Origin of the sequence: Streptomyces sp. ISL-12, assembly GCF_018614415.1 — a bacterium.
In the GTDB taxonomy this organism is placed as follows: Bacteria; Actinomycetota; Actinomycetes; order Streptomycetales; family Streptomycetaceae; genus Streptomyces.
The window spans coordinates 1-57,671 of record NZ_JAGGOO010000078.1 but is presented as its reverse complement, the minus strand read 5'-3'; the positions used below and the strand labels follow the sequence as shown (position 1 = coordinate 57,671).

45 protein-coding genes, 2 tRNA genes and 1 pseudogene (1 of these 48 running past the window's edge) are annotated in these 57,671 nt (G+C 70.6%); 10 read left to right on the top strand and 38 right to left on the bottom strand.

Annotated elements, in window-relative coordinates:
• From J7I94_RS21780 to J7I94_RS21720, 13 genes are all read right to left on the bottom strand, one after another.
• On the bottom strand, window positions 1-283 hold the start of the coding sequence (locus J7I94_RS21780; protein WP_215169051.1) for a glycosyltransferase. It extends 929 nt beyond the left edge of the window; only the first 283 of its 1,212 coding nucleotides appear in the window; it begins with the start codon at window positions 281-283; its stop codon lies off the left edge, out of view.
• Between the two features lie 186 nt (window positions 284-469).
• On the bottom strand, window positions 470-2,545 hold the full coding sequence (locus J7I94_RS21775) for a CDP-glycerol glycerophosphotransferase family protein (RefSeq protein ID WP_215169220.1): 2,076 nt from the start codon (window positions 2,543-2,545) through the stop codon (window positions 470-472).
• Window positions 2,546-2,722: 177 nt separating this feature from the next.
• Window positions 2,723-4,219, bottom strand: coding sequence for a bifunctional cytidylyltransferase/SDR family oxidoreductase (locus J7I94_RS21770; RefSeq protein ID WP_215169050.1), 1,497 nt, complete (start codon window positions 4,217-4,219; stop codon window positions 2,723-2,725).
• 215 nt (window positions 4,220-4,434) lie between these two features.
• The gene (locus J7I94_RS21765) at window positions 4,435-5,625 is read right to left on the bottom strand and encodes a hypothetical protein (RefSeq protein WP_215169048.1); all 1,191 of its coding nucleotides are present in this window, start codon (window positions 5,623-5,625) and stop codon (window positions 4,435-4,437) included.
• Between the two features lie 114 nt (window positions 5,626-5,739).
• Entirely contained in the window at window positions 5,740-7,293 is a 1,554-nt protein-coding gene (locus tag J7I94_RS21760) for an alkaline phosphatase (protein ID WP_215169046.1), read from the bottom strand.
• A 231-nt stretch (window positions 7,294-7,524) separates the two neighbouring features.
• The gene (locus J7I94_RS21755) at window positions 7,525-8,964 is read right to left on the bottom strand and encodes an FG-GAP and VCBS repeat-containing protein (RefSeq protein WP_215169044.1); all 1,440 of its coding nucleotides are present in this window, start codon (window positions 8,962-8,964) and stop codon (window positions 7,525-7,527) included.
• Between the two features lie 164 nt (window positions 8,965-9,128).
• On the bottom strand, window positions 9,129-10,565 hold the full coding sequence (obgE, locus tag J7I94_RS21750) for a GTPase ObgE (RefSeq protein ID WP_215169042.1): 1,437 nt from the start codon (window positions 10,563-10,565) through the stop codon (window positions 9,129-9,131).
• A 103-nt stretch (window positions 10,566-10,668) separates the two neighbouring features.
• The gene (gene rpmA, locus J7I94_RS21745; RefSeq protein ID WP_215169040.1) at window positions 10,669-10,923 is read right to left on the bottom strand and encodes a 50S ribosomal protein L27; all 255 of its coding nucleotides are present in this window, start codon (window positions 10,921-10,923) and stop codon (window positions 10,669-10,671) included.
• Between the two features lie 14 nt (window positions 10,924-10,937).
• Window positions 10,938-11,258, bottom strand: coding sequence for a 50S ribosomal protein L21 (gene rplU, locus J7I94_RS21740; RefSeq protein ID WP_004931419.1), 321 nt, complete (start codon window positions 11,256-11,258; stop codon window positions 10,938-10,940).
• Between the two features lie 285 nt (window positions 11,259-11,543).
• A complete protein-coding gene (locus tag J7I94_RS21735; RefSeq protein WP_215169038.1) occupies window positions 11,544-15,974 on the bottom strand; it encodes an Rne/Rng family ribonuclease in 4,431 nt (1,476 codons plus the stop codon).
• A gap of 278 nt (window positions 15,975-16,252) precedes the next feature.
• Window positions 16,253-17,029, bottom strand: a complete 777-nt coding sequence (locus J7I94_RS21730; RefSeq protein ID WP_215169036.1) for a TIGR03936 family radical SAM-associated protein — start codon at window positions 17,027-17,029, stop codon at window positions 16,253-16,255.
• A gap of 48 nt (window positions 17,030-17,077) precedes the next feature.
• Complete coding sequence (locus tag J7I94_RS21725) at window positions 17,078-18,127, bottom strand: hypothetical protein (protein ID WP_215169034.1); 1,050 nt, start codon at window positions 18,125-18,127, stop codon at window positions 17,078-17,080.
• A 116-nt stretch (window positions 18,128-18,243) separates the two neighbouring features.
• Window positions 18,244-18,909, bottom strand: a complete 666-nt coding sequence (locus J7I94_RS21720) for a TetR/AcrR family transcriptional regulator (RefSeq protein ID WP_215169218.1) — start codon at window positions 18,907-18,909, stop codon at window positions 18,244-18,246.
• Between the two features lie 108 nt (window positions 18,910-19,017).
• Between J7I94_RS21720 and J7I94_RS21715 the strand changes: the two genes are divergently transcribed.
• The 4 genes and pseudogenes from J7I94_RS21715 to J7I94_RS21700 all read left to right on the top strand — a co-directional run bounded on the left by J7I94_RS21715 (window position 19,018) and on the right by J7I94_RS21700 (window position 23,866).
• The gene (locus tag J7I94_RS21715; protein WP_215169032.1) at window positions 19,018-19,965 is read left to right on the top strand and encodes an SDR family NAD(P)-dependent oxidoreductase; all 948 of its coding nucleotides are present in this window, start codon (window positions 19,018-19,020) and stop codon (window positions 19,963-19,965) included.
• Between the two features lie 161 nt (window positions 19,966-20,126).
• A complete protein-coding gene (locus J7I94_RS21710; RefSeq protein WP_308114656.1) occupies window positions 20,127-21,701 on the top strand; it encodes a recombinase family protein in 1,575 nt (524 codons plus the stop codon).
• Window positions 21,702-22,112: 411 nt separating this feature from the next.
• Entirely contained in the window at window positions 22,113-22,472 is a 360-nt protein-coding gene (locus J7I94_RS21705; RefSeq protein ID WP_215169028.1) for a hypothetical protein, read from the top strand.
• Between the two features lie 810 nt (window positions 22,473-23,282).
• A pseudogene (locus J7I94_RS21700) lies at window positions 23,283-23,866 on the top strand (recombinase family protein).
• A gap of 697 nt (window positions 23,867-24,563) precedes the next feature.
• On the opposite strand, the gene J7I94_RS21695 reads toward J7I94_RS21700, so the two are convergent.
• The 14 genes from J7I94_RS21695 to J7I94_RS21630 form a co-directional block, all read right to left on the bottom strand.
• Complete coding sequence (locus J7I94_RS21695; RefSeq protein WP_285442714.1) at window positions 24,564-25,370, bottom strand: helix-turn-helix transcriptional regulator; 807 nt, start codon at window positions 25,368-25,370, stop codon at window positions 24,564-24,566.
• Window positions 25,371-25,393: 23 nt separating this feature from the next.
• Window positions 25,394-25,903 carry a DUF6879 family protein gene (locus tag J7I94_RS21690; protein WP_215169026.1) on the bottom strand — a complete coding sequence of 170 codons (510 nt, stop codon included), beginning with the start codon at window positions 25,901-25,903 and terminating at the stop codon, window positions 25,394-25,396.
• A complete protein-coding gene (locus tag J7I94_RS21685) occupies window positions 25,890-26,105 on the bottom strand; it encodes a hypothetical protein (RefSeq protein WP_215169024.1) in 216 nt (71 codons plus the stop codon). Before J7I94_RS21685 ends, J7I94_RS21690 begins: the two co-directional genes overlap by 14 nt.
• Window positions 26,106-26,462: 357 nt before the next feature.
• On the bottom strand, window positions 26,463-28,412 hold the full coding sequence (locus J7I94_RS21680) for a TIGR03960 family B12-binding radical SAM protein (protein ID WP_215169016.1): 1,950 nt from the start codon (window positions 28,410-28,412) through the stop codon (window positions 26,463-26,465).
• Window positions 28,413-28,501: 89 nt separating this feature from the next.
• The gene (locus J7I94_RS21675) at window positions 28,502-30,013 is read right to left on the bottom strand and encodes a CYTH and CHAD domain-containing protein (protein ID WP_215169014.1); all 1,512 of its coding nucleotides are present in this window, start codon (window positions 30,011-30,013) and stop codon (window positions 28,502-28,504) included.
• A gap of 61 nt (window positions 30,014-30,074) precedes the next feature.
• Window positions 30,075-31,274 carry a rod shape-determining protein RodA gene (gene rodA / locus J7I94_RS21670; protein WP_215169012.1) on the bottom strand — a complete coding sequence of 400 codons (1,200 nt, stop codon included), beginning with the start codon at window positions 31,272-31,274 and terminating at the stop codon, window positions 30,075-30,077.
• Window positions 31,271-33,538: a penicillin-binding protein 2 gene (mrdA, locus tag J7I94_RS21665; protein ID WP_215169011.1), complete on the bottom strand. Its 2,268-nt coding sequence runs from the start codon at window positions 33,536-33,538 to the stop codon at window positions 31,271-31,273. The genes rodA and mrdA overlap by 4 nt, the downstream gene beginning before the upstream one ends.
• Window positions 33,539-33,777: 239 nt before the next feature.
• Complete coding sequence (mreD, locus tag J7I94_RS21660) at window positions 33,778-34,449, bottom strand: rod shape-determining protein MreD (RefSeq protein ID WP_215169009.1); 672 nt, start codon at window positions 34,447-34,449, stop codon at window positions 33,778-33,780.
• 14 nt (window positions 34,450-34,463) lie between these two features.
• A complete protein-coding gene (gene mreC, locus J7I94_RS21655) occupies window positions 34,464-35,411 on the bottom strand; it encodes a rod shape-determining protein MreC (RefSeq protein ID WP_215169007.1) in 948 nt (315 codons plus the stop codon).
• A 231-nt stretch (window positions 35,412-35,642) separates the two neighbouring features.
• Complete coding sequence (locus tag J7I94_RS21650; protein ID WP_006133575.1) at window positions 35,643-36,662, bottom strand: rod shape-determining protein; 1,020 nt, start codon at window positions 36,660-36,662, stop codon at window positions 35,643-35,645.
• Between the two features lie 299 nt (window positions 36,663-36,961).
• Window positions 36,962-37,375, bottom strand: a complete 414-nt coding sequence (gene ndk / locus J7I94_RS21645) for a nucleoside-diphosphate kinase (RefSeq protein WP_215169005.1) — start codon at window positions 37,373-37,375, stop codon at window positions 36,962-36,964.
• Between the two features lie 105 nt (window positions 37,376-37,480).
• A complete protein-coding gene (locus J7I94_RS21640) occupies window positions 37,481-37,822 on the bottom strand; it encodes a DUF4233 domain-containing protein (protein WP_215169003.1) in 342 nt (113 codons plus the stop codon).
• A 6-nt stretch (window positions 37,823-37,828) separates the two neighbouring features.
• Window positions 37,829-39,322, bottom strand: a complete 1,494-nt coding sequence (locus tag J7I94_RS21635) for a folylpolyglutamate synthase/dihydrofolate synthase family protein (RefSeq protein WP_215169001.1) — start codon at window positions 39,320-39,322, stop codon at window positions 37,829-37,831.
• 182 nt (window positions 39,323-39,504) lie between these two features.
• Window positions 39,505-42,156 (bottom strand): valine--tRNA ligase, encoded by a 2,652-nt coding sequence (locus J7I94_RS21630; RefSeq protein WP_215168999.1) that lies wholly within the window; start codon window positions 42,154-42,156, stop codon window positions 39,505-39,507.
• Window positions 42,157-42,292: 136 nt separating this feature from the next.
• Between J7I94_RS21630 and J7I94_RS21625 the strand changes: the two genes are divergently transcribed.
• Window positions 42,293-43,369, top strand: a complete 1,077-nt coding sequence (locus J7I94_RS21625; RefSeq protein WP_215168997.1) for a hypothetical protein — start codon at window positions 42,293-42,295, stop codon at window positions 43,367-43,369.
• A gap of 60 nt (window positions 43,370-43,429) precedes the next feature.
• On the opposite strand, the gene clpX is transcribed toward J7I94_RS21625, so the two are convergent.
• The 5 genes from clpX to J7I94_RS21600 form a co-directional block, all read right to left on the bottom strand.
• Window positions 43,430-44,719 carry an ATP-dependent Clp protease ATP-binding subunit ClpX gene (gene clpX / locus J7I94_RS21620; RefSeq protein ID WP_215168995.1) on the bottom strand — a complete coding sequence of 430 codons (1,290 nt, stop codon included), beginning with the start codon at window positions 44,717-44,719 and terminating at the stop codon, window positions 43,430-43,432.
• A gap of 190 nt (window positions 44,720-44,909) precedes the next feature.
• Window positions 44,910-45,590, bottom strand: a complete 681-nt coding sequence (locus J7I94_RS21615; RefSeq protein WP_308114655.1) for an ATP-dependent Clp protease proteolytic subunit — start codon at window positions 45,588-45,590, stop codon at window positions 44,910-44,912.
• A gap of 52 nt (window positions 45,591-45,642) precedes the next feature.
• Window positions 45,643-46,248: an ATP-dependent Clp protease proteolytic subunit gene (locus J7I94_RS21610; RefSeq protein ID WP_030858107.1), complete on the bottom strand. Its 606-nt coding sequence runs from the start codon at window positions 46,246-46,248 to the stop codon at window positions 45,643-45,645.
• 347 nt (window positions 46,249-46,595) lie between these two features.
• On the bottom strand, window positions 46,596-47,984 hold the full coding sequence (gene tig / locus J7I94_RS21605) for a trigger factor (protein ID WP_215168993.1): 1,389 nt from the start codon (window positions 47,982-47,984) through the stop codon (window positions 46,596-46,598).
• A gap of 290 nt (window positions 47,985-48,274) precedes the next feature.
• Window positions 48,275-48,351: transfer RNA gene (locus J7I94_RS21600), tRNA-Pro, on the bottom strand.
• A gap of 163 nt (window positions 48,352-48,514) precedes the next feature.
• Between J7I94_RS21600 and J7I94_RS21595 the strand changes: the two genes are divergently transcribed.
• A tRNA-Gly gene (locus J7I94_RS21595) sits at window positions 48,515-48,588 on the top strand.
• A 103-nt stretch (window positions 48,589-48,691) separates the two neighbouring features.
• Window positions 48,692-49,084: a hypothetical protein gene (locus J7I94_RS21590; RefSeq protein WP_215168991.1), complete on the top strand. Its 393-nt coding sequence runs from the start codon at window positions 48,692-48,694 to the stop codon at window positions 49,082-49,084.
• Window positions 49,085-49,102: 18 nt separating this feature from the next.
• Here J7I94_RS21590 and J7I94_RS21585 read toward each other — a convergent pair whose 3' ends face one another.
• Window positions 49,103-49,297, bottom strand: a complete 195-nt coding sequence (locus J7I94_RS21585; RefSeq protein WP_215168989.1) for a hypothetical protein — start codon at window positions 49,295-49,297, stop codon at window positions 49,103-49,105.
• 490 nt (window positions 49,298-49,787) lie between these two features.
• Between J7I94_RS21585 and J7I94_RS21580 the strand changes: the two genes are divergently transcribed.
• On the top strand, window positions 49,788-50,921 hold the full coding sequence (locus tag J7I94_RS21580) for an acyltransferase family protein (protein WP_215168987.1): 1,134 nt from the start codon (window positions 49,788-49,790) through the stop codon (window positions 50,919-50,921).
• A 71-nt stretch (window positions 50,922-50,992) separates the two neighbouring features.
• Here the strand turns inward: J7I94_RS21580 and J7I94_RS21575 are convergent, their stop codons facing one another.
• Window positions 50,993-51,445, bottom strand: coding sequence for an HD domain-containing protein (locus J7I94_RS21575; RefSeq protein WP_215168986.1), 453 nt, complete (start codon window positions 51,443-51,445; stop codon window positions 50,993-50,995).
• 1 nt (window position 51,446) lies between these two features.
• Window positions 51,447-52,643, bottom strand: a complete 1,197-nt coding sequence (locus tag J7I94_RS21570) for a PP2C family protein-serine/threonine phosphatase (RefSeq protein ID WP_215168984.1) — start codon at window positions 52,641-52,643, stop codon at window positions 51,447-51,449.
• Between the two features lie 164 nt (window positions 52,644-52,807).
• Between J7I94_RS21570 and J7I94_RS21565 the strand changes: the two genes are divergently transcribed.
• Window positions 52,808-54,058, top strand: coding sequence for a GNAT family N-acetyltransferase (locus tag J7I94_RS21565; protein WP_215168982.1), 1,251 nt, complete (start codon window positions 52,808-52,810; stop codon window positions 54,056-54,058).
• Between the two features lie 32 nt (window positions 54,059-54,090).
• Here J7I94_RS21565 and J7I94_RS21560 read toward each other — a convergent pair whose 3' ends face one another.
• Both J7I94_RS21560 and J7I94_RS21555 read right to left on the bottom strand, forming a co-directional pair.
• A complete protein-coding gene (locus J7I94_RS21560) occupies window positions 54,091-54,900 on the bottom strand; it encodes an Fpg/Nei family DNA glycosylase (RefSeq protein WP_215168980.1) in 810 nt (269 codons plus the stop codon).
• Window positions 54,901-54,970: 70 nt separating this feature from the next.
• Window positions 54,971-55,456: a ribose-5-phosphate isomerase gene (locus J7I94_RS21555; protein WP_215168978.1), complete on the bottom strand. Its 486-nt coding sequence runs from the start codon at window positions 55,454-55,456 to the stop codon at window positions 54,971-54,973.
• A gap of 153 nt (window positions 55,457-55,609) precedes the next feature.
• On the opposite strand from J7I94_RS21555, the gene J7I94_RS21550 reads away from it, so the two are divergent.
• Window positions 55,610-57,061, top strand: coding sequence for an amino acid permease (locus J7I94_RS21550; RefSeq protein WP_215168976.1), 1,452 nt, complete (start codon window positions 55,610-55,612; stop codon window positions 57,059-57,061).
• Here the strand turns inward: J7I94_RS21550 and J7I94_RS21545 are convergent.
• Window positions 57,048-57,218, bottom strand: coding sequence for a hypothetical protein (locus tag J7I94_RS21545; RefSeq protein ID WP_215168974.1), 171 nt, complete (start codon window positions 57,216-57,218; stop codon window positions 57,048-57,050). The genes J7I94_RS21550 and J7I94_RS21545 overlap by 14 nt on opposite strands.
• Window positions 57,219-57,671: the final 453 nt, after the last annotated feature.

Below are 57,671 nucleotides of genomic sequence, written 5' to 3'. Positions count from 1 at the left end.
AGAACACGTAGCGTCCGGTGGCCTTGCCCAGGCCCACGTTGCGCGGGCCGCTGGGGCCGCCGGAGTTCTCCTGCCGGATCACCGTGACCGGCATGGGGGCACGGGCGGCGAACTGCTCCAGGCAGTCCCCGGTGCCGTCGGTGGAGCCGTCGTCCACCGCGATGACCTCGACACGCGCCGGGTCGATGGTCTGCGCCTCGACGGAGGCCAGGCACGCGACCAGATACGGCATCGCCTCGTACGCCCCGATGATCACGCTGACATCAGGTTGCGTCCCGGTCACGTCTACTCCCTAGTCACCCTGGTCATGGGAAATTCTCCCCGTATTACCTCTTTGGCTATGTGTTAGACGGGTGTCCGGGGCAGCAGGTTGCTCAACCCCTCCGAACTTGTGATCGACATCACGGTTTCCGCAGCGAAAACGGCCCGGCCCTCAAGGGCCGAGCCGTCCGGTGCGGGGCGTGCGCGGTCAGGCGGCGCCCGCGCCGTCCGCCTCACCGGCGCCGCTCGCCCGCTGCACGGGCAGCGCGTCCGCCAGTTCCACGTCGGGGCCGCCGGCCACGATCCGGGACTCCTGGCCGACGTTGCGCGCCTCGGCCTTCACCGCGAGGTCCGCGACGGCGTCGTTGAACTGCTCGATGGAGGTCGGCTCGTCGGGACCGAGCAGATAGCGCTTGAGATCCTTGCGGTCCTCGGCCAGCGCGTCCCGGGCCGGGTCGCGGACCGCGGCCAGCAACTCGACGAGCCCGGCGGCGGTGTTGTCGAGGATCACCGCGGCACGCACCGCCGTGTTCTGCCGCTTGAACTCCTCCTCGCCCAGCTCCCCCGAGTCGGTGACCGCGTACGGCTTGCCGCTGGCGATGAAGTCGGAGACCACGCTGGAGATGTCGGAGACCATCGCGTCGGAGACGTTGAAGCAGTCGTACAGGCGCGGCTCGGCGCCCGTGATGACCCGGTGCTCCCAGGCCGGGACGGCCGCCCAGTAGGCGTCGTTCCACTCGGCGCGCAGCCGGGCGATCTCCTCGTGCCTGCGGACGTCGACCACGCCGTCGCGGCTGGCCTCGGCCTCGTCACCCTTGTCGGAGCCGCCGGACAGCGCGGCGAGCCGGGCCTCGACGCGGGCGAGTTCCGCCTTGGCCTTCGCCTGCGCGGAGGCGTCGGCGGCGAAGCGGGCGTCGGCGGCGCGCTCGGCGGCGGCCTTCTCCACCAGGGCGGTGATCCGCCGGTGGGCGGCGCCGGCCTCCTTGCTGACGGTGCCGGTGAACGGGTGCGGCTTGTACAGGACGCGGACCGGCGGGTCGGCGGTCACCAGTCGCCGCACGATGTTCTCGCCGGCCAGCACGATCGAGGTGTTGCCGGGGTTGCCGTCCCAGCCCTCCCAGGTGGGCGCGTACAGCACGGTCGGCATACGTCCCTCGGGAACGCCCTGCCAGGTGCGGATCGGGGCGAGCTGGGGGCGGCCGACCTCGACGATGTCGTCGTCGCGGACGCCGACGTCGGCGATGGCGTAGCGGTCGCGGCCCGCGCGTCCGGCGGTCCACACCTCGTCGTAGACCTTGCTGAACGGGTTGACGCTGGCCAGCTTGTCGCTGTCCCCGTGGCCGATGAAGACGTGCTTCATGGTCGGGACGCGCAGCATGTGGATGTTCTTGCCGACGTTGGCGGCGTAGAGCGCGACGCGGACCGTGGACAGGTCCATGTTCATCAGGTGCACACCGCCGGGCACGCAGATCACCGGGACGGTGGTGGGCGCCAGGTTCTGCAGGATGACCCGCTCGCGCAGGATGACCAGCGGCCGGGTCTCCAGCTGCTCCATGGTCTCCAGCCACATGTTGACCTGGTACGCGGAGTCCTTGGAGCCGGAGAAGTACAGCACCGTCTCCGGCCGGTACTCGCCCAGCCAGTCGTCGACGGCGGCCAGCACCGTCTCGGCGTTGGGCGGGACCCGGCGGCCGCGGACGTAGCGCAGCAGAGCCAGCACGTACAAGGCGCCCAGGACCAGCGTGAGACCGATGCCGGCGAAACCGACCGCGGAGCTGTCCAGCTGCGCGGCGGCCAGTATGCCGACGACGGCGAACAGGTCGAGGTGGAGGATCTTCTCGGCGGAGCGGTGCAGCAGACCGCGGGGCGGGGCGTCGGGGATGCGGACGCGCGAGGCCAGGTCGACGTTGCGGGTGGCGACCGGCAGCCGGCGGCGGTTGCGGATCAGGGTGACCAGGGCACCGTGCGGGGCCTGGAGGCCGAAGAAGGCGATGAAGCAGGCGATCGCGCCGTAGTAGATCAGGTTGTCCGCGAGGGACAGCCGGGCCAGCAGGAGGACCAGCAGCAGCTGCCGGATCAGGAAGCGGATCGACAGGCCGGCCCGGACCTTGCTGAGCCGGTTGATCAGGTAGCTGTTCCTGCGGTGCAGGAAGTGGTCCGCCAGGTACGTCACGGCGGCCGCGGCCGCGAAGGCGGGGACGCTCGGGACGAGCGCGGCCACCATGAGGCCGGGGTAGCCCAGCATCATGAGGACCGCCGCGGCCAGCTCGGCCGCGCTGCCCACCCGGGCGACGCGAATAGCGGTGGATATCACGGAGAACCTGCTCTGCTCTGCTGCGGATTGTGAGCGATCGGTGAAGGTACTGATTCAGGCCCCTGCTTTCGCCCTGTCAATGACAATCACGACATTGACGAGCGGAAGCAGAGGCCTGAATTGCAGAAGTCTATTTGCCGACGATTATTACACGCCGTCCTGACGGTCCAGCACCGCGGCCAGCGCCTGCTCGAAGCCGGACGCCTTGGCCGCACCGGCGGTCGGGTCCTGCTGGCGTACGTCGATGACGTGGCCGGTCAGCTCGGACAGCAGCACGTCGAGCGAGGCACGGGCCACCGCGTCGGAGGAGAGCAGGCTGCCCGCGGGCTCCTGGCCGAACGCCTTGGTGCGCATCGGCGTCGCGGTCCGCTCGGGGTTGACGCAGTTGACGCGGACACCGTCGCCGGCCCACTCGTCGGAGAGCGCCTGGGTGAGGTTGACCATCGCGGCCTTGGTGGAGGAGTACAGGCTGTACTCGGCACGCCCGCGCGTGTAGCTGCTGGAGGTGTAGAGCAGCAGCTGGCCCTTGGTCTCGGCCAGGTACTTGTACGAGGACCGGGCGATCTGCACCGGGGCCAGGTAGTTGACCTTCAGCGCCTCCTCGATGGTGGCGTTGTCGGTCTCGGCGAGCTTGCCTATGCGCAGCACGCCGGCGGTGTTGACGACGTAGTCGATCCGCCCGGTCTCGGCGTACGCCTTGGACAGGGCGTCGTCGACCTCCTCCGGGTTCTCCACGTGGGTGCCGGTGGTGGAGCGGCCGAGCGCGTAGACCGTGGCGCCGTAGGACTCGGCGAGTTCCGCGATGTCCTTGCCGATGCCGTAGGAGCCGCCGAAGACGACCATGGTCTTGCCGGTCAGCAGTTCGCGGTAGGCGTCCTCACCGACCTGCTCGGGGGCGGCGCTGGAGGCGAGCTGGAAGAGCTTGTCGGCGATGAAGACGTCGACGGGCTGGGTGACCTTCATGTTGTACTCGTCGCCCGCCACGACGTGGATCGGCACGTCGGGCAGGTACTTGAGCACGACCGAGCAGTCGTCGGTGGCCTGGAAGTTCGGGTCGCCGGCCGCGACCTCGTAGGCCCGCTTGATCGTGGACAGCTTGAACGCCTGGGGCGTCTGGCCGCGGCGCAGCCGGGAGCGGTCCGGGACGTCGGTGATGAACTCGCCGTCCGAGCCGTGGGTGCGGGTCACGATGATGGTGTCCGCGGACGGGATGGCCACGTCGACGGCGTCGTAGCGCTCCAGCGCGCTCACGCAGTCGTCGATGACCCGCTGCGACAGCAGGGGGCGCACCGCGTCGTGGAAGAGGACGTTGAGGTCCTCCCCTTCGCCCAGCCCCTCGCCGAGGGCGGCGATGGCGCGCTCGGTGGTCTCGTTCCGGGTCGAGCCGCCCTCGATGACCTTCTTCACCTTGGTGAAGCCGGCCTTGGCGACGATCTTCTCGATGTCGGGCACGTAGCCGGGGGCCATCAGCACGATGATGTCGTCGACGGAGTCGGCGTTCTCGAAGGTGGTCAGGGTGTGCTCGATGACTGCCTTGCCGGCGATCTTCAGCAACTGCTTGGGGATCGACAGACCCACCCGCTGACCGGTGCCACCGGCCAGGATCACTGCGGTGGTACGGGGCTTGGCTATGTGCTGGGACACAGGTGACCTACCTTGGGGCGACAGGGAACTTCGAAATGGTCCCACTTGTGGTTACCGCAGTGCAAGGTGAGCGACCTCTGCCGCATATGTGCGCGCAACCTGTCATTCACCTGGCGCTCCTGGTGACGGGCGAAACGTTCACGGCGGCGACGCGAACTCCTGTGGAATCGCTGTGAGTAACTCCACAGGAGCCCGGCGTCGCGCTGCGTGACGCCTCAGTGCCGGCGCAGCTTCTTCAGGGCGCGGTGACCGAGCACCTTGACGAGATCCTTGGAGGACGTCTGGTGCACCGTACGCGACTTGACCGGAGCGGTGTTGCGCACGGGCGCGGCGGCGGCCGCGGCGAGCGCCCCGTACAACGCCTGAGCGGCCACCTCCGGGTCGATGCGCGGCTTGGTCCCGGCCGCGTCGGGGAGCGCGGGCACGGCGGACAGCAGCGCCGGGTCGCCCAGCACGCGTACGCCCATGGCGGCGATCCGGTCCGCCATCTCGGCGCCGATCTCCGCGGCGGCCTCGGCGGCCCAGCGCGGCGTGTGTATCTTCACGTCGTCCGGGCCCGGGGCGCACGCGTTCTTCATATGCATGACGGCGCCGTAGCGGACGAGCGAGGAATACAGCTCCTCGGGGAGTTCGTTGCCGCGGAATTCCACATTGAGTCTGCGCAGCATTTCGGTCTCGGCGAGGGTCAGCGACCGGTTCGCCGTGTCCGGGACGGGCTGGAGCAGCCCGTCGGGCAGGCCGAGCAGCGACTCGAAGGTGCGCATCAGGCCGCCGCGGTCGCGGTCGTCGACCACGACGACGGTGAGCCGCTCGGGGCCGACCGCCCGGACCCACCGCTCGACGAGCCGGTCGTGCCGGTGCCGGCGCCAGAAGCTGGGGTTGGGCTTCTCGTACGGCGGCTTCCGGAGCATGTGCTCCAGCCAGCTCTCGTAGCCCATGCGCAGGCCGTTCTGCACGTACTGCTGCCACTGCGAGGGCATGATCTTGGCCAGCGGACGCAGGGTGACCATGACGTGCACCCGGTCGCCGCCCAGCTCCCGGACGATCCGCTCGACGGTCTCGTCGTCGGGGGCGTCGGCGAAGAACTCGCTGCTGACCACCGAGGTCCGCTTGCCGGTGGCGGCGACCTGGGAGACCAGGGTCTCCCAGTGCCGCTCGGTGGGTCTGCTGTTGCCCAGCATCCCGGGGCGGGCGCAGACCGCCAGGGCGGCCGACATCGGGTGCCGGCTGTCGGCCGGGAAGTCCACGCCGTGCGCCGCCATGGCGTCCTTGGCGGCGAACAGCGCGCCCTGGATCGAGGTGGTCCCGGTCTTGTGCGGGCCTATGTGCAGCAGTCGGGTCCCGGCGGGGAACGGGGACACCCCGCTGTTGGCCGGGACGTCATCTCTCGTACAGTCCGTCTCCATGGTCAGAAGACGGTAAGAGGTCTTCCTGAGGGTTGGCTGAGAAGTGCTGAGAAGCGCGGCCGACGGTGGCGCGGCTCACACCGCGCGATCACACCACGGGGTCATGTCACGGGGTCACACCAGGGAGACCCCGGGGTCGCCCGCCTCGACCCGCAGCCGGGCCAGGGTGGAGGCCGTCGCGGTGGGCTTGAGCACCGTGTCCACCGTCCGCACCCGGGCGTCGATGCCGTCCGGGCGGATGTCGAAGAGGTGGTAGCCGCGGTGGGCGTCGATCAGCTTCCAGTGCGGGTTGTCGGCCTTGAGCGGGTCGAACTGGGCGTGGAAGGCGGCCTGGTCCTGGTCGCCGTTGCTGGAGATGGAGGTGCCGACGAACTCGGCGCCGACGACCTGCGACTTCGGGTCGGCGTAGTCGGTCCTCAGGTCGCTGACCATGGTGAGGTGGCGGTCGCCGGTGAGCACGACCGGGTTGCTGACCTTCCGGAACTCCTTCAGCAGGGCGTTGCGTTCCACCTGGTAGCCGTCCCAGGCGTCGTAGTACCAGAGCTTGCCCTCGCCGACCTTGAGGTCGGTCTCGGCCATCATGATCTGGGAGGCGATCAGGTTCCAGCGGGCGAATGAGCCGTGCAGCCCCTTCAGCAGCCACCTCTTCTGCGCGGCGCCGAGCATCGTCAGCTCCGGGTCCTGGGCACCGGCCTGGCTGGTGGCCTGGTCGCTGCGGAACTGACGGGTGTCCAGCACGTTCAGCCGGGCCAGCCGGCCGAACTCCAGGCGCCGGTACATCCGGATGTGCGGGCCGTTCGGGATGGCGGTGGCGCGGACCGGCATGTGCTCGTAGTAGGCCTGGTAGGCGGCGGTGATGCGGTCCACGAAGTCTTCGGGCGTCTGCTTGGCGGGGTCCTGCGGGACCTGGCCGGCGTAGTCGTTGTCGACCTCGTGGTCGTCGAAGGTGACGACGAAGGGGGCGTTCGCGTGCATCGCCGCGAGGTCGGGGTCGCTGCGGTACTGGGCGTAGCGGTTGCGGTACTGGGTGAGGGAGTAGGGCTCGCCGGTGCCCTCGTGCGTGCGCACGGCGGTCGCGGACGGCGAGGACTCGTAGATGTAGTCCCCGACGAACAGCACGACGTCCGGGTCCTGTTCGAGCATGTCGGCGTACGGGGTGAACCAGCCGTGCTGCCAGTTCTGGCAGGAGGCCAGGGCGACCCGCAGGCCGCCGGTGCCGGTCGAGTTCGCCGCCGGGGCGGTGCGGGTGCGGCCGGTGGGCGAGAGCCGGCCGCCGGCCCGGAAGCGGAACCAGTACGTACGTCCCGGCCGCAGGCCGCGGACGTCCACGTGGACGCTGTGTCCGTAGGCGGGCCGGGCCACGGTGAAGCCGCTGCGGACCACCTTGCGGAACTTCACGTCCGAGGACACCTGCCACTGCACCGACACGTTCCGGGCCGGCATGCCGCCGCCGGCCAGCGGGTCGGGGGCGAGGCGGGTCCACAGCACGACGCCGTCCGGGAGCGGGTCGCCGGAGGCGACGCCGAGGCTGAACACGTCCTCGGGCAGCGGGGTCTCGGCCGCCTGGGCGGAGGCGGGCAGCCACAGCTGGTGGGTGGCCGCGGCGCCGAGCAGGGCGGCGCCGCCGGCCAGGAAGCGGCGACGGTCGGTGGATGTTGCTCCGGTCATGGGTGAACTCCCTGGTGTCGCAGGCCTCGTGGACACCCAGGAAGCTCACGCTCCGGGGTGGTCGGGCCGCTGAACCAAGTCGTTCGCGTGCATGACAAATACGTGGACGGCAGGGGTCCCGTTGCGACACGGGAACCTCACGGTGAACGGAGCCGGTCGCGACGGGGGGTCACGCTCCCGCCGCGGCCCCGGCCGTCACCGCCGGCCCGGGGGGCCGGGCCGCACGGCGCCTCAGCCCGGGAAGTTGTGACCGAGCCAGTCCATGCCCGCCGGCCTGCCGAGGCTGCCGGGGCCGAAGACGAAGGAGCCGGTGGCGGTGGCGCCGGAGGCGGTGGCGGGGAGGACCCACACCGCGCCGGTCCCGCTGTTCTCCCCGTACGCCCCCACGACCGGCTCCGCGCGGCCGTCGCCGTCGCCGTCGACCAGGTCGAGGGCGGAGCCGAACGCGTCGCCCTTCTCGGCCGTGCCGGGCACGCCCGCGGTGTCCTGGTGGAAGACCTGGCCGCCGGCGCCCGTGGGTCCGTCCGGTCCGCCGGGGATCACGGCGACGGAGCCGGTCGGCTGGACGGTGCCGACGCCCTCGGAGGGGTTGCCCGCCAGGATGTCGCCGTAGCCGTCGCCGTTCACGTCGCCCACGGTGAGGTGGCTGCCGAAGGTGTCCTCGGGCTCCTGGCTGCCGGGCACGCCGGGGGTGTCCTGGTCGATGACCTGGATGTGGGCGGTGTCCGGGCCGTTCGCGGTGCCGTAGGAGATCCGGATGTCGCGGTAGCCCAGGAGGAGATCGGCCCGGCCGTCGCCGTCGACGTCGCCGAGGGTGAGCGCGATGCCGGTCGCGTTGGCGGGGTCGCCGTCCCCGTTGGTGAGGACGGTGGCCGACGCGAGGGGGTCGTCGCCACCGCGCAGGTAGCGCAGTTCCTGGTAGCCGGCCTCTTCCTCGCCCTCTTCGTACACCGTCACGCGCGCGACGAGATCGGTGCGGCCGTCACCGTCGGCGTCACCGGCGGCGAGGTCGGTCACGCTCTCGTTGAAGGGGACGGAGGAGAGCGCCGTCTGCCGGGTGGCGGCCGGGCTGCCGTCCCGTCCGAAGGGGCCGGTCTCCAGAACTCCCTCACGGATCAGGTCGTCCTGGCCGTCACCGTCGAAGTCACCGGTGGCGAACGGACCGTCCTGGTAGGCGCCGTCACCGGCGGCCGGCAGGGTGGTCGCCGAGGTGAGGCCCCCGGCGCCGCCCCACAGCACGGTCCGGCTGGCCAGCCGCTCCCTGCCGCCGGAGGTCCACTCCTCCTCCGCCGTCAGCACCAGCAGATCGGTGTATCCGTCGCCGTCGAGGTCGGCGGTGTCCAGGGCGTACCCGAACTCGTCGCCCTGCTCGGGGGATCCGGGTATGCCGGCGGTGGCCTGCGAGTAGATCTTCTTCGCCGAGGTCGACGTCCCCGACGCCGATCCGTACAGGACGGCGACGTAACCGGCCCTGGCGACGCCGTTCACGGCGCCGAACGGGGCACCGACGGCCAGGTCCTCGTACCCGTCGCCGTTGAAGTCCTGCCGCAGCTCCACCGCCCCGGCGGGCCGGGCCTGGGCGAGCGGTGACATGGCCGAGGTCGCTGCTACGAGCGCGACGGCGATCGTCAGGGCCCGGCCGGACTGTGCTGCATCGAGGCGTCTGGACACGTCTTCTCCGGTGAGTCGTACGGCAGTCGGCCGCGGGACGGATCAGAAAGCCGTCCCACGCTGCCCGGTACGACTCACCGGCCGGCGAGGTGGTTGTCCTGGAAGGTGAAGCGAGTTCACCCCTGGTTCACCACGTCCGCCACGTACACCCGCCACGTACACCTCTAGAACGGGTCGAAGCCCTCGAACTCCTCGTCCGCCTCGTCCCGCTCGGCCTGCCGGTCCCGGCGGCGCTGGGCCGCGGGCCGGGGCGCCTCGAAGCGGTGGTCCTCGCCGCGCCGGCCGAGCATCTCCGCCCCGGCCATCATCGACGGCTCCCAGTCGAAGACGACGGCGTTGTCCTCGGGACCGATGGCGACGCCGTCGCCCGACCGGGCCCCGGCCTTCACCAACTGCTCCTCGACACCGAGCCGGCCCAGCCGGTCCGCGAGGTAGCCGACGGCCTCGTCGTTGTTGAAGTCGGTCTGCCGCACCCAGCGCTCGGGCTTCTCGCCCCGCACCCGGAACAGCCCGTCCTCCTCGCGGGTGACCGTGAAGCCCGTGTCGTCCACGGCCTTGGGCCGGATGACGATCCGCGTCGCCTCCTCCTTGGGCCGGGCGGCACGCGCCCCGGCCACCAGCTCGGCGAGCGCGAACGACAGCTCGCGCAGCCCGAGGTGGGCCACGGCCGACGCCTCGAAGACGCGGTAGCCGCGCTCCTCCAGCTCGGGCCGCACCATCTCGGCGAGGTCCTTGCCGTCCGGGACGTCGATCTTGTTGAGGACGACGACCCGCGGCCGGTCCCCGAGCCCGCCGTACTGCCGCAGCTCCTCCTCGATGATGTCGAGGTCGGAGAGGGGGTCGCGGTCGGACTCCAGGGTGGCCGTGTCCAGCACGTGCACCAGTACGCTGCACCGCTCCACGTGCCGCAGGAACTCCAGGCCGAGCCCGCGGCCCTGGCTGGCGCCCGGGATCAGCCCCGGCACGTCCGCGATCGTGTAGACGGTCGACCCGGCGGTGACGACACCGAGGTTCGGCACCAGCGTGGTGAAGGGATAGTCCGCGATCTTCGGCTTGGCGGCGCTCAGCACCGAGATCAGCGAGGACTTGCCCGCGCTCGGGTACCCGACGAGCGCCACGTCGGCGACGGTCTTCAGCTCCAGTACGACGTCCTGGAGGTCACCGGGCTCACCGAGCAGCGCGAAGCCGGGGGCCTTGCGCCGCGCGGAGGCCAGCGCCGCGTTGCCGAGCCCGCCGCGCCCGCCCTGCGCGGCGACGAAGGAGGTGCCGTGGCCGACCAGGTCGGCGAGGACGTTGCCCGCCTTGTCCAGGACGACGGTGCCGTCCGGGACCGGCAGTACCAGGTCCTGGCCGTCCTTGCCGGAGCGGTTGCCGCCCTCGCCGGGCTTGCCGTTGGTGGCCTTGCGGTGCGGGGAGTGGTGGTAGTCGAGCAGGGTGGTCACGGACTGGTCGACGGTGAGGATGACGTCCCCGCCCCGGCCGCCGTTGCCGCCGTCCGGGCCGCCCAGCGGCTTGAACTTCTCCCGGTGCACGGAGGCACAGCCGTGGCCTCCGCTACCCGCGGCGACATGCAGCTCGACGCGGTCCACGAAGGTGGTCATGGGATGTGCCTCCAGTTACGTACGGGTGTTTCCTGATCCAACAAGCGAAAGGCGGACCCACTTCCCCGGAGGGAAGTGAGGTCCGCCTCGCGAAAGTCTCCGGTCAGGCGACCGGGACGATGTTCACGACCTTGCGGCCACGCGCGGTGCCGAACTGCACCGAACCGGCCTGCAGCGCGAACAGCGTGTCGTCGCCACCGCGGCCGACACCGGCGCCCGGGTGGAAGTGGGTGCCGCGCTGGCGGACGATGATCTCACCCGCGTTGACGACCTGACCGCCGAAGCGCTTCACGCCGAGCCGCTGGGCGTTGGAGTCGCGACCGTTCCGGGTGGACGATGCGCCCTTCTTGTGTGCCATCTCTCCTCAGTCCCTTACTTCGCAGCCGCGGGGATCTCAGTGACCTTGATCGCCGTGTACTGCTGGCGGTGGCCCTGACGACGGCGGTAGCCGGTCTTGTTCTTGTAGCGCAGAATGTCGATCTTCTGCCCCTTGTGGTGGTCCACGACCTCGGCCTGGACCTTGATGCCGGCCAGCACCCACGGGTCGCTGGTCACAGCGTCGCCGTCGACAACGAGCAGGGTCGAGAGCTCGACCGTGTCGCCAACCTTGGCAGTGGAAATCTTGTCAACCTCGACGATGTCACCGACAGCAACCTTGTGCTGACGGCCACCGCTGCGCACGATGGCGTACACGCGGATCTCTCTTTCGCTCGGAGAACGGCACCCCCGCAGGCCAGCCGCCCGACGCAACGGACGGCCTCTCCAGAGTGCCGGGCACCCGGGAGGATGAGGTTTACGGGGATGTGGCGCGTCTATGGACACGCCGACGGTCAAGGTTACGGGGACCGCATCCGCCGGTCAAACCGGGTCCGGTCGATCGGCTCGCCCGGGGGCCCCGGCCGTAGGCGGGCGGGAACGCGACGGGGCGCCGCCCGGCCCTCCTCGGGTCCGGCGGCGCCCCGCGCCGTTCCGTCCGGCTCAGTCCTCCGTCGTGGCCGACACCGACGGCGCCGACTGCTCGGCCGCCGCGGTCTTCTTCGACGTGGTCTTCTTGGCGGCCGACTTGGTGGTCTTCGCCGCCTTCTTCGCCGTCGTCCTCGCCGTCGTCTTCCGGGCGGCGGTCTTGGTGGCCGTCGCCTTCTCGGGCGCCGCCTCGGACGTCGCCGCCTCGGACGCCGCCTCGGACGCCGCCTTCTTGGCCGTCGTCTTCTTGGCGGCCGTCTTCTTGGCGGCGGTCTTGGTGGCGGCCGTCTTCTTGGCGGCCGTCTTCTTCGCCGGGGCCTTCTTGGCCGCCTTGCGGGCGGTCTTCTTGGCCGGGGCGGCCTCCTCGACGGCCGGAGCCTCCGCGGCGGCCGGAGCCTCCGTGGCGGCCGGAGCCTCCGCGGCCGGGGCCTCGGCGGCCGGGACGACCACGACGGCCGCCTCCGCGTCGGCGGTGGGCGCGGTGGCCTTGCGCACGGCACGGCGCCGCGGACGGGCCGGGGGCGCGGGCTCGGCGGCCACCGGCTCGGGCTGCTGCTCGGCCTGAGCCGCCTGCGGCTCGGCCCGCTCCACCGGGGCGGCGGCTTCCGGAACCGTCACCACGGCGGCCTCCGCGCCGGCCGGCGAACCGGCGGGGGCGGACGCCTTGCGGGTCGCCCTGCGGCGCGTACGGCCCTTGGGCGCGGCCTCCGCGGCGGGCGCCTCGGCGACGGCCGGGGCCGCCTGCTCCTCCGGCGTGCCGACCACCGCGTCCTCCACGGCCGCGGGCTCGGCCAGCGCCTCGGCGGCCGGCTCCGGCCGCACCGGACGCTCGGCCTCCTCCCGCGCCGTCACGTCCCGCGCCGTCGGCACCTCGGCCTGCGGAGCCTGGGCGGCCCGCGGAGCCTGGGCGGGCTCGGCGGACTCGGCGGCCGGGGAAACCTCCGCGGTCTCCGGCTTCGGCGCGCTCGCCGGGGCCGACGCGCGCCGGTTGGCCCGGCGCCGGCTCCGGCCGCGCTTGGCCGCGGCCTCCGCCTCGTAGACGCTGCTGTACAGCTCCTCGTCGGGCGCGAAGTCCGGCGACGGCAGGGCGATCGGCTCGGTGACGCGCTCCGCGGTCTGCTCGGCCTCGGCCTCCGCCTCCTGCTCCGCCGTCGGCGTCTCGACGGTGAGCGCGGCCTCGTGCTCGTGCTCGTGCGGCTGCTCGGCGCCGCCCGCGCGGGCCCGCTTGCGGCGCTTGCCGCCGCCGTTCCCGCCGGCGGACGGCTGGTCGAGGTGGACGATGACCCCGCGCCCGTTGCAGTGCACGCAGGTCTCGGAGAACGACTCCAGCAGGCCCTGTCCGACCCGCTTGCGGGTCATCTGCACCAGCCCCAGCGAGGTCACCTCGGCGACCTGGTGCTTCGTACGGTCCCGGCCCAGGCATTCGAGCAGGCGCCGCAGCACCAGGTCCCGGTTGGACTCCAGCACCATGTCGATGAAGTCGATCACGATGATGCCGCCGAGGTCGCGCAGCCGCAGCTGGCGCACGATCTCCTCGGCCGCCTCCAGGTTGTTCCTGGTGACCGTCTCCTCCAGGTTGCCGCCCTGGCCGGTGAACTTGCCGGTGTTGACGTCGATGACGACCATCGCCTCGGTCCGGTCGATCACCAGCGAACCGCCGCTCGGCAGCCAGACCTTGCGGTCCAGCGCCTTGGCGAGCTGCTCGTCGATCCGGTACGTGGCGAAGACGTCGACCTCGCTGGTCCACTTGGACAGCCGGTCGGCCAGGTCGGGCGCGACGTGCGACACGTACCCGTGGACGGTCTCCCAGGCGTCCTCGCCGCTGACGACGACCTTGGTGAAGTCCTCGTTGAAGATGTCGCGGACGACCCGGACGGTCATGTCCGGCTCGCCGTACAGCAGCGTCGGAGCGTTGCCGCCGTTCTTGGCCTTCTTCTGGATCTCCGCCCACTGCTGCTGGAGCCGCTCGACGTCGCGGCGCAGCTCGTCCTCGCTGGCGCCCTCGGCGGCGGTGCGCACGATGACGCCCGCGTCCTCGGGGACGATCTTCTTGAGGATGGTCTTCAGCCGCGCCCGCTCGGTGTCGGGCAGCTTGCGGCTGATGCCGGTCATCGAACCCTCGGGCACGTACACGAGGTAACGGCCCGGGAGGGAGACCTGGCTGGTCAGACGCGCGCCCTTGTGGCCGATCGGGTCCTTGGTCACCTGGACCAGGACCGACTGGCCGGACTTCAGGGCCGACTCGATGCGGCGCGGGCCGTTCGCCATGCCGAGCGCCTCGAAGTTGACCTCACCGGCGTAGAGCACGGCGTTGCGGCCCTTGCCGATGTCGATGAAGGCGGCCTCCATCGACGGCAGCACGTTCTGCACCTTGCCGAGGTAGACGTTGCCGACGTAGGAGGTGGCCTGTTCCTTGTTGACGTAGTGCTCGACGAGCACGCCGTCCTCCAGGACGCCGATCTGCGTGCGCTCGCCGTGCTGGCGCACGACCATCACGCGCTCGACGGCCTCGCGGCGGGCCAGGAACTCGGCCTCGGTGATGATCGGGACGCGTCGGCGGCCCTGCTCACGGCCTTCGCGGCGGCGCTGCTTCTTGGCCTCCAGACGGGTCGAGCCCTTGATGGACTGCACCTCGTCGGACGGCTCCGCACCCTTTTCCCGCGGGGGCCGGGGCTCGCGGACCTTGACGACGGTCCGCTCGGGGTCGTCGGAGGACTGTTCGGCCTCACCGGAACCGTCACCGGCCCGGCGGCGACGGCGACGGCGGCGACGGCTGCTGCTGGAGCCGGACCCGCCGGTCCCCTCGCCGCCCCGCGTGTCGGTGTCGTCGTCCTCGTCGTCCTCGTCGGCCTGCTCGGCCGTGTCCTCGGCGTCCTGCGCGGCCTGCTCGGCGGCGAGGTGCTCGGTGTCGGCGTCCGTGCCGTCGGTGTCGTGGTCGGCGTCGCCGTCGGTCAGGTCGCCCCGGCGACGGCGACGGCCGCCCCGGCGACGACGGCGGCGCGAGCCGCCCTCCTCGGCGTCGGCCCCGTCCGCGTCCTCGTCCGGCTCCTCGGCGTCCGCCTCGGCCTCCGGCTCGTCCACGTCGGCGGCGGTCTCGACGGGCCGCTCCTCGGCGGCCTCGTCGGCGGCGCCCCGGCGACGGCGGCGGCGGCGCGACCCGGTGGGCTGCTCCTCCACGGCCTCCGTGGTCTCCACGGGCTCCGCGACCGGCGTGCGCTCCGGCTCGTCCTCGGGCAACTGCGCTCCGGCGGCCACCGCGGCCGCCTCAGCCGCGGCCCGCTCGGGCGTCTGGAACTGGGGTTCGGTGAAGACCGGCGGCTGGAACAGTGCGACGGCGGGGCGGGCCGGGCGGGCCGTCCTCTCCTCGCCCGCCGAGCCGGTCCCGGCCTTCCGCGCGGGCTCGGCGAAACCGGTGGCGGCCTTGCGGACGGCCCGGCGGCGCGAACGACGCGGGGCAGCCTCTTCGGCGGGGGCCTCGGCGGCGGAGGCCGTCTCGGCGTCCTCGGTCGGCGCGGCGGGCTCCGCCGCCGCGCTGTCCGCGGTCCTGGCGCTCTCCGGCGTGTCGACGGTCTCCGGCGTGTCGGTGCTCTCCGGCGTCTCGACCGGGGCGGTCACCCGACGGGTCGCCCGCCTACGGCCGCGGCGCGGGGCGGCGTCCTCGGAGGCCGGGGCGCTCTCGGCAGCGGGTGCCTCGGAACTCACAGAAGTCTCGGGCGCCGCTTCGGCCGGCACAGGGGTCGCGGCAGTCTCGGCAGCCTCGGGCGCCTCAGCGGTCGCCGCGGGCGCGGACACGCTACGAGTGGCACGCCGACGGGTGCGACGCGGAGCGGCCTCCTCGGCGGCCGGGGCGCTCTCGGCAGCCGGCGTCTCAGGAGTCCTGGACGCCGCCTCAGAGGTCACCTCGGACGTCACGGACGCCCCGGCGCTCCCAGCCGCCGCCACAGGCGCCGACACGCTACGGGTGGCACGCCGACGGGTCCGGCGCGGAGCGGCGGCGCTGTCGTCGGAGGCGGTGGACGTGGTGGACCCGGCGGGCTCGGCCGCCGCGGGCTGGGCCGGTGCCGCGTCGGCGGCGGGCGTCGCGGGGACCACGGTCTCGGCGTCCGTCACGGACGAGGGGGCTCCGGCGGGTGCGGAGGCACGGCGCACCGCGCGGCGGCGCGGACGGGCGGCGGGCTCCTCCACCGGCTTCTCGGCCGGCTTGGTCTCCTCCGCCTCCTCCACGACCTCGTCGGCGAGGTCGTCCGGGAGGTCTTCGGCGAGGTCCCTACCGGCGGCCGGAACGGCCGGTTCCACGGTCTCCGCCGGAGTACCGGAGGAACCGGCCGGCGGACCCGCCGGCCGGGACGCCGCCCGGCGCCGGCGGCGCGGCGGCAGGGTGTCGCTGGGGGTGTTGTCGGATGCGGAGCCGGTCACGGACTCCGTGGATTCGGTCGGTTCGAGCATGCGGGCGTATCTCCCGTCAGGCTCCCGGGCGCCGCGCCTGGTCCGGCGTCGATCTGGTCGACCTCCGGTGACGTCCGCGGCTCGCGCTCTGCGCGGATGCCGCCGTCCGTTGGCGCGGGCGCCGCTCGGGAGCTCGCTGTGTCCTGTCTCACCGGTTCCGTACAACCTTGTCGCGTACGGCCTGGCGAAAGTCTTGTGGTCGGTGGCGCTGCCCGACCCAGGTGGCTCCCGAGTTCGACGGCGGCGCTTACGACGTCCGTCCCTTCGCGGGACCTTCCCTACGCGGGCGCCGTCGCGGCGGCAGTCGCGGCGGCCGTCTGCGGCTCGGTCGCTACTGCCTCGCGGTCGGGCGCGAGCGGGTCGGTCACCGTGCCGGTCTCTTCATCGAGCAGCCCCTGCGCCAGCCTGGTCACCGCTACGGGGACCGGCGGCGCCAGGTCGGCCACGGCGCGGAGACCGGACAGGACGTCGTCGGGTCGCACGGCAGGCGTCACGTGCCGAACAACCAGCCGCAGTATCGCACAGGGCTGGTCACTCGGCCTATCAGCCGGGGAACCGTGCGTCTGAACACTCTCCAGGCGCACGACCGCGGAGCGGGCGTCGAAGGTGCGCACACCGTTCTTGGTACGGCGCTGCACCTCCACGGCGGGCGCCTCGTTGAAGGCGTCCACCGCGCGGCCGGCGTCGGCCGGGTCCACCCCGTCCAGCCGCAGCTCCCACTCGGAAGCCGTCAGCCGGTCGGCGAGCCCGGAGGTCCGGGCCTCGACCGCCTCGACGATGTCCAGCCCGGCGGGCAGGGACGCGTCAAGGAGGGTTCTCAGCTGCTCCGGGTCACGCGCCGAGGTGAGCGCGATCTCCAGGTACTCCGCCTCACTGCCCGTGCCGGTGGGTGCGGCATTGGCGTACGACACCTTCGGGTGCGGGGTGAACCCCGCCGAGTACGCCATCGGCACCTCGGCGCGGCGCAGCGCACGCTCGAAGGCGCGCTGGAAGTCACGGTGGCTGGTGAACCGGAGGCGGCCGCGCTTGGTGTAGCGCAGTCGGATGCGCTGCACCGCGGGTACCGGCGGCGGGCCTTCGGGCTGTCGCTTGCCCAGTGTCGTTCAGTCCTTCGTGAGAGCGGTCGTACTACTACCAAGAGTACGTGCCTCGGCACCGGAAGGTTCCCGCCGGTCCACCGGCCGCGCCTGCCGGGGTGCCCCGAACAGCGCGCGCCGCACATCGGCCCGCGCCTGCCGCACCGAGGCCCGCACGGAGGCGAGGCCCTGCCGCACGGCCCGCCCGGCACCGCGCGCCGCCTCGGCGACCGGCCGCAGGACGTAGTCCCGCACCAGGTGCCCCACGGGTGCCAGCACCGTCCGGTACACCCAGCGCACCGGCTCGACGAAGATCCACCGCAGCAGCGTCCCGAGGAACCGTCCGACCGCCAGGGAGATGTACCCGGCGACCCGCCAGGCATGGCCGAGGGCGGCCCCGACCTCCCGCCCGATCACGGCGAGGACCCGGCCGACAGGCGCCAGCACCCACCGCCACAGGGCGAGGACGGGCAGCACCAGCAGCACCCGCCCGGTCCAGTACAGCGCCGTACCGACCCCGGTGACGACCATGCGCACACACCACGCCACTCCCCTGCCGCACCAGGCGAGCGCGCGTCCGACGGGCGCCAGCACCCACCGGTGGAGCCAGCCCACCGGGAGCACGACCAGATACCGCGCCAGCCACACCAGGGCCGCCCACAGTCCCAGCCCGACCGGCACGATCAGCCGCGCGTACACCCACCCCAGCGCGTGCCCGACCGGCGTCAGCACCCACCGGTACACCCACTGGACCGGCCGGACGACCAGCACCACACCGAGCCACCCGACCCCCTTGGCCAGGGGAACGAGGACGTACCGCCACAGCCCCACCACCGGCCAGAAGAACACCGCCCGCGCCAGCCACAGCACCGCCCGCCCCAGCGGCCGCAGCACCGTGCGCCCCAGGAACCGCCCGGCGACCACCAGCGCGTCCCACGCCATCCGCACGGGCAGTACCAGCACGAGCACCACGATCCGCACCGGAACGCGGACGGCGACGGTGAGGCACCCTTCGGCGGACTGCCCCGCCCCGGGCGCCACGTCCCGCGCGTCCCGGGGCGGCTTCTCGAGATCCATACCGGGGTAGACGCCGGACCGGCCCCTGTGGATGCGGGTCACTCGACCGTCGGCGGCGGCGGCTTCCTGCCGGTGGCCGTGGACATGGTGTTTCGCCTGTTCCGGTGCGCCGCGGGTCAGCCGCGGGGGAGCACACCCAGGAGGGTGGCGGTCAGGGCCAGCTTCAAGGAGTCCTCCAGCTCCAGGTGGAAGCGGGCCAGGCCGGGTTCGGCCTGGTAGGCCGCCCGCAGGCTGGGCGGGGGTGTGCTGTACGCCGGCAGCGCGCCGGCCATGAGCATGGTCTGCAGGCTGAACAGCGTCGCGTTCTCGCCCAGTTCCGGCAGGCACTTCAGGAGCAGGGCGGTCATGGTGGCCAGGCGCTCCAGGGAGGCGCGCTTGTAGCGTGCGACGACCTCGACGGAGACGTTGCGTTCCAGGACGCTGCTCTGTGCGCCGAAGAGGTCGCACAGCACCACCCGGCCGGAGAGGGAGCGGCTGAGAACCTCGGCCACCGCCGCCGCCCGCCCGGCCATGGGCAGATTCTCGTCGACGCCGGCGGCCAACTCGCCTTCCAGTTCCGTCAGCCACTCCCGCAGGAGGCGGTCCAGCAGTTCCAGCAGCACCGCCTCGCGCGACTCGAAGTAGCGCAGCACGTTCGGCTTCGCCAGTCCCACGCGGCGGCTGAGCTCGTTCAGGGTGACCGCGGCCACGGGCATCTCGTCGAGCATCGCCGACGCCGTGTCGAGGATCGCCCGTCGGCGGATCTCCCGCTGCTCTTCGGTTCGCGCCCGCTGGAAAGTCACGATCACCACCCTAACTTAGGTACCTCCGGTACGTTGACAACGTACCGAGAGTACTTTAACGTCGCAGACCCAAGATACCTTCGGTACGTAACTGGAGCGGAGCCCGGCATGAGGGAACAGTGGACGACGGCGAACATCCCGGACCAGCGCGGACGGGTGGCCGTGGTGACCGGGGCCAACACCGGCCTGGGGTACGAGACCGCCAAGGCACTCGCCGAGCGCGGGGCCTCCGTGGTGCTCGCCGTGCGCGACGTCGAGAAGGGCGAGCAGGCCGCGGCCCGCATGACCGGCGACGTGACCGTACAAGCGCTGGACCTGACCTCGCTCGACTCCGTCCGGACCGCGGCGGCGACGCTGCGGTCCCGGCTCGGCCGGCTCGACCTGCTCGTCAACAACGCCGGCGTGATGTACACCCCGAAGCAGACCACCCGGGACGGCTTCGAGATGCAGTTCGGCACCAACCACCTCGGCCACTTCGCCCTCACCGGACTGCTGCTGGACCTGATGCTGCCGGTGCCCGGCTCACGCGTGGTGACGGTCAGCAGCACCGGCCACCGCATCCGGGCCGCGATCCGCTTCGACGACCTGCACTGGCAGCGGTCGTACAGCCGGACCGCCGCCTACGGCCAGTCCAAACTGGCCAACCTCATGTTCACCTACGAACTGCAGCGCCGGCTCGCCGCGCACGGCACCACCGTCGCGGTCGCCGCCCATCCCGGCGTGTCCAACACCGAGCTCATCCGCAACACCCCCACAGCCCTCCGCCTGCCCGTCACCTGGCTCGCGCCGCTGATCACCCAGACGCCGGCGATGGGCGCGCTGCCCACCCTGCGCGCCGCCACCGACCCCGCCGCGCTCGGCGGCCAGTACTACGGCCCCGGCGGACGCTACGAGGTCAAGGGCCACCCCCGGCTGGTCACCTCCAGCCCGCAGTCGTACGAGGCGGCCGTCCAGCAGCGGCTGTGGGCCGTCTCCGAAGACCTCACGGGGGTGCGGTTCCCCATCGCCGATTCCGGGCAGAGCCCGTCCCCCGCCGGATCGGCCCCCGCCGCATAGCCCGCGCCGGCAGCCGACGCGGGCCCGTCGCGGCGCAGGTCAGCCGGACTTCTTGACCGTCAGCGGCAGCAGCTTCTTGCCGGTCGGGCCGATCTGGATGGACGTGTCCATCTGAGGCCACAAAGACACGGACCCAAATCCATCAGGTAGTGTCCGGCGACGTGAAGACGTACGACGTAGAGATTGAGTGGACCGCCTCAGACCTGGCGCTGCTGGAGGAGCTGAAGAGGGCGGAGGCCCTGCTCCCCGAGGACGCTCCCCGAGCCCTGCTCTCCATCCGCCTGTCTGTACTGACGGACGACACTACGTCGCCGGTGCGACAGGAACTCGACCTCCGCCTGCTGGCGAGAGACAAGGGGTACCGCGTCGTCGGTGTCGCTTCGGATCTCAACGTGTCGGCAACGAAGGTCCCGCCGTGGAAACGGAAGTCTCTCGGCGAGTGGCTCAACAACCGAGCCCCCGAGTTCGACGCTCTCCTCTTCTGGAAGCTCGACCGCTTCATCCGTCGCATGACGGATCTCTCGACCATGATCGAGTGGTGCGAGAGGTACGGGAAGAACCTGGTCTCGAAGAACGACGCGATCGACCTCGGCACGACCGTCGGCCGGATCATGGTCACGCTCATCGGTGGCATCGCTGAGATCGAGGCAGCGAACACGTCGACCCGTGTGACCTCACTGTGGGACTACACGCGGACTCAGGACGCATGGCTTGTCGGTAAGCCTGCGTACGGCTACGTCACGACGAGGATCAACGGAAAGCCTGCCCTTGCCATCGAGCCCGACGCGCACAAAGCGCTGCACTGGGCTCGCCGCATGGCTCTGCGAGGTGTGTCCGCCCGACGCATGGTCCTGTGCATCGTCCGCTCCGGGCTCATGTCCGCCGGGCTCACCCCGTCGACGCTCCTCCGGCGCCTTCGTAATCCGGCGCTCATGGGGTACCGGGTCGAGGAGAACAAGCAGGGCGGGAAGCGTCGCAGCAGGACCATCCTCGGCAACGACGGCAAGCCGGTCCGGGTCGCTCCCCCGATCTTCACCGTGGAGGAGTTCGAGACCCTTCAAGCGGCACTCGACCGCCGAAGCAAGAACCAGCCTGCCCGGCAGACAGGCGGAGCCACACAGTTCCTCGGCGTGCTGCTCTGCGTCGACTGCTCGACCAACATGACCGTGCAGAAGACGAGCCACAAGGGACGGGACTACGCCTACTTGCGGTGCGGCAACTGCAAGAGCGGAGGGCTCGGCGCCCCCAACCCACAGGGCGTGTACGACGTCCTGGTGAGCGATGTCCTCCGAGTCCTCGGGGATTTCCCCGTACAAGTCCGGGAGTACGCACGAGGGGCGGAGGCCCGCGCCGAGGTGCAGCGCCTCGAAGAGGCCATCGCCTACTACATGACCGAGCTCGAACCGGGAGGCCGCTACACGAAGACGCGGTTCACGCGGGAGCAGGCGGAGAAGGCGCTCGACAAGCTCACGGACGAACTCAACGCCATCGACCCCGAGACCACACAGGACCGGTGGACCCTCGTCCACAACGGGAAGACGTTCCGCGAAGTGTGGGAAGAGGGTGGTATGGAAGCCATGGCGGAGGACCTGCGCCGAGTCGGCATCACGTGCGAGGTGACCCGGACAAAGGTCAAGGGAGTGCGCGCTCCGTCCGTGCACCTGCGGTTGAAGATCCCTCGCGATGTGCGCGAGCGCCTCGTCATCAAGAGCGACGACTTCGCCGCCAAGCTCTGACCGAGCCGCGCCCCCTGCCTTGGCTCGCCTGCTGCGACGCGCAGAGCAGGGGGCTCGGCCAGCCAGGTTGACGACCAAGCACCCCGCCATGCAAGAAAGCCACTCCCGCTCTTTCGAAGAGTGGACACCGTAGCTCCCGCTGTTCAGCAGCGGTAGAGCTGGCCACTCCGTGAGGGGCCGCGATCCCAAGGGGCTCGCAGGGAAAGCCGAGGGCATCCCGAAGCGCAGGACGGTACTGCGCGACTTCCATCCACTCGCCGAGGCGCGGCTACGCGCTGCCCTCGGAGGCCGACAGGAGGTCGCGTCCCCGTTGAACATCACGATCGAAGTCGTCTGGACCTGCGAGGCATGTGCATCGCCTCTCATCGACGGAGAGACCCACACCTGCCACGACGGGGAGGAGTCCGGCCGATGAGTTCAAGCTCCATCAACTTCGGCCCTGACCGCCCGTGGGGCGGAGTCTCCCAGCGCGAGTTCCAGCGCAAGGCGCAAGAACCGTGGCACCCGCTTGCCTACCGTGTTCTCTTCGCTGCCCTTGGATGGGCCGACCGGCAAGGGCACGCAGCGTTCGACCCTGGGAAGCTGGCTGCCCTGCTCGGCAAGGACGGCAAGCCCCTGTCCGACCAGAGCACGAACAACGCGATCAGCCGCGCCAAGAAGTGGGACCTCGTATCGCCTCGGTCCGGGGCCGCTTGCCTCGTGCTGCCCCCTCACCTGTTCCAGAAGGGGAAGGGCGCACCGAAACCCTGCCGCATCCACCAGGACCGGTGACCACACGCCGCGCGTGTAGCCAGCACACGCGGCACGTGTAACGGCATGGGTGGTGACCTGCGAAAACGTTCGCTCCCTCTCTCTTCTTTTTGTCCTCACAGTTGCGGCCCCGCAGGGGCCGACAGAAGGAAGCGGCTTCGCCCAACGACAAGCGGAGTGGGGGCGCGGCAGCGCCCCAAGAGACAGGCATCGGCGAAGTAGTAGGCAGCATGGGCGGCCGGATGGCCGCCACAGCCCGAAGCCTCTACGACAGTGCGGCCCCGCAGGGGCCGACAGGAGCAAGCCCAAGGGGGGCGCTGCCGCGCCCCACAGGCAAGGAAGTAAGGCTTCGTTCTGTGCACTCCTTCGCCGTCGCCAAGGAGGCAGCACAAGCCGTTGAACAGGCGTTACGCCGCAGCCGGCTGGAGCACAGGCCAGCCTGAAAGGCCCTGAAACCGTGGCAGGATTTGAGCCGGTAAGACACGGCGGTCGAGCAAGACCCCTTCAGGGGGTCATACCCCACCCCCCTTCCGCCGTTGCCTCTCACGTCGTCTCGGCCGTCCCCTTCGCCGTCGACAGGCTGGCCCCTGCCCGTGGTAGGCGAACGGCCGTGCGCCTGCGTCAGCCGCTGCCAGGCTGCGTCTCGGGCAGGCAGGCGAGAGCGCAGCGCTGGCCGACGCAGCGTGACCAGAAACGGGCGTCTCGAAAACCAAGGTTTGTGAGACGAGACGGCAAGCACCCTCGAAGGTGGCGTAGCGCCGTTCAAAACCCGTCTCGAAACTTCCGCCTCAGGCTTGACGTATTGAGACGGGTTCTGAGACATTCCCGGCCATGACGACGACCACGATCACCGGTCAGCTCATCGGATACGCCCGCGTCTCGACCGATGACCAGGAAGCGCAGTTGCAGCGCGACGCACTGACGGCCGCAGGCTGCGCCCGGATCTTCGAGGACAAGGCATCGGGCAGGAACACCGACAGGCCAGAGCTCACGGCCGCACTGGACTACGCCAGACCCGGCGACACCCTGTGCGTGTGGAAGCTCGACCGGTTCGCTCGGTCCCTCATCGACCTTGTGACCATGGTCGACACCCTTCGAGAGCGGGGCATCGGGTTCAAGGTGCTCACGGGGGCACTGGCCAACATCGACCCCGGTACAGCGGACGGCCGTCTCATGCTTCAGGTGGTCGGGGCCATGGCGGAGTTTGAGCGCAGCCTGATCAAGGAGCGCCCCGTGCCGGACTCGACGCAGCCAAGGCGCAGGGGCGTACCGGCGGACGGCCGTCCGTCGTGAGTGAGGACGTGCTCACGGTGGCCCGTACCAGGAAGGCGAAGGGCGAGAGCGTAAGCGCCATTGCCAAGGCACTCGGGGTCTCCCGTGCCACCTTGTACCGCCACCTTGGAGAGAGCGCCTGAGACAGGCGCACAACGGCTTGCGACAGGCCCTCGGCTCACGCCGGGGGCCGTTGTCATGCACGACGTGTGACGCCGTCTGACAGGCGTCACGATGCCTGCCCCTGCCGACCACGGGGGAGAGCCGACAGGGGCGCGCGTCGCTCGAACCCCCCTTCCGGCGCACCTCGGTCGTGGTGCTCGCCATCCCTCAGCACGCCGGGGGGTCTGTCAGTCACTCGTCCCGGACCACCATCGCGAACGACGTACAGACACGACGGAAGCCCCTGTGCCCGCTCCGGCCTGTGTGGCTCATGCACTCCACATCGACCGCCGCACCGTCCGTGGCAGGCGTCGCCGTCCACTTGCAGTGAAGGCACTCCGCTTCGAAGGTCACGTCAGTGTCCGGGTGCTGCGTGATCCGATGCTCCACGTACCGCATGACGGAGCGCACCATCACTCGGCCCCGTGGTTTTCCCGCAGATGCGTACGGAGTACGACGTTCGCATCTGACGCCTTCGAGTAGTCCCCAACCGATCGGGCGTTGGTTCGAGTCACCGCGATGCCGAGGCACTCGCGGCAGCCTGCCACGGGGTCCGGCTCCCGGGCTGGAGCTGTCAGGTGCACTGGCTCCGCCATCGTCGTCTTGGGTGTGCTCATCCTGTACGGCCTCCCCGCCTGGATCTCTGCGATCCATCCTTGGGGCTCCAGCGAAGCGGCCCTACGTTCTTTCCTGTTGAGGCAAGAACTCGTCTCGGATGCTCTCGACCAGGGCGCGCATGTCATCGCCGAAGAGCGCCACGTCGGCGAACCGCTCGAAGGTGTCGACGTACGTCTGTATGTCCCTGGGATCCCGTGTCGTGATCTCCGAGTGGAACGTCTCGACGATCACAAGCCTGTCATCGTGGATGCTGAAGCACGTCATGGGGAAGTCGGGCATCCGGCCAGTCAGCGGCACGACGCCGATGCTCACGTTGGGGAGCCTGGAGAGGGACACAACCCGGTCCAGTTGGGTAGCCATGACGGCCGGCTCGCAGATCAGCCACCGCAGGACGTGTTCGCAGATGACGAAGTGGAACGATCGGCCGTCCTCGTAGAGCGTCGTCTGCCGCTCCAGCCTGGCAGCCACTGTTCGAGCCTTGGTCTCCTCCGGTAGCGCGGGCGGCAAGGAGAACACCGCTGTGGCGTACTCCGGAGTCTGGAGAAGTCCGGGGATGAGCTGCCCCTGAAACAGCCTGAGCAGGGCTGTACTGCTCTCGATGGCCTTGATGGTGTTCTGGTGCTTCCACGGTCCCATGCGGCGCAGCAGGCGCCACGCTGTGGCCTCCGTAGCCTCTGCTCGGGCAGTCGCGAGGAACTGCTCCTTCACGTCGCCCGAGACATCGAGTGCCGAAAGGATCAGGTCGACGTCCTGGACAGTGGGCAGGGTCCTGCCGTTCTCGATCTTCGAGAGCTTCCCCGCAGACATGGAAGCCCTGCGGGCCACCGCGTCACCGGTCAGTCCCGATGCCTCTCGCAGCGCCCGCAGGGCTTTCCCGATCGAGTCCGTGGTCAGTGGTGCCGCTCCCAGTAGGACGCGAACGGCACGGCGTGGGTGAGCGCCACGTCTCGGTAACCCTGGTACTCCGCGAGCCGGTCAGCGGGCAACAGCTCACCGCCGACGAACTTGCCTTCGGGGGTGTAGTGCATCCGGTACACGTCGCGGTCGTCGAAGAGCCAGAAGTCGTGATCCGGAAGGCCCGTCACTTCCTGCTCGGCGAGATCGATGATCCCGATGGACTCGCCCGCCTTGATGTTGCCGGGGTATGCGGCCAGTTCGTACCGGAGGTAGTCCGTGAGCGGAGAGCGCAGGACGTGCACACGGGACACACTCTTGCCCTCGTTCGTCATCGAGCGCACCCAAGGGTTGTCGTCCCAGTCCGGCCCCATGTCCTCGCCCGCGAGGAACCGCGCGATCTCTTCGCGCTCTTCGTCAACGTCGTAGACGGCAAGGGTTTCCAACCGGAAGGCCGTGCGCTCGAAGGTCTCGAAGAGGCGACCGAACTCCTCACCCGCGAGCACTGAAGTACCCCTCAAGAACTGCGGCCGGGATCATGACAGCCGTCTCCCCCTCGGGCAGGTCGAGCTGGGCCAGCCGCTCAGGGTCCGTGATCACGTATCCCTGCACCACGTAGTCCTTGCCGTCGTCCGTACCCCACAGCGTCGGGCACGTGCCGTTCTTGCAGTCCGGGTCTCCCGACAGCTTCCGTAGCGGTGCGCCCACGGCTCCCCCCTCACGTCGACAGTCAGTGTCCCGATCGATGCTTCCGACCTGCGGGCAGCGGGGTCAAGATCCTCGGCTTTCCAGAACAGGAAAGCCGTTCATCTGTGCGGGAACCGCACCAGACAACGAGTGAGAGGCGCCGGACTGTCACTGTCCGAACGCCTCTCATCGATCACACCCACTCGACCGAAGAGACGATGCTCTCGGCTCGCCGGGGAGCAGGCAGCGGCGTACGCCGCACCTTACGGGGCGCCTGCTCACGCCCCTTCGCGCCGAGCGTGCGAAGCATCTCGGTACGCTCCGCCTCGGTCAGGCCAGCGAGTGTCTCAGCCACCTGCCGGACCGTATCGCCGCTGGTCACGACCCCTTCTTGACCGTCAGCGGGAGCAGCTTCTTACCGCTGTCACTCAGTTGTGGCCATGTATCGAACTGAGGACACACCCCGCAGTCGAAGCAGGGCGTCCACCGGCAGTCCTCGACCTCCGTCTCGTCGAGGGCGTCCTGCCAGTCCTCCCAGAGCCAGTCCTTGTCGAGGCCCGAGTCCAGGTGGTCCCAGGGCAGGACCTCCTCGTAGGAGCGCTCGCGGGTGGTGTACCAGTCGACGTCCACGCCGAAGGGGGCGAGCGCCTTGTCGGCGCAGGCCATCCAGCGGTCGTAGGAGAAGTGCTCGCGCCAGCCGTCGAAGCGGCCGCCGTCGTCGTAGACGGCGCGGATGACGGCACCGACACGGCGGTCGCCGCGGGACAGGAGGCCCTCGACGATGCCGGGCTTGCCGTCGTGGTAGCGGAAGCCGATGGAGCGGCCGTACTTCTTGTCGCCGCGGATCTTGTCGCGCAGCTTCTGCAGCCGGGCGTCGGTCTCCTCCGCCGACAGCTGCGGGGCCCACTGGAAGGGGGTGTGGGGCTTGGGGACGAAGCCGCCGATGGAGACGGTGCAGCGGATGTCGCCGGAGCCGGAGACCTCGCGGCCCTTCTGGATGACGTTCATCGCCATGTCGGCGATCTGGAGGACGTCGTCGTCCGTCTCCGTGGGCAGGCCGCACATGAAGTACAGCTTGACCTGGCGCCAGCCGTTGCCGTAAGCCGTCGCGACCGTCCTGATCAGGTCGTCTTCCGAGACCATCTTGTTGATGACCTTGCGGATGCGCTCCGAGCCGCCCTCGGGGGCGAAGGTGAGGCCGGAGCGGCGGCCGTTGCGGGTCAGTTCGTTGGCCAGGTCGATGTTGAAGGCGTCGACGCGGGTGGAGGGGAGGGAGAGGCCGATCTTGTCCTCGGTGTAGCGGTCGGCCAGGCCCTTGGCGATGTCGCCGATCTCCGAGTGGTCCGCGGACGACAGGGAGAGGAGGCCGACCTCCTCGAAGCCCGTCGCCTTCAGGCCCTTGTCGACCATCTCGCCGATGCCGGTGATGGAACGCTCGCGCACCGGGCGGGTGATCATGCCGGCCTGGCAGAAGCGGCAGCCGCGGGTGCAGCCGCGGAAGATCTCGACCGACATGCGCTCGTGGACGGTCTCGGCGAGCGGAACCAGCGGCTGCTTGGGGTAGGGCCACTCGTCGAGGTCCATGACGGTGTGCTTCGACACGCGCCACGGGACGCCCGACTTGTTCGGTACGACGCGGGCGATACGGCCGTCGGGGAGGTACTCGACGTCGTAGAAGCCGGGGACGTAGACGCCGCCGGTGCGGGCCAGGCGGAAGAGGAGTTCCTCGCGGCCGCCGGGGCGGCCCTCGGCCTTCCAGGCGCGGACGATCGCGGTGATCTCCAGGACCGCCTGCTCGCCGTCGCCGATCACGGCGCAGTCGATGAAGTCGGCGATCGGCTCGGGGTTGAACGCCGCGTGGCCGCCGGCCAGGACGATCGGGTCGTCCAGGCCGCGGTCCTTGGCCTCCAGGGGGATGCCGGCCAGGTCGAGCGCGGCGAGCATGTTGGTGTAGCCCAGCTCCGTGGAGAAGGACAGGCCGAAGACGTCGAAGGCCTTCACCGGACGGTGGCTGTCCACCGTGAACTGCGGGACCTTGTGCTCCCGCATCAGGGCCTCCAGGTCCGGCCACACGCTGTAGGTGCGCTCGGCGAGGACGCCCTGCTGCTCGTTGAGCACCTCGTAGAGGATCATGACGCCCTGGTTGGGCAGGCCGACCTCGTAGGCGTCCGGGTACATCAGCGCCCAGCGGACGTCGCAGGAGTCCCACTCCTTGACGGTCGAGTTGAGTTCTCCGCCGACGTACTGGATCGGCTTCTGCACATGCGGGAGCAGAGCTTCGAGCTGCGGGAAAACGGACTCCGCGGCCGCAGCGACTTCGGCAGACATCTCGCGCACCTTCGTGAGCTGGACTGAACTGACAGGGGTGACCATCTAGCCTAACGCGGCTCGGAAGGGCCACCCGCACGCCGGACAGGTCACAGGGCGGTCGCCGCGTCCTTCACGCCGTCCCAGAAGGCGGGCAGCGCGGCCTCCAGGTCCGCCGCCCGGCACCGCTCGCGTTCGTGGAGCAGGCCGTAGGTGAAGGTGTCCTCCCCGGCGGCGTGGGCGACCGCGGACAGTTCGCGCAGGGCGCCGCGGGCCATCACGCTGTCCTGGTGCTCGCCGAGCCGGGACTGCAGCGCCTTCATGGACTTGACCACGGCTTTCGCCGGTTCGCCGAGGGCCGGTACGGCCGCCTCCGCCGCGTACCGGGTGCGCTTGGCCTTCTTGCGGGCCTCGTGCAGCGCCACGTCGCGGTCGGTGCCGGGGTCGGCGTCCAGGGCCTGTGCGACCAGGGCGGAGACCTTGCGGAAGTCCTTGCGGACCGCCTTGGCGAGCACCTTGTCGGGTTTCTTCCCGGCGGCCTCGCGCAGGGGCGGGTCGGTGAGCAGGGTGTCCACGGTGTCGAGCAGGGAGAGGTAGCGGTCGGAGTCGAGGACGGCGAGGAGCCGGCCGCGGGCACCGCCGTGCTCGGCTCCGGACCACTTGCGCAGCCGCTCGGCGACCGGGCCGTGCACCAGGTCGCGCGGTACGTCGTCGAGGGTGGCCGTCAGCCGTGCGGTCAGCACCTCGCGGTCGCGGTCCTCGCCGAGGACGCCCGCCAGCCACTTCAGCTCGTCCCCGACGGGGTCGGTGACGGCGCGGTCCAGTACCGCGCGGAACGACTTGAGGGTGCTGCGCAGCCTGCGCGTCGCCACCCGCATGCCGTGCACGGAGTCCTCCGCGTCCCGGCGGACGGCCGGGTCGAGGGCGACGATCGCGTCCCGCTGCTCCCGCACATAGGCCAGGACGTGGTCGCCGGCGCTCACCGGTTCCGTGGCGGGCGCGGGGCCGCGGGTCCGCTCGGGGGCCGTCTCGGCGAGGGCGCGGGCCAGCTTGGAGGAGTGGGCGGCGGGGCGCAGGCCGGTCTTGCGCAGCCGTTTCTCCACCTTGTCGAGGAAGGCCGGGTCGCCGCCGTCCGCCAGCTCCACCTCGATCTCGGTCCAGCGGACGTCGCCGACACCGCCGCTGAGCCGTTCGGCCCGCACCGTGTCCAGGCCGACCTCGGCGAGCGGCCGGCCCCGCGCGTCGAGGAGGTCGCGTACGTCCCGGGCCGAGCGCAGCCGGACCACGGGCAGCAGTTCGGCGTGGCGGACCCGGGAGCGGACCAGAGCGGCCAGCTCGTCGGGGACGGTGTCGGAGAGCGGGGCGTGGATCTCCTCGCGCTCGCCCGGGGCGACGGGGAGTTTGAGGTGCCAGCCGGCGTCCGAGCCTCCGGTGCGGCGGCGCAGGGTGATGCCCCGGGCGGCGAGGCGCTCGTCGGCGGTGTCGTAGTAGGTGGCGTCGAGGTGGGCGACGCCCCGGTCGGCGACGGTCGCGACGCCTGCCACACCGGTCAGGTCGGGCAGGCCGCCGCTGTCGTCGTCGGACTCGTACTTCCGCTCGATCTCACGCTTGATGTCCGCCATGGGGCGTACGTACCCGGCATCGGACGCCGATCACCTCCCTGGCCGGGGGCGACCGGCGCCGCTACGCCGACATGGGCCGTTGCACGGTGATCGACTGGAGCAGGCCGACGGCCATCCACACCGAGAACATGGACGAGCCGCCGTAGGAGACGAACGGGAGGGGCAGGCCGGTCACCGGCATGATGCCGAGGGTCATCCCGATGTTCTCGAACGACTGGAAGGCGAACCAGGCGACGATCCCGGCGGCGACGATCGTGCCGTAGAGGTCGGGGGTGTCGCGGGCGATGCGGCAGGCGCGCCACAGGATGACGCCCAGCAGCAGGATGATGAGTCCGGCGCCGACGAAGCCCAGTTCCTCGCCGGCGACGGTGAAGACGAAGTCCGTCTGCTGCTCGGGGACGAACTGGCCGGTGGTCTGCGAACCGTGGAAGAGGCCGGAGCCGGTGAGGCCGCCGGAGCCGATGGCGATGCGGGCCTGGTTGGTGTTGTAGCCGACGCCCGCGGGGTCCAGCTCGGGGTTGGCGAAGGCGGCGAAGCGGTTGATCTGGTACTCGTCCAGGATGCCGAGCTGCCACACCGCGAGGGCGCCTGCGGTGCCCGCGCCGATCAGGCCGAACACCCAGCGGTTGGAGGCGCCGGAGGCGAGCAGCACGCCCAGCACGATGATGACCATGACCATGACCGACCCGAGGTCGGGCATGAGCATCACGATCAGCATGGGGACGACGGCGAGGCCGAGCGCCTGGAGCACCGTGCGGTGGTCGGGGTGCTGCTTGTCGCCCGCGTCCACGCGGGTGGCCAGCAGCATCGCCATGCCCAGGATGATGGTGAGCTTGACGAACTCCGAGGGCTGCAGGGAGAAGCCGCCGGGGAGCTGGATCCAGGAGTGGGCGCCGTTGATGGTCGAGCCCAGTGGTGTGAGCACCAGCAGGATCAGGAACACGGAGGCGCCGTACAGCAGCGGCACGGCCGTGCGCAGCGTGCGGTGGCCGATCCACACTATGGCGACCATCAGGGCGAGGCCGATGCCGGTGTTGAGCAGGTGGCGGAGCAGGAAGTAGTACGGGTCGCCCTGGTTCAGCTCGGTGCGGTTGCGGGTGGCCGAGTAGACCAGCAGGGTGCCGAGCAGCGACAGGGCGCCGGCGGCCAGCAGTATCGGCCAGTCCAGCCGGCGGGCCACCGAATCACGGGCGAAGATCCGGGTCCAGCCCGCGCGCTCGGGTCCGTAGCCGGAGACCTGGAAGCTGTTGGCCCCGGTCATGTGAGCATCCTCCGCGTCCTGCGCCTGCGGTCGCCGGGGCAGCCGCCGTGCCGTCGGCGGCGGGTCTGGCGGTTGCCGGTGTCCTGGTTGGCGACGGTCGCGCCCTGCTCCGTGCCGTCGAGCGGGGCGTACTCGTCCTTCTCGGTGGCCTGCTGGTCCTTGACCGGGTCGTCGGAGATCTTCGGCGCGGCGATGGTGCCGTCCGTCTTGACCTTCGGCAGGGACTTCTGCGGCGTGGGGAGCAGCGCCTTCTTCTGGTCGATGTCGCCGTCGTCGGAGACGCCGTACAGGGCGTCGTAGATGTTGCGGACGGCCGGGCCGGAGGCGCCGGAGCCGGTGCCGCCCTGGGAGATCGTCATGACGATCGCGTAGTCCTCGGTGTACGTGGCGAACCAGGACGTGGTCTGCTTGCCGTAGACCTCGGCCGTACCGGTCTTGGCGTGCATCGGGATATCGTCCTGCGGCCAGCCCTGGAACCGCCAGGCGGCCGTTCCCTCGGTGGCGACGCCCGCGAGGGCGGCGTCCATCTTGTCGAGCGTGTCCTTGCTTATCGGCAGCTTGCCGTGGGACTCGGGCTCGATCTCGTCGACGTCCTTGCCGTCGGCGCTGATGATGGCCTTGCCGACGGAGGGGTCGTAGAGGGTGCCGCCGTTGGAGATGGCGGAGTAGATGGTGGCCATCTGGATGGGGGTGACGAGGGTGTCGCCCTGGCCGATGGAGTAGTTGATGGCGTCACCGGCGCGCATCTTGTTGCCCTCGATGCAGTTCTCGTACGCGATCTTCTCGACGTAACTGCCGTCCTTCTTGCCGGTCTTGCACCAGGCGTCCTTGTTGGCCTCCCAGTAGTCCTGCTTCCACTGGCGGTCGGGCACGCGGCCGGTGACCTCGTTGGGGAGGTCGATGCCGGTCTCCTCGCCGAGGCCGAACTGGTGGGCTGCCTTGTAGAAGTAGTCGTTGGCGTTCTTGCCCTCCATGCCGCCGTCCTTCTTCCACTCCTGGTGCGCGAGGCGGTAGAAGACGGTGTCGCAGGAGACTTCGAGGGCGCGGCCGAGGTCGATGGGGCCGTAGTTGGCGGACTCGAAGTTCTTGAAGACCTGGCCGCCGACCGAGTACGAGCTGGAGCAGTCGTAGCTGCCGTCGAAGTCGTAGCCGGCCTCGACGGCGGCGGAGGTGGAGACCACCTTGAAGATGGAGCCGGGGGCGGCCTGGCCCTGGATGGCCCGGTTGAGGAGCGGGTAGTTGGAGTTCTTCCCGGTGAGCTTCTTGTAGTCGGCGGCGGAGATGCCGCCGACCCAGGCGTTGGGGTCGTAGGTCGGGTTGGAGGCCATGGCGACGACGCGGCCGGTCTTGGCCTCCATCACGACGACCGCGCCGGAGTCCGCCTTGTAGTTGGTGCCGGTGTTGCGGTCGTGCTCCTTGCGGGCGGCCTTCATCGCCTCGTTCAGCTCGTACTCGGCGATGCGCTGGACGCGGGCGTCGATGCTGGTGACCAGGTTGTCGCCGGGCTGGGCGGCGTCGGACTCGGCCTCGCCGATGACCCGGCCGAGGTTGTCGACCTCGTAGCGGGTGACGCCGGCCTTGCCGCGCAGTGCCTTGTCGTACTGGCGCTCCAGGCCGCTGCGGCCGACCTGGTCGGAGCGCAGGAAGGGCGAGTCGGTGTCCTGGGCCTGCTGGATCTCGTCGTCGGTGACCGGGGAGAGGTAGCCGAGGACCTGGGCGGTGTTGGCCTGGCCCGGCGCGGTGTAGCGGCGTACGGCCTCGGGCTCGGCGGTGATGCCGGGGAACTCCTCGGAGCGCTCGCGGATCTGGAGGGCCTGCTTGGCGGTGGCCTCGTCGGTGATGGGGATGGGCTGGTAGGGCGAGCCGTTCCAGCAGGGCTGGGGGGTCTCGGCGTCGCAGAGGCGGACCTTCTCCATGACGTCCTCGGGCTTCATGCCCAGGACCCCGGCGAGCTTGGTGAGGACGGCCTCGCCGTCGTCCTTCATCTTCAGCAGGTCGGTGCGGGAGGCGGAGACGACCAGGCGGGTCTCGTTGTCCGCGAGGGCCACGCCGCGGGCGTCCAGGATGGAGCCGCGGACGGCGGGCTGGACGACCTGCTGCACGTGGTTGCCGGAGGCTTCCTTGGCGTAGGCGTCGCCCTCGCGGATCTGGAGGTACCAGAGCCGGCCGCCGAGGGTGCACAGGAGGGACAGCACGAGGACTTGGATGACGATGAGCCGGGTCTGGACGCGTGTGCTCCGACCGGTCTCGGGGATGTTGGTCACTGCGGTTGCCGCCCCCTCTCAGTGCGCCGACGTGTGTGCGCGTACGAATGATGAACGGTCGGGCTGTGCGGCCGCGTTCCACCCCGGCACACCCGTTCGAGTGAACTCGACCGTTCTCGCCGCCGCTTGCCCCTGACGCGTCCGGCTCACCGCCCCTGGCCTCTGATGTTTCTGATGCGTCCGGCTCACAGCCCCGTGTCCCTGATCCGTCCGGTGATCCGTCCGGTGATCCGTCCGCCTCACAGCCGCTTGACCCCCTTGATGCGTCCGGCGCGGGCGACCCGGGCCCGGGCCGCCTTCACCCGCAGGCCGTTCTTCTGGCCGCCGACGCGCAGGCCGGTGCCGCCGGAGAGCCAGCCGGAGGAGATGTCGGTGCTCTGGGCGGCGGAGTTGGTGTCGGCGAGCGGGTCGTTCTCCGCGCGCCGGGCCAGGGCCATGATCCCGGGGACCACGAACGGGGCGAGCAGCAGGTCGTAGAGGGCGGCGGTGAACAGCAGTCCGCCCAGGCCCACATGGCGGGCGGCGGTGTCGCCGACCAGGGCGCCCACCCCGGCGTAGAGCAGGGTGGAGCCGAGGGCGGCGACGACCACGACGGCCATCGGGCCGGTGGCGGACTTCAGGCGGCCGTTGTCGGGCCGGGCGAGGCCGGCCAGGTAGCCGATGACGCACAGCACGAGGGCGTAGCGCCCGGCGGCGTGGTCGGCGGGCGGGGCCAGGTCGGCGAGCAGGCCGGCGCCGAAGCCGACCAGGGCACCGCCGGTGTGGCCGTAGACCAGGGCGAGGCCGAGGACGGTGAGCAGCAGCAGGTCGGGGACGGCGCCGGGCAGGTGGAGCCGGGCCAGGACGCTGACCTGGATCACCAGGGCGACGACGACCAGGACGGCGGACAGCAGGATGCGGTTGACGCGCATGGGACTCGTGGCTCCTACTGCTCGGGCTGGAACTGGCCGTCGGCGGGTGCCTGTCCGGACGGCGTCACGGTCACCGTCACGGTGGGCGTGGGCGTCGGCTTCGGCTTGTCGGGGAGCACGGTGTCGCGGGGGTCCTTCTTCGGGGCCTGGACGACGACACCGACGATGTCGAGCTTGGTGAAGCTGACGTACGGCGTGACGTAGAGGGTGCGGGTCAGGTCGCCGCCGGAGGGGTCGACCCGGGAGACGACGCCGACGGGGACGCCGGGCACGAAGGGCTTGTCGCCCTGGGAGCCGAAGGTGACCAGGCGGTCGCCCTTCTTCACCTCGGCCTTGCCGTTGAGCAGTTCGACGCGGAGCGGGCGGTCGCCCTGGCCGGAGGCGAAGCCGAGTTCGTCGCCGTTCTCCATGCGGGTGCCGACGGTGAAGTCGGGGTCACTGGCCAGCAGCACGGTGGAGGAACTGGGGCCGACGGTGGTGACGCGGCCGACCAGGCCGTCGCCGTTGAGGACGGTCATGTCCCGCTCGATGCCGTCGTCGGCGCCGACGTCCAGGGTGACGGTCCAGGAGAAGCCCTGGGCCGCCCCTATGCCGATGACCTGGGCGCCCTTGATGCCGTACTGGCCCTCCCCGGCGATCTTGAGCATCTTGTCGAGCTGCGCGAGCCGGCTGCGGCCGCGGTCGTCGCTGCCGAGCTTCGCCTTCAGGGCCGCGTTCTCCTGCTCCAGCCGGGCGAGCCGGTCGTGCCGGTCCCCGGAGTCGCGGATCGCGGAGATCGCGTTGCCGACGGGGTCGACGGCGGACGACACCCCGTTCTCGATCGGGCCGAAGACGGTGGCCGCGGCCTGCCGGGCACCGTCGACCGGGGATTCCTCCCCGCCGCGGATGTCCACCGTGATCAGCGCGAACGCTACGGCGATCAGCAGCACCAGGAGCAGCCGGCTCTCTTTCGTGTCCCTCACGTGCGGCGGCCGTGCCTTCCTCGTCGGAATTCGGGAATTCGTCGGTGGTGCGTAGGCGGTACGTAGGTGATACCTGGGCGATACGCATCCGGTACGTCAGTGGTTCTTCTGTTGTGCGGCGATGACACCCGGCCCGCCCGACGGCGCGCGCAATGGGTGTTCTCATGTCTCTATATCAACGATCCGCCGCACGAGAGGAGATCGTCTCGTACGGCGGACCCGAGCCTTACGTCATCTGCGGGGCTGGGCGTCCAGCACCTGCTGGAGCGCCTCGAACTCCTCGACGCACTTGCCGGAGCCGAGCGCCACGCTGTCCAGCGGGTCCTCGGCGATGTGGATCGGCATGCCGGTCTCCCGGCGCAGCCGCTCGTCGAGTCCGCGCAGCAGCGCGCCGCCGCCGGTCAGGACGATGCCCCGGTCCATGATGTCGCCGGACAGCTCCGGCGGGCACTTGTCGAGGGTGGTCTTGACGGCGTCGACGATGGCGTTGACCGGTTCCTCGATCGCCTTGCGTACTTCGGCGGCGGAGATGACGACGGTCTTGGGCAGCCCGGAGACCAGGTCCCGGCCGCGGATTTCGGTGTGCTCGTCGGTGTCGAGGTCGTACGCCGAACCGATCGTGATCTTGATCTGTTCGGCCGTCCGCTCACCCAGCAGGAGGGAGTACTCCTTCTTGATGTGCTGGATGATGGCGTTGTCCAGTTCGTCGCCCGCGACGCGGATGGACTGGGCGGTGACGATGCCGCCGAGGGAGATGACCGCGACCTCCGTGGTGCCGCCGCCGATGTCGACCACCATGTTGCCCGTGGCCTCGTGGACCGGCAGGCCGGAGCCGATGGCCGCGGCCATGGGCTCCTCGATGATGTGCACCTGGCGGGCGCCGGCCTGGGACGACGCCTCGATGACGGCACGGCGCTCGACGCCGGTGATGCCCGAGGGCACACAGACGACGACGCGCGGACGAGCCAGATACCGCCGCTTGTGGATCTTCAGGATGAAGTAGCGGAGCATGCGCTCGGTGATCTCGAAGTCGGCGATCACACCGTCCTTCAGAGGTCGCACGGCAACGATGTTGCCGGGCGTGCGCCCGATCATCTTCTTCGCTTCGGCGCCGACCGCGAGAATGCCACCGGTGTTGGTGTTGATGGCGACGACGGACGGCTCGTTGAGTACGATCCCGCGACCCCTGACGTACACCAGCGTGTTGGCGGTCCCGAGGTCGACAGCCATGTCACGGCCGATGAACGACATTGAGTTCCCCATCAGGATTCGACTGGCCTTCCCAGGAGCTTTTGAGGGCTTTTCAGGTCGGCGAAGTGGGTGCAGTGGCGTGAAGGCTTCCATCGTAGACGCGCTTTCGCGAACACTGCGCGAGGGTCTTCGCCATTGTCAGCAGATCACGTCCTGCCTCGCTTGTGGAGACGGGCCGACGGAGGCAAACGTTCCCCCGATCGGCACGCATATGTCACAGGGCGGCCGCTTTTGCGCGACCGCCCTGGTCAGCTGGGCCATTCGGCTGACATACCGTCAGGAAAACGAGGCTCGCCGATTCAGTCGCGGCCCGGGAAGAAGATCTTCAGCTCGCGCTCGGCGGACTCCTCGGAGTCGGAGGCGTGGATCAGGTTCTCCCGCACGATCACGCCGTAGTCGCCGCGGATGGAGCCGGGCGCCGCGGCGATCGGGTCGGTGGGGCCGGCCAGGGCGCGCACGCCCTGGATGACCCGCTCGCCCTCGACGACCATCGCGACGACCGGGCCGGAGGCCATGAACTCCACGAGCGGCTCGTAGAACGGCTTGCCCTTGTGCTCGCCGTAGTGCTGCTCCAGGGTCTCCTGGTCCAGGGTCCGCAGTTCCAGCGCGGTGATCCGCCAGCCGGCCTTGCGCTCGATACGGCTGATGATCTCGCCGGTCAGGCCACGACGGACGGCGTCGGGCTTGAGGAGGACGAGGGTGCGCTGGGTCACTGCGGGCTCCTTGGAAGGTGAGGACGGGCCATGTGGTGACTGACACTACCGGGCGTGTCGTGGCCCCGGTCACGCAGCGTCAGCCCCACAGCTGGGGTCCGGCCGTCAGGCGGCGTCCGCCTGCGCCGCGAACCTCGCCTTCGCCTCGTCGATCTTCTTGCCGTAGTGCACCGACGCCCACCACAGGCCGGCGAAGACGACCCCGAGGACGTACATCATCGGGACGACCACCCCGGACGCGATCAGGGCGATCTGCAGCACCCAGCCGAGGACGACCCCGCCGGGGCGGGTGACCACGCCGCACAGCACCACGCACAGGAACATCGCGATGCCGCTGACCGTCCACACCGTGCCCATGGTGAGGTCGGGGTCCTTCATGGCGACCAGCCCGGCGAAGCCGATCACGAAGAACTCGCCGATCAGCGTCGAGGAGCAGAGGGTACGCACGGGATGTCAGCCCCTTCCCAGCAGCAGTCGGGCCTCGCCGACGGTGATGACGGACCCGGTGACGAGGACCCCGCCGCCGGCGAACTCGCCCTCCTCCTCGGCCAGCGTGATCGCGGCCTCCAGGGCGTCCGGCAGCCGGGGCTCGACCTGGACGCGGTCGTCGCCGAACACCTCGACGGCGATGGCCGCCAGCGCGTCGGCGTCCATCGCCCGGTGACTGGAGTTCTGGGTGACGACGACCTCCGCGAAGATCGGCTCGAAGGCCTCCAGGAGCCCCCGGACGTTCTTGTCGCCGCTCGCGCCGACCACGCCGATCAGCCGGCTGAAGTCGAAGGCCTCCCCCACCGCCTCGGCGGTGGCGCGGGCGCCGGCCGGGTTGTGCGCGGCGTCCAGCACGACGGTCGGGGAGGTCCGTACGACCTCCAGACGGCCCGGCGAGGCGACGGCGGCGAACGCCTTGCGGACGGTGTCGATGTCCAGCGGGTCGGGCCGCTGGGCGCCGACTCCGAAGAACGCCTCGACGGCGGCGAGCGCGACGGCCGCGTTGTGCGCCTGGTAGGCGCCGTGCAGCGGCAGGTAGACCTCGGGGTACTCGCCGCCCAGGCCGCGCAGGGTGAGCAGCTGTCCGCCGACGGCGACCTGGCGGGCGACGACGCCGAACTCCAGGCCCTCGCGGGCCACCGTGGCGTCCACGTCCACGGCCTTCTTCAGCAGCACCTGGGCCGCGTCCACCGGCTGCTGGGCCAGGATCACGGTGGCGTCCTGCTTGATGATCCCGGACTTCTCACCGGCGATCTCGGCCGTGGTGTTCCCGAGCCGGTCGGTGTGGTCGAGGTCGATCGGGGTGACGACGGCCACGTCCCCGTCGATGACGTTGGTGGCGTCCCAGCTGCCGCCCATGCCGACCTCGACGACGGCGACGTCGACGGGGGCGTCCGCGAAGGCGGCGTACGCCATGCCGGTGAGCACCTCGAAGAACGACAGCCGGTACTCCTGCTGCCCGTCGACCATCTCGACGTACGGCTTGACGTCCTGGTACGTCTCGATGAAGCGCTCGGCGCTGATCGGGGCGCCGTCCAGGCTGATCCGCTCGGTGATCGACTGGACGTGCGGTGAGGTGTACCGGCCGGTGCGCAGCTCGAAGGCGCCGAGCAGGGCCTCGACCATGCGGGCGGTGGAGGTCTTGCCGTTGGTGCCGGTGATGTGGATGGAGGGGTACGAGCGCTGGGGCTCCCCCAGGACGTCCATCAGGGCGGCGATCCGGGTGACGGACGGCTCCAGTTTGGTCTCGCCCCAGCGGGTGGCCAGCTCGGCCTCGACCTCGCGCAGGGCCTTGTCGACCTCGGGGTCCTCGGGGCGGGCCGGCACGTCGGCCTGCGGGGGGCCGCCCTGGGTGCGCAGGGTGCGGCTGCCGGCCTCGATGACGGCGAGGTCGGGGTCGCGGGTGGTCTGCTCCGCGATCAGCTCGTCGAAGGCGTCGGACTCGTTCTGGTCGCTCACGGGGCCCAGTCTACGGAGGGGCGCCGACAAAGGTGGGGGGAGGCTTGTGCCGTCGGTCGGGTGCGGGTACACGGGGGCTGGTCGCGCCCACGCGGCGGAGCCGCATATCGGCACAGCCCCGCGCCCCTGCGGAAGTCCCCGGCGCCCATGAGGCACCGGGGACTCGTCCGAGCGGAAACGCCTTACGCCTGCGGCAGCCGGTCCAGCTGGGCCTGGATGCGGGCCATGTCCTCGTCCGCCTTGGCCAGGCGGCCGCGGATCTTGTCGACCACGTGGTCCGGGGCCTTGGCCAGGAACGCCTCATTGCCGAGCTTGGCCGTGGCCTGGGCCTTCTCCTTCTCGGCGGCGGCGAGGTCCTTGGCCAGGCGCTTGCGCTCGGCCGCCACGTCGATCGCGCCGGAGAGGTCGAGGGCGACCTCCACGCCCGCCACCGGCAGGGTCGCCGTCGCCGTGAAGGACTCGCCCTCCGGCTGGAGGCGCAGCAGCTGGCGGACGGCCGGCTCGTGCGGGGCGAGGGCCGTGCCGTCCAGGGTGAGGCGGGCCGGGACGCGCTGGCCGGGCTGGAGGCCCTGGTCGGCGCGGAAGCGGCGGACCTCGGTGATGACGGACTGGACCAGCTCGATCTCGCGCTCGGCGGCCTCGTCGCGGAAGCCGCCCGGGGCGTCAGCCCCAGGAACCAGCACAGCCGACGGCCACGGGGCGACGACGACCGACTCGCCGCCGGTCAGCGTGGTCCACAGCTCCTCGGTGACGAACGGGACGACCGGGTGCAGCAGCCGCAGCGCGACGTCCAGGACCTCGCCGAGGACGCGCTTGCTGACCTCGGCCGCGGCCCCGCCCGCCTGGAACGTGGTCTTCGACAGCTCGACGTACCAGTCGAAGACCTCGTCCCACGCGAAGTGGTAGAGGGCGTCGGAGAGCTTCGCGAACTGGAAGTCCTCGTAGTACGCGTCCACGGCGGCGACCGTGCGGTTCAGCCGGGAGAGGATCCAGCGGTCCGTGGACGACATCTCGGACGCGTCCGGCAGCGGGCCCTCGACCGTGGCGCCGTTCATCAGCGCGAAGCGCGTGGCGTTCCAGATCTTGTTGGCGAAGTTGCGGGACGCCTGGACCCAGTCCTCGCCGATGGGCACGTCGGTGCCGGGGTTGGCGCCGCGGGCCAGGGTGAAGCGGACGGCGTCGGAGCCGTACTTGTCCATCCAGTCCAGCGGGTCGACGACGTTGCCGAACGACTTCGACATCTTCTTGCCGCGCTCGTCGCGGACCAGGCCGGTCAGGGCGATGGTCTTGAAGGGGACCTCGCCGTCCATGGCGTACAGGCCGAACATCATCATCCGGGCGACCCAGAAGAAGATGATGTCGTGGCCGGTGAGCAGGACGTCGGTCGGGTAGAACTTCGCGAGGTCCGGGGTCCGCTCCGGCCAGCCCAGCGTCGAGAACGGCCACAGGCCCGACGAGAACCAGGTGTCGAGGACGTCGGTCTCCTGGTGCCAGCCCTCGCCGGTCGGCGGCTCCTCGTCGGGGCCGACGCAGACGATCTCGCCGTCCGGGCCGTACCAGACGGGGATGCGGTGGCCCCACCACAGCTGGCGCGAGATGCACCAGTCGTGCATGTTGTCGACCCAGTCGAAGTAGCGCTTCGACATGTCCTCGGGGTGGATCGCGACGCGCCCGTCGCGGACCGCGTCGCCGGCCGCCTGCGCCAGCGGGGCGACCTTGACCCACCACTGCATCGACAGCCGCGGCTCGACGGTCGTGCCGCAGCGCGAGCAGTGGCCGACGGAGTGGACGTACGGGCGCTTCTCGGCGACGATCCGGCCCTGCTCACGCAGGGCGGCGACGATGGTGGAGCGCGCCTCGAAGCGGTCCAGGCCCTGGAAGGGGCCGTGCGCGGTGATGACGGCCCGCTCGTCCATGACGGTGATCGACTCCAGGCCGTGGCGCTGGCCGATCGCGAAGTCGTTCGGGTCGTGGGCCGGGGTGACCTTGACCGCTCCGGTGCCGAACTCCGGGTCGACGTGGCTGTCGGCGACGACCGGGATGAACCGGTCGGTCAGCGGCAGCTTGATCTTCTTGCCGACCAGGTGCCGGTACCGCTCGTCGTCGGGGTGGACGGCGACGGCGGTGTCACCGAGCATCGTCTCCGCGCGGGTGGTGGCGACGACGAGCGTCTCGTCGCCCTCGCCGTACCGGATGGAGACCAGCTCGCCGTCGTCCTCCTGGTAGTTGACCTCGATGTCGGAGATGGCGGTCAGACAGCGCGGGCACCAGTTGATGATGCGCTCGGCGCGGTAGATCAGCTCGTCGTCGTAGAGGCGCTTGAAGATGGTGCCGACGGCCCGGGACAGGCCCTCGTCCATGGTGAAGCGCTCCCGGGACCAGTCGACGCCGTCGCCGAGGCGCCGCATCTGGCCGAGGATCTTGCCGCCGTACTCCTCCTTCCACTGCCAGACGCGCCGGACGAACTCCTCGCGGCCGAGGTCGTGCCGGGACTTGCCCTCCTCGGCGAGCTGCTGCTCGACCTTGTTCTGGGTGGCGATGCCGGCGTGGTCCATGCCGGGCAGCCACAGCGCCTCGAAGCCCTGCATCCGCTTGCGGCGGGTCAGCGCGTCCATCAGCGTGTGCTGGAAGGCGTGGCCCAGGTGGAGCGAGCCGGTGACGTTCGGCGGCGGGATGACGATGGTGTACGGGGGCTTCTCGCTGGTCGCGTCGGCGGTGAACCAACCCCGTTCTACCCAGCGCTCGTACAGCTTCCCCTCTACGTCGGCCGGCGTGTACTGGGTCGGCAGATCGGTCGTGGGCGCTGCTTGCGGCTGCTGAGTCTTCTCGGTCACCGGGCCAGTTTAGAGGTGCCGCGACCGAGTCCCGAAACCCGTTTCCTTTGTAACGGTGCGATCCCCGGTGCCCTGCGCGGACGGCTCCTGAGCCAGGATGTCGGGTACGCGTGAACATCTGGAGGGGAACCCAGAGATGAGTCAGAACCAGCCGGGCCCGTACGGCGGGCAGCAGCCCCCGCACCCCGGTCAGCAGCCCGGTCCGTACGGGCAGCCGGGCCCGTACGGACAGCCGCCGCAGCCACCCCAGGCACCGCAGCCCGGCTACGGCTACCCCCAGCAGCCGGCCGCCCCTCCGCAGACCCCGCCGGGCCCGCCCCAGCCGCAGCCCGGTTACGGCTACCCCCAGCAGCCCCCGCAGGGCGTGCCCCCGCAGCAGCCGCCACCGCCCTACGGGCAGCAGGCCCCCTACGGTCAGCAGGGCGGCCCCTACGGCCAGCAGCCGCCGCCGTACGGACAGCAGCCCGGACCGTACGGCCAGCAGCCGCCGTACGGACAGGCCCCCTACGGCGTCCCCCAGCCCCCGCCGCCGGCCGGCGGCAAGAAGAAGGCCGGGCTGATCACCGGCGCGGTCGCGGTGGTCGCGGCGATCGGGGTGGGCGCGTACTACGTGCTCGGCGCGGGTGGCGGTGCCGGCTCGGTGGAGGATGACGGCGCGCACAAGCTGGCGACGCCGAAGACCGTGCTGGACGGCGAGTACAAGATCCTGTCCGACAGCGGTACCGAGAACTCCGACTCCACGAAGGATTTCGCGAGCGGCGTCAAGAACGGGACGTCCGTGGTCGGTGTGTACTCGACCATGGACCTGGACAGCTACGACCCGAGCGACCCCGGTTCGCTGTCGACCGACTTCTCGACACTCATGATGATCGGTGTCTACGGGGAGATCGACGACCCCGAGGCCGCCCTGGACAACTTCTTCTCGAAGGCGCAGACGTCGTCGTCGGAGGGCTCCTCCGGCAGCGGCACCACCACGCTCGAACTCGTCGGCGAGCCCGAGTCCGTGGACATCGACGGCGCCCTCATGAAGTGCCAGCAGGCCACGGGCCTCAACCCGATCAGCGAGAAGAAGACGTCCGACTGGTTCTGCGCCTGGGCGGACCACAGCACCATCGCCATGGTGTCGCCGGGCTCGGCGGAGGCCGACATGAGCAAGGACAAGGCCGTGGACCTCACCAAGAGGCTCCGCGCGGAGGTCCGCGTCGCGTCGTGACCCGCACCCGGATGTGACGAGGGGCCCCGGTCGTCCGACCGGGGCCCCTCTCACTAGGTGCTACGCCGACTTCTGCTCGCCGGGGCCGCGTCCGCCGCGCGAGTCGCGGGGGATCAGCGTCGGGTTGACGTTGGAGAGGACCACGTCGGCCGTGATGACGACCCGGGCGACGTCCTTGCGGGACGGCACCTCGTACATCACGCCCTGGAGGACCTCCTCCATGATGGCGCGCAGGCCGCGCGCGCCGGTCTGGCGCAGGATCGCCTGGTCGGCGATGGCCTCCAGCGCCTCGCGCTCGAAGTCCAGCTCGACGCCGTCGAGTTCGAACAGGCGCTGGTACTGCTTGACCAGCGCGTTGCGCGGCTCGACGAGGATCTGGAGCAGGGCCTCGCGGTCGAGGTTGTGCACGGAGGTGAGCACCGGCAGCCGGCCGATGAACTCGGGGATCATGCCGAACTTGACCAGGTCCTCCGGCATGACCTCCTGGAAGTGGTCCTGCGACTCGCGCTCGCGCTTGGAGCGGATCTGCGCGCCGAAGCCGATGCCCTTGGCGCCGGCCCGGGCCTCGATGATCTTCTCCAGGCCCGCGAAGGCGCCGCCCACGATGAACAGCACGTTCGTCGTGTCGATCTGGATGAACTCCTGGTGGGGGTGTTTGCGGCCCCCCTGCGGCGGCACCGAGGCCGTGGTGCCCTCAAGGATCTTGAGCAGCGCCTGCTGGACGCCCTCGCCGCTCACGTCGCGCGTGATCGACGGGTTCTCGCTCTTGCGCGCGACCTTGTCGATCTCGTCGATGTAGATGATCCCGGTCTCGGCCTTCTTGACGTCGTAGTCGGCCGCCTGGATCAGCTTCAGCAGGATGTTCTCGACGTCCTCGCCGACGTACCCCGCCTCGGTGAGCGCCGTGGCGTCGGCGATCGCGAACGGGACGTTCAGCATGCGGGCCAGCGTCTGGGCCAGCAGGGTCTTGCCGGAGCCCGTGGGGCCCAGCAGGAGGATGTTGGACTTCGCCAACTCGATGGCGTCCTCGCGGCTTTGGGCGCCGCCGTTCTCACCGGCCTGGACCCGCTTGTAGTGGTTGTACACCGCGACGGAGAGCGCCTTCTTGGCGGCCTCCTGGCCGACCACGTACCCCTCGAGGAACTCGTAGATCTCGCGGGGCTTGGGGAGCTCCTCCCAGCGGACCTCGCTGGTCTCGGCCAGCTCCTCCTCGATGATCTCGTTGCAGAGGTCGATGCACTCGTCGCAGATGTAGACACCGGGCCCTGCGATGAGCTTCTTGACCTGCTTCTGGCTCTTGCCGCAGAACGAGCACTTGAGCAGATCGCCGCCGTCACCGATGCGTGCCACGGTGTGCTTCCCCTTCGCCTGGGAGACTCCTGGACGCCGAGGTCCAGCGGACTCCTGGTGCTGCCTTATGTCGACGGTACCTTGCCTGGACCCCCGTCCGGGCCCCCCTTGGCACGGTTCGCGTTGACGTGAACCGTGCGGAACCATGCCAAGGGGCGGCAGACGATACAGCCTCTCGCCTCAGCTCGTCTCAGCGGAGGGAGGAGTTGTCCATCTTCCGGGTGGTGATGATCTGGTCGATCAGACCGTAGGAGAGCGCGTCCTCGGCCGTGAGGATCTTGTCGCGCTCGATGTCCTCGCGGATCTTGTCGATCTCCTGGGTGGAGTGCTTGGCCAGCATCTCCTCCAGCTGCGTACGCATCCGCAGGATCTCGTTGGCGGCGATCTCCAGGTCGGAGACCTGGCCGCGGCCGGTCTCGCTGTAGGGCTGGTGGATCAGCACGCGGGCGTTGGGCAGCGCCATGCGCTTGCCCGGGGTGCCGGCGGCGAGCAGGACGGCGGCGGCGGAGGCCGCCTGGCCCATGCAGACCGTCTGGATGTCCGGCTTCACGTACTGCATCGTGTCGTAGATGGCCGTGAGGGCCGTGAACGAGCCACCGGGGCTGTTGATGTAGACCGAGATGTCCCGGTCGGGGTCCATCGACTCCAGGCACAGCAGCTGCGCCATGACGTCGTTGGCGGAGGCGTCGTCGATCTGGACGCCGAGGAAGATCACCCGCTCCTCGAAGAGCTTGGCGTACGGGTCGTACTCGCGCACGCCCTGGGAGGTGCGCTCGACGAAGCGGGGGATGACGTAGCGGGACTCGGCCGTGGGGCCGGTGTACTCGGCGCGGGTGCGGTCGTACAGGCCGCTGCCGGGGATGTCGTTCACAGTGTCTCCTGGAAAGAGGCTGGGGCGGTCGGCTGGGGGCGAAAGAGGGGGCTCAGGCGCCCGTGCCGCCGCCGCCCGGCATGCCCGCGGCCGTGGCGATGACGTCGTCGATGAGGCCGTACTCCTTGGCCTCGAAGGCGTCGAACCAGCGGTCGCGGTCCGAGTCGCGGGTGATCTGCTCGACCGTCTGGCCGGTGTGCTGAGCCGTGAGCTCGGCCATGCGCTTCTTCGTGTGCAGCAGCCGCTCCGCGTGGATCTTGATGTCCGAGGCGGAGCCGGCCAGGCCGGCGGAGGGCTGGTGGATCAGGATCTCGGCGTTCGGGAGCGCGAAGCGCTTGCCGGGCGTGCCCGCGCTGAGCAGGAACTGACCCATCGAGGCCGCGAGGCCCATGGCGATGGTCACCACGTCGTTCTTGATGTACTGCATGGTGTCGTAGATCGCCATACCGGCCGTGATCGAACCGCCCGGGCTGTTGATGTACAGGTAAATGTCCTTGTCCGGGTCGGAGGCAAGGAGCAGCAGCTGTGCGGTGATCTTGTTGGCGATGTCGTCGTCGACCGGCTGGCCGAGGAAGATGATCCGCTCGCCGAGCAGCCGGTTGTAGACCTGGTCGCCGAGGCCACCACCGATGGAGGGCTCGCCGGCGGCTGAGGGCATCAGATTCGTCACGTATCCACCTGCTCGTCTTACGACGGCGCCGGGCCGTCTCACGTTTCCCTGCGGGGCTGGAGCCGTATTCGGGGACTCCACTGCCCTCGTATTCATGGACCCTAACGCGCGGGTCCCTTCGGGGAATCCCGCGAAGTGGGGTGTTCGCCGGGGGCGTAGCGCCGTGGTGACTTGTCGTCGCGGGCGGCTGCGGGTGCGGTGGGGCCGCTCGCGCCCCGCGGCGGAGCCGCATATGGACACAGCCCCGCGCCCCTGGGGCGCTGCCCCGCCGCACGACGAGGAGGGCCCCGGGGTGATCCCCAGGGCCCTCCCTACGGTCTGCGAGGTGCCGAGGGTCAGCCCTCGGTCTTCTCCTCGGCGGTGTCGGCGGCGTCGGCGGCGGCCTCGGCCGGGGCCTCCGTCTCCTCCTCCTCGTCGTCGCTCAGGTCGACGATCTCGCCGTTGGTGTCCTTGACCGTGGCCTTCTCGACCACGACGGCCAGGGCCTTGCCGCGGGCGACCTCGCCGACGAGGAGCGGGACCTGGCCCTGCTCGACGACGGCCTGGGCGAACTGGTCGGGGGACATGCCGGAGGAAGCGGCGCGGCGCATGAGGTGCTCGGTGAGCTCCTCCTGGTTGACGTTGAGCTTCTCCTGCTTGACCAGCTCGTCGAGGACGAACTGGGTCTTGATGCCCTTGACCGCGGCCTCACGGGTCTCGGTCTCGAACTCCTCCTCGGTCTTGCCCTGGATCTCCAGGTACTTCGCGAGGTCGAGGCCCATCTGGCCGAGCTGGTGGTGCTCCAGGTTGTGCTTGCGGGTGTTGACCTCGTCCTCGAGGAGCTTCTCGGGGACGGGGACCTCGACCAGCTCCAGGAGCTTGTCCAGGACGCGCTCCTGGGCCTGGGTGGCCTGGTCGTACTGCTTCATGTTCTCGAGGCGCTTGCGGCTGTCGGCCTTCAGCTCGTCGAGGGTGTCGAACTCGGAGGCGAGCTGGGCGAAGTCGTCGTCCAGCTCGGGCAGCTCACGCGCGGCGACCTGGCTGACCTTGACGGTGACCTCGGCCTCCTGGCCGGCCGCCGAGCCGCCCTTCAGCTCGGAGGTGAAGGTGGCCTCGCCGCCGGCCTCCAGGCCCTTGACGGCCTCGTCGATGCCGTCGAGCAGCTCGCCGGAGCCGATGGTGTAGGAGACGCCGCTGGCGACGCCGTCCTCCAGGACCTCGCCGCCGACCTTGGCCTCCAGGTCGATGGTGACGACGTCGCCGTCCTCGGCGGCCCGCTCGACCGGGGAGGTGGAGGCGAAGCGCTCACGGAGCTGCTCGACCGACTTCTCCACGTCCTCGTCGCTGACCTCGACCGCGTCGACCTCGACCTCGATGCCGGAGAAGTCCGGGATCTCGATCGACGGGCGGATGTCGACCTCGGCGGTGAAGTTCAGCGTCTCGCCGTCCTTCAGCTCCGTGATGTCGACCTCGGGCTGGCCCAGCGGGTCCACCTCGGCCTCGTTGACGGCGTCGGTGTAGAACTTCGGGAGGGCGTCGTTGACGGCCTCCTCCAGCACCGCACCGCGGCCGAACCGCTGGTCGATGACGCGGGCCGGGATCTTGCCCTTGCGGAAGCCCTTCACCGTGACCTGCTGGTTGATCTTCTTGTACGCCGCGTCGAGGCTGTCCTTGAGCTCCTCGAAGGGCACCTCGACAGTGAGCCGAACCCGAGTCGGGTTCAGGGTCTCCACGGCGCTCTTCACGGTTCGGTCTCCTTGTGGCTGACTTCTTGGGTTCTGCCGGAGCCAGAGCGGCCCGGCCGATGTTCGCCGCCCGGGAGACTGCACAGGATGAGACACACGGGCGTGCAGCTTGCATAGTAACGGCAGCGGGTACACGGCCCAAAAGGCGATCATGTCGATCGCGGCACGATCATGCGAGGTGATCGGCCGGACGGCCGGTGGACGGCCGGTGGACGGCCTCGTGGCGACCGGCGGACAGCCATGAATGGCAGCCGGACGGCTCTCGGACGTCCGGACGGACGGCCGGTGGATGGTCGGGGTGGCGGGATTTGAACCCACGGCCTTCCGCTCCCAAAGCGGACGCGCTACCAAGCTGCGCCACACCCCGTCTGGTGCGACACGTAGGGTACATGCCGACGGCCTCTCGGACCCGCGCATTCCACGGGCTGCCGTGAAGGCCGGGTGGTGACGGCGACGGGGTGTGCGGCGAAGGGGGACGACCCGCTACGATGCCTTCAGTGCCGCGGCCGGTGATCCGCGGCGCGCGCTGTGCGGGCGTAGCTCAATGGTAGAGCCCCAGTCTTCCAAACTGGCTACGCGGGTTCGATTCCCGTCGCCCGCTCCACAGGACTCGGGGCCAGGTCGGAGGATCATTCCTCCGGCCTGGCCCCGGTCGTATCCCGGGCACCGTCCGGTCCCGGGCGTCGCGAGTGATCCAGCTTGTGCCGATGCGGCCTCTCCCGTCTCCGCGGATACCGCCGAACGAACTCCGGCCCGGCCGTCACTGGTACGCGACGGCAGTCGCGATCACCGTCGCGCTGATCGCGCTGGGCGCGGCCATCGGTGTGTCCGAGGAGGCGTGTGCCCTCACCGGTCCGGGCGACCCCGCTCTCACCGGTCCGGGGATCGACGTGTTCCTCACCCGCGGCCAGACCCGGAACGCGCTCTACGACATCGACGTGTCGCCGGCGGGTGAGTACGAGGGTCGCCTGCACCTCCGAAGGGCCGTCCCGGTACGCCGTCGGGGACCCCGCAGGCGACTGCTCGCCGAGCGTTACGGCTCCGGCGGCAGCCACCCCGCGCAGCACGCCCCGAGCGGCGGCGCACCCCGGCTTCCGTGAACCGGGACCCTGGTGGTGTCAGAAGCTGATCGAGTTGATCGTCTCCGCTATCGAGTTCATAAAGCGGTTGATCGACGGCGCCATGCCGGTGGAGGCGAGGAAGAAGCCGAAGAGCACCGCGACGATCGCGGGGCCGGCCTTGAGGGATCCCCCGCGGATGAGCACCACCAGGATGATCGCCAACAGCAGCACCACAGACAGTGAAATGGCCACAACTGATCACACCCTAGGTCGGTCCGCTCTCCCGGCCCGGGAGTACGATCTCGCGCACCCCCGCCAGGAACCATCGTGCCACCAACCCGGCCACCTCATGCGGCCGGTGACGCAACGTCTGGCCGGCGCCTCACGGGTCCGCCGGGCACCATGACGCCTCCGGCACCCCGACACCCGTGGTCCGCACAGTAATGCGAAGGAGCGCTCGGGGAGAAAGTCCGACCGGTTCGCCTCAACTTCCCCACCATGCGTTCGCAGGCATTTCGAATTGTTGCGGCGGGCACATCGAGCTGTCGTCAAGTGCCCGATTCCTCGCCCCCCTTGTCATGATGATTCGGGACAAGGGGGGCGAGGGCGGGCGGGTGGCCTCCGCTCGGGGTGTGGTGGATCGTTGCGCGTCACGGCCTTTTGGCGGCTCATATGCGGGAATGGCACAGGAATGGCACCGGGCGTTTTACGGAGCCCCACAGACAACGCTAGGGTGCCTCGAATGTTTCACGCTGCCCCGTCCCCGCACGGCGACCGCAGGACGCCGCCCCCTCCCGGCAAACAGCGCGACGCGTTCTTCGACAACGCCAAGTACCTGGCGATCGTGCTGGTCGCCATGGGCCACTCCTGGGAGCCGCTCAAGGGCGACAGCCGCGTCCTGGAGGGCCTGTACCAGGTGGTGTACGCCTTCCACATGCCGGCGTTCATCATCATCTCCGGCTTCTTCTCCCGCAGCTTCGACATGCGCCCGGACCGGCTGCGGCGGCTGATCACCGGGGTCGTCGTGCCGTACGTCCTCTTCGAGACGGCGTACTCGCTCTTCAACCGCTACGCCGGCGACACGCCGGACCAGGAGATCAGCCTCCTGGACCCCTGGTACCTGACGTGGTTCCTGATCGCGCTGTTCGTGTGGCGGCTGACCACGCCGGTCTGGAAGCTGATCCGGTACCCGCTGCCCGTCGCCCTGGTCATCGCCGCGCTGGCGTCCGTCTCGCCGGAGATCGGCGACGACCTCGACCTCCAGCGGGTGCTGCAGTTCCTGCCGTTCTTCGTGCTGGGGCTGCGGATGCAGGCCGAGCACTTCCAGTGGGTGCGCCGCCGGTGGGTGCGGATCGCGTCGGTGCCGGTGTTCGCGGCGGCCGTGGTGGCCGGCTGGTGGGCGGTGCCGCGCATGGACACCGCCTGGTTCTACCACCGTGACTCCGCCCAGGAACTGGGCGCGCCCTGGTGGACCGGGCCGGTCATGACGCTGGCGCTGTTCGGCTGCTCGCTGCTGCTGACCGCCTGCTTCTTCGCCTGGGTGCCGCGCCGGCACCTGTGGTGCACGGCCCTGGGCGCGGGCACGCTCTACGGCTACCTGCTGCACGGCTTCGTGATCAAGGGCGCCGACTCCCTGGGCCTGTTCGACCCCGCCTGGCTGCACGCGCCGCTCGGGGAGGTCTTCGTGACCGTCCTGGCCGCGGCGGCCGTCACGCTGCTGTGCACCGCTCCGGTGCGGCGGGTCTTCCGGTTCGCGACGGAGCCGACGATGGCGTGGGCCTTCCGGCCGGACGCGGCCCAGGCGGCCCGTGAGCGCGAGCGGGCGGAGCCGAGCCGGGCGCGGGGCGAGGACAGCCGGGAGAAGGTCTCCGCCTAGCGGAACACCGTCAGCGGAACGCCGTCAGCGGTCCGCCGTCGACCGGCCGCCGCCGGCGGGCCGCCGTTCGCTCAGCCCGGCAGACCGAGGAGTGCGCGCATCCGCGTGTACTTCTCGGTCAGCCGTGCGCGGGTCGCCTCGTCGAGGAGCGCGAGCCGGGCCGGGTCGGCGTTGTGCGCGAGGTCGGCCTCCTTGACCAGCAGCGCGCCGGGGGTGGCGCGGATGCGGGCGGCGTACGCCTCGGGGGGCTCCCCCGCCCGCTTGGTGACCGCGAGCACGATGTCCTTGGTACGGCGGCTCAGCGGGGCCTCGGCCAGCCAGGTGCCCGGCAGGGCGTCGTCCTCGACGGCGTCGTGCAGCCAGGCCGCCGCGATCTGCTCCTCGTCGCCGCCCCGGCGCCGTACGCCCTCGGCGACGGCGGCCAGGTGCTCGGCGTACGGGCGGCCCGCCTTGTCGGTCCGGCCCGCGTGGGCGGCGCGGGCGGTGGCCTCGACGGCGGCCAGGGACAGGACGGGTGCGCTCATGTCAGGCGTCCGCGGCCTGGGACAGTGCCTGGGCCGTGGTCGGTCCCTCCCGGCAGATCAGCAGGAGGGCCCGGTCGTCGTTGACGTCCTTCGCGACGGCCTCGATCAGGTGCCAGGCGGCGCCGTGGAAACCGCCGGCGACATAGCGGTCGGCCTCGCCGGTGAGGCGGTCGATGCCCTCGACGATGTCGCGCTCGGAGGTCTCCACCAGGCCGTCCGTGAACAGCATCAGCACGTCGCCGGGGCGCAGCGAGCCCTTCACGGGGTCGAACTGGGCGCCGTCGTACACGCCCAGCAGCGGCCCCTCCGCCGCCTTCTCCTCCCAGCGGCCGGTGCCGGCGCTGAGCTGGAGGCCCGGCGGGTGCCCGGCGGTGTACAGCTCGTAGTCGCCGGAGTCGAGGTCCAGGACGAGGTGGGTGGAGGTGGCGAAGCCCTCGTCCCAGTCCTGGCGGAGCAGGTAGCCGTTGGCGGCGGGCAGGAAGGCGTGCGGGGGCAGGCTGCCCAGCAGGCCGCCGAAGGCGCCGGAGAGCAGCAGGGCGCGGGAGCCGGCGTCCATGCCCTTGCCGGAGACGTCGGTGAGGACGACCTCCAGGGTCCGGCCGCCGTTGGTGCGGGCGGCGACCACGAAGTCGCCGGAGAAGGACTGGCCGCCGGCCGGGCGCAGCGCCATCTCGCGGTGCCAGCCCGGGGGCAGCTTGGGCAGCTTGCTCTGCACCCGGATGCGTTCGCGCAGGTCGAAGAGCATGGTGCCGCCGCGCCGCCAGGGCACGCCGACCCGGCTGCGGAACTGGGCGATCAGCAGGCCGACGAACCCGCAGGCGGCGACGACCAGGACCACGCCCGGGGTGACCCGGGAGGGGCCCTCGGTGTACGGGCCGAGCCGGACGGACTCCACGATCAGCGCGGTGGCCGCCGCCGCGTACAGGCCGAGCAGGCTGGAGGGGCGCAGCAGCAGGCCGCCGGCGACGATCGGCAGGACCAGCGCGGCCGGGGAGACCCACACGGAGTTGACCATGGTGGTGACCGCGATGACGGGCACGGTGAGCAGCAGCCCGGCCAGCGCGATCCAGTCCGAGCCGTCGCCGCGGAAGTAGTCGACGGCGGATTTGCGCAGCGCGACGCGGGCCCGGTGCCACTGCTTCTTCAACCGGGCCGGGAACGTGTCGGCTTCCGCGCGCCGCTGTCGTCCTGCTGCCATCAGTTCGGGACCCTATCCATCGGAGCGGGCGCTTGGCACGGGAGGTACCACTTGTCCCCCGTCCGAGGCCGGAGTTCACAGTGAACTGCAAGCGGGGCCGTCGTGTGGGCCACCGGGAGAAATTTCCCTGGCTCACCCCGCATCGTCCCTGATAGGCATGGTCCATGAGCATGGACAGCACGGAGCGGACGACGACCCTGCGGGTATTGCGGCAGGACGAATGGGACAGGTGGTACAACACCCTGCTGCGTGCCTTCGGCGGGGTGCCGGAGGCGCCCGAGGAGCGGGCGCTGTACAACTCCCTGACCGAGGCCGACCGTTCGCTCGGTGTCTGGGAGGGGGACGAGTGCGTCGGGACGGCGGGGGCGTTCGGTTTCCGGATGAGCGTGCCGGGCGGCGCGCTGGTGCCGACCGCGGGGGTCACGATGGTCGGCGTCGCCGCGACGCACCGGCGCCGGGGCGTGCTGACGTCGATGATGCGCCGGCAGCTGGACGACATACGTTCCTGGGGCGAGCCGCTGGCGGTGCTGACGGCGTCCGAGCCCGCGATCTACGGCCGGTTCGGCTACGGCGCGGCGACCGTCCAGGTCAGCGCGGAGATCGACACCAGTCACGTACGGCTGTCCGTCCCGGCCGGGACGGATGACGTACGGCTGCGGTACGCGGAGCCCGCGGACGTCCTCGACGCGTGCGAGGCGGTGTACGCCCGGCTGGTGCCGGGGCGGCCGGGGATGCTGGCCCGGCAGCCGGGGTGGGAGCGGCTGGGGCTGCTGGACCCGGAGAGCGGGCGGGACGGGGCGTCGCCGCTGCAGTGCGTGGTCGCGTCCCGGGACGGCGAGGTCACGGGGTACGCGCGGTTCCGGGTGCGGCCGGGGTGGGGGAAGGCCGGGCACGAGGGCACGGTGGTCCTGGCCGACCTGGAGGGGCTCGACCCGGCGACCCGGGCGGCGCTGTGGCGGTTCCTGTTCGACATCGACCTGACGACGACGCTCAGCGTGCGGGGCCGGCCGGCCGACGACGGGTGGCAGTACCAGGTCTCCGACATACGGCGGTGCCTGCCGCAGCTGCGGGACATGCTGTACGTACGGCTGGTGGACGTGGGAGCCGCGCTGGAGGCGCGGACGTACCGGACGCCGGTGGACGTGGTCTTCGAGGTCGAGGACGCCTTCTGCCCGTGGAACGCGGGGCGCTGGCGGCTGGCGGGCAACGAGAAGGGGGCGTCCTGCACCCGGACGTCCGATCCGGCGGACCTCGCCCTGTCCGTGCGGGACCTGGGCTCGGCCTATCTCGGCGGTGTGTCGCTGACCGCGCTGGGCCTGGCCGGGCGGGTGCGGGAGCTGCGGCCGGGGGCCCTGGCGGAGGCGTCGCTGGGCTTCTCCTCCGATGTCGCTCCGTGGCTGCCGCACGGCTTCTGAGCGCGGAGCGTCACCGGGCCGGGGGCCGCGGGTCAGGGGCGCTGGCAGGCCGGGCACCAGAAGAGGTTGCGGGCGGCGAGGTCGGCGGTGCGGATCTCGCCGCCGCAGATGTGGCAGGGCCGGTTCGCCCGGCGGTAGACGTAGACCTCGCCGCCGTGGTCGTCGACGCGGGGCGGGCGGCCCATCGCCTCCGGGGTGTGCTCGGGGCGGACCGTGTCGATGCGGTTGTTGCGGACGCCCTCGCGCATCAGGCCGACGAGGTCGTGCCAGAGCGCGTCCCAGAGGGCGGGGCCGATGTCCCGGCCCGGGCGGTACGGGTCGACGCCGTGCCGGAAGAGGACCTCGGCGCGGTACACGTTGCCGACGCCGGCGATGACCTTCTGGTCCATGAGCAGCGCGGCGATCGTCGTACGGCTGCGGGAGATCCGGGCGTAGGCGGCGGCCGGGTCGGCGTCCGCGCGCAGCGGGTCGGGGCCGAGGCGGTCGTGTATCGCCTGCTTCTCGGCGGGGGTGATCAGCGCGCAGGCGGTGGGGCCGCGCAGGTCGACGTGGGCGGTGTCGTTCAGCAGGCGCAACCGCACGGTGTCCGTGGGCGGGGGCGCGGGGGCCGGGCCGAAGGTGACCTTGCCGAAGAGGCCGAGGTGGATGTGGACCCAGTCGCTGTCGCGGAAACCGAGGAAGAGGTGCTTGCCGTGCGCCTCGGTGGCGGTCAGCTCCGCGCCGTCGAGGAGGGCCGCGGCGTCGGAGAACTTGCCCTGGGGGCTGGTCACCCGGACGGCCCGGCCGGCGAAGGCGGCGTCGTAGTCCTGGGCCAGCCGGTGGATCGTGTGCCCTTCTGGCACCTGCTGTCGTCCTTTTCCTCACGTCCCGCCCTGCCGTGTCCTGCGGCGGGGCGGGTACGGGCCTGCCGGTCTACTGCTGCGGGTGGTGGGCCGGGATCGGCGGGAGGTCCCCGGTCGTCTCGTACCCGGCGAGCATCTCGATGCGGCGGCTGTGCCGCTCGTCACCCGAGAAGGGGGTGTTGAGGAAGGTCTCGACGAACTTCGTCGCCTCCTCCTGGGAGTGCATGCGGGAGCCGACCGCGACGACGTTGGCGTCGTTGTGCTGACGGCCGAGCGAGGCCGTCTCCTCGCTCCAGGCCAGTGCGGCGCGTACGCCCTTGACCTTGTTGGCGGCGATCTGCTCGCCGTTGCCGCTGCCGCCGATGACGACGCCGAGGGCGCCCTCGTCCGCGGCCGTCCGCTCGGCGGCGCGGAGGCAGAAGGGCGGGTAGTCGTCCTGGGCGTCGTAGATGTGGGGCCCGCAGTCGACGGGCTCGTGGCCCGCGGCCTTCAGCCACTCGACGAGGTGGTTCTTGAGTTCGTAGCCCGCATGGTCGGAGCCGAGATACACGCGCATGCGTCGAGTGTGACACGCGGGGCAGGGGGAGGCGGCGTCGGGTGGCACGTGCGGAAAAGTGAACAGGGCCACAGAAGCGACAGAGAATCTTTGCATAACGTATCGGAATCAAAGGTTCAGGAAATTGACAGCCTCGGTTTCACTGGTCCGACTATGACCTCTCAGCCGACTCGTACCGAAGCCGCGCCCGGCCCCGAGGCCGGCGCCGCGTCCGGGACCGGGCTCAAGCCCGGCCTCAAGAACCGCCATCTGACCATGATCGCCATCGGCGGTGTCATCGGCGCCGGCCTGTTCGTGGGCTCCGGCACCGGTATCGCCGCCGCCGGTCCCGGCATCCTGCTGTCGTACGCGCTCGTCGGCACGCTGGTGGTGCTGGTGATGCGGATGCTGGGCGAGATGTCCGTGGCCAATCCGACCTCCGGTTCGTTCTCCGCGCACGCCGACCGGGCGCTGGGGCGGTGGGCCGGTTTCTCCATCGGCTGGCTGTACTGGTTCTTCTGGGTGGTGGTGCTGGCGGTCGAGGCGACCGCCGGGGCGTCGATCCTGGAGGAGTGGGTCCCGGCCGTGCCCCAGTGGGGGTGGGCGCTGATCGTGATGATCGTGCTGACCGCCACCAACCTCGTCTCCGTCGGCTCCTACGGGGAGTTCGAGTTCTGGTTCGCCGGGATCAAGGTCGTCGCCATCGCGGCGTTCATCGTCGTCGGCGGGCTGGCCGTGTTCGGCGTGCTGCCCGGGGCCGACACCGATCAGGCGGGGCTGTCCAACCTGACGGAGCACGGCGGCTTCCTGCCCAACGGGCCCGGCGCCATCCTCACCGGCGTCCTGCTCGTCGTCTTCTCGTTCATGGGCAGTGAGATCCCGACGCTGGCGGCCGGCGAGTCCGACGATCCGCAGCGGGCGGTGGCCAAGGCGACCAACAGCGTCATCTGGCGGATCGCCGTCTTCTACCTGGGGTCGATCCTCGTGGTGGTGTCCCTGCTCCCCTGGGACAGCGCGTCGATCACCGAGGAGGGCTCCTACGTCGCCGCGCTGGACTCGCTGGGCATCCCGCACGCCGGGCAGATCATGAACGTCATCGTGCTGTCCGCCGTACTGTCCTGCCTCAACTCGGGGCTCTACACCGCGTCCCGGATGGCCTTCTCGCTGGGTGAGCGCGGGGACGCGCCGCGGTCGTTCGCGCGGACCACCCCGGGCGGGGTGCCGCGGACGGCGATCCTCACCTCGGTGGCGTTCGGCTTCCTCGCCGTCTTCTTCAACTACAAGTGGCCCGACTCCGTCTTCCTCTTCCTCGTCAACTCCTCGGGCGCGGTGGCCCTGTTCGTCTGGCTGGTGATCTGCTTCTCGCAGCTGCGGATGCGGCGGATCATCGAGGCGGAGGCGCCGGAGAAGCTGGTCGTGCGGATGTGGCTGTACCCGTATCTGACCTGGGCGACGGCGGCGCTGATCGTCTTCGTGCTGGGCTACATGCTGACCGACACCGAGCACGACGGACGGACGACGATCCTGCTGTCGCTGCTGGTGGCGGCGGTGGTGCTGGTGGTCGCGCTGGTCCGGGAACGGGTCGGGCGCGGGCGCGAGCGCGAGCACGGGGTCAGAGCAGAGTGAAGCCGGCCTCGACCTTCTCGTAGACCTTCAGGGCGTCCTCCTCGGTCTTGGGCTGGTACCAGGTGTTGACCTGGTACGCCGTGCCGTCGGCGGTGAAGCCGGGCAGCCGGGCGTGCCAGGGGACGTCCTTGAGGGTGAAGGTGTACTCCCGGATCACCGCCGGGTGTTCGCGGAACGTCGTCTCCGCCGGGCGGATCTTGCGGTAGTTCTCGCCCTGGTGGGCGTTGCGCTCGGAGGTCTGCCAGGTCTCCAGCAGGTCGCCGGGCGAGGGCGGACTTGGCGACCAGTTCCTGCCGTCCGTCCGGCGCGGTGTAGTGCGCCTCCGAGCCCGTCCTCACATCCCGCCGCCGGCCGCCGGGCGGCGCCCAGGCGAAGCCGCCGGCCTCCGCTCGCGCGCCGGGCGGCGGGCTGGGCGGGCGGGAGGTGCCTTCGGCGGTGGGAGTGGAGGCGGTGGACGCGGTGACTCCCGCGTGGCTGCCCTCGCCGCTCTTGCCGGCCCGGCCGCCCTCGCCGCCGGTGTCCGTCACCAGGACGGCCGCTGTGACGGCGCCGGTGGTGGCCGCTGCCGCGGTGGTGGTGAGGAGGGCGGTGCGGCGGCGGGGGTGGGGGC

What these genes read in the sequence shown, in the direction of transcription:
- mreD (WP_215169009.1), bottom strand. Translation starts at nt 34,449, where the DNA reads ATGCGCGTCAACCGCATCCTGCTGTCCGCCGTCCTGGTCGTCGTCGCC.
- J7I94_RS21680 (WP_215169016.1), bottom strand. Translation starts at nt 28,412, where the DNA reads ATGTCTGCCGAAGTCGCTGCGGCCGCGGAGTCCGTTTTCCCGCAGCTC.
- J7I94_RS21575 (WP_215168986.1), bottom strand. Translation starts at nt 51,445, where the DNA reads ATGAGCGCACCCGTCCTGTCCCTGGCCGCCGTCGAGGCCACCGCCCGC.
- J7I94_RS21715 (WP_215169032.1), top strand. Translation starts at nt 19,018, where the DNA reads ATGAGGGAACAGTGGACGACGGCGAACATCCCGGACCAGCGCGGACGG.
- J7I94_RS21570 (WP_215168984.1), bottom strand. Translation starts at nt 52,643, where the DNA reads ATGGCAGCAGGACGACAGCGGCGCGCGGAAGCCGACACGTTCCCGGCC.
- rpmA (WP_215169040.1), bottom strand. Translation starts at nt 10,923, where the DNA reads ATGGCACACAAGAAGGGCGCATCGTCCACCCGGAACGGTCGCGACTCC.
- J7I94_RS21735 (WP_215169038.1), bottom strand. Translation starts at nt 15,974, where the DNA reads ATGCTCGAACCGACCGAATCCACGGAGTCCGTGACCGGCTCCGCATCC.
- J7I94_RS21580 (WP_215168987.1), top strand. Translation starts at nt 49,788, where the DNA reads ATGTTTCACGCTGCCCCGTCCCCGCACGGCGACCGCAGGACGCCGCCC.
- J7I94_RS21650 (WP_006133575.1), bottom strand. Translation starts at nt 36,662, where the DNA reads ATGTCGTTCATCGGCCGTGACATGGCTGTCGACCTCGGGACCGCCAAC.
- J7I94_RS21760 (WP_215169046.1), bottom strand. Translation starts at nt 7,293, where the DNA reads ATGACCGGAGCAACATCCACCGACCGTCGCCGCTTCCTGGCCGGCGGC.
- J7I94_RS21610 (WP_030858107.1), bottom strand. Translation starts at nt 46,248, where the DNA reads ATGCCCTCAGCCGCCGGCGAGCCCTCCATCGGTGGTGGCCTCGGCGAC.
- J7I94_RS21675 (WP_215169014.1), bottom strand. Translation starts at nt 30,013, where the DNA reads ATGGCGGACATCAAGCGTGAGATCGAGCGGAAGTACGAGTCCGACGAC.
- J7I94_RS21550 (WP_215168976.1), top strand. Translation starts at nt 55,610, where the DNA reads ATGACCTCTCAGCCGACTCGTACCGAAGCCGCGCCCGGCCCCGAGGCC.
- J7I94_RS21590 (WP_215168991.1), top strand. Translation starts at nt 48,692, where the DNA reads ATGCGGCCTCTCCCGTCTCCGCGGATACCGCCGAACGAACTCCGGCCC.
- J7I94_RS21705 (WP_215169028.1), top strand. Translation starts at nt 22,113, where the DNA reads ATGAGTTCAAGCTCCATCAACTTCGGCCCTGACCGCCCGTGGGGCGGA.
- J7I94_RS21725 (WP_215169034.1), bottom strand. Translation starts at nt 18,127, where the DNA reads ATGGATCTCGAGAAGCCGCCCCGGGACGCGCGGGACGTGGCGCCCGGG.
- J7I94_RS21555 (WP_215168978.1), bottom strand. Translation starts at nt 55,456, where the DNA reads ATGCGCGTGTATCTCGGCTCCGACCATGCGGGCTACGAACTCAAGAAC.
- J7I94_RS21565 (WP_215168982.1), top strand. Translation starts at nt 52,808, where the DNA reads ATGAGCATGGACAGCACGGAGCGGACGACGACCCTGCGGGTATTGCGG.
- J7I94_RS21625 (WP_215168997.1), top strand. Translation starts at nt 42,293, where the DNA reads ATGAGTCAGAACCAGCCGGGCCCGTACGGCGGGCAGCAGCCCCCGCAC.
- J7I94_RS21765 (WP_215169048.1), bottom strand. Translation starts at nt 5,625, where the DNA reads ATGGAGACGGACTGTACGAGAGATGACGTCCCGGCCAACAGCGGGGTG.
- obgE (WP_215169042.1), bottom strand. Translation starts at nt 10,565, where the DNA reads ATGACCACCTTCGTGGACCGCGTCGAGCTGCATGTCGCCGCGGGTAGC.
- rodA (WP_215169012.1), bottom strand. Translation starts at nt 31,274, where the DNA reads ATGACCGGGGCCAACAGCTTCCAGGTCTCCGGCTACGGACCCGAGCGC.